We start from the raw sequence: 45,679 nt of genomic DNA, 5'->3' as shown, positions 1-45,679 counted from the left end.
CCACACACTCTGCACCCAACACGGCATCGCAACAACGGCCTGAGCCTGACCTAGATCGAATACTTCGCCAGCAGAGTCGGCGGGCCGACTTCCTGTGCGGGGAGAGCCACAACCGCCGCGCTCCTCGCCGCAGGTCGCCCGCCCGCCAGGACGACAAGGCCCAGGCGGGCCCGACCGAGAAGGGCCGGGCCGCCGGAACCGCCGCCGAGCAGCACTCACTTCACCCCGTCATCCGCCGCCGCTTCGGCCTTGCCGAAGCGGCGCCGGGCCACTCCTGCGCGGGAAGTCGGCCGGGCCGACTTCCCGTGCTTACGGGTGGGTTGCGCGGGCGCGGCAGCGGGTGAGGGCGTAGGTGATGCGGCGGTCGGAGGGGAGCGTGGTGGCGAGGAGTTCGCCGGCCGTGACGAGGGTGGTCCAGTAGAGGGCGGGGTCGCCGGTGCGGGGAAGGGGATGCGCGGCGGCGAGGGAGAGGTACGCGGAGATGAGGTTGCCGGTGGTGAACCAGCGTTGGAGGCCGTGGTGGTGGCCCGGTCGGATGCCGCCCATGGCGTCGATGGCGACGAGGAAGTGTTCGACGACGGCGAGTTCGGTGTCGGTGAGCGACTTGGGGACGTCGAAGACGCCGAGGGCTTCGAGGAGTTCGCCGGTGTCGGTCTCGGTGTCGGGCCGGGGGTCGGCAAGGAGGGCGTCGTAGCACTCGGCCAGGCGGCGGGTGGTTTCGGCGTGGGGGATGTCGAGGGCGAGGCAGACGGCGCGCGCGACGGGCAGGGGCGGGTGGCCGAGGCGGGCCAGGAGGGCGTAGGTCGCGGCCGGGGTGGCCCCACGGGAGAGGGTGTGCCGGGCGAGGGTGACGAGGTTCATGGAAGAAGCGGCTCTCAGGCGAGGGTGGTGACGGGGGCGATATGGGCCCAGACGAACTTGCCGATACCACAAGGGCGGGCGGCGCAACCCCACCGTTCGGCAAGTTCGTCGACAAGGAACAGACCGCGCCCCTTCTCATCGTCGGGGACGGCGGTCCGGAGGATCGGCCGTCCGGTGCCCGCATCGTGGACTTCGAGGCGCAAGCGGGAGCCGGTGAGGGCGAAGCGGACCTCGATGTGGCGGTCGTCGGGGGCGTCGGAATGCAGGACGGCATTGGCGAAGAGCTCGCCGAGGAGCAGTTCGGCGGTGTCGCGGTAGCGGTCCCCGGAGGGCAGCCCGGAGAGGAAGGCCCGGAGCAAGTACCGGGCCAGGGGAGCGGATTCGGTCCGCGCGTCGAGGCGTGCGACGAACATGCGCGGGCGGCGGGACATCAGCATGGGGGCACCTCGAAGGGGAACGCGGACGGGACCATTCGCACCACGGCTGGTGATTGGCCGATGACGAACAGTCAACATCCGTGCCCTGCGGTCGGCTATGGTCGGGGCGCGCCCGGACGTTGAAACCCTTGAAACCCACCTGCCAGGGGGAACTGTCGTGCGAACCGACCGTGGGCCGAACCACAGGCTCGCCTCACTGATGGCCGAAGCCGCCTGGGGCAACGGCGATTTGGCTCGGGCCGTCAACCGGACCGGCACCGAGGCCGGACAGCGGCTGAAGTACGACGCCTCGGCCGTCTCCCACTGGCTCAGCGGCACCTCGCCTACGGCGAAGGCCCTGCCGGTCGTCCTGGAGACACTGGCGCGGAGGCTCAAGCGGCCGATCACCGCCGTCGAGGCCGGATTCCGCGGGACACCTACCCCTGTTGAGCAGCCGACGGATACGGTGTCAGGGCTGATCGACCTGGGGAGCCTCGATATGGACCCGTCCCGGCGCGGAATCCTCACGGCCGGCCTCTACTCGGTGGCCCTCACCATCCCCGGCTGGCCCGACGTGGTGGGCCGCTTCGAGAGACTGCGGACCGACCCCCACCTGCGGATCGGCATGGCGGAGGTCCAGGCGGTCGCGGCGATGACCGAGCGGATCAGCGACCTGGACGACCAGTTCGGCGGCCGGATGACCCGTCCGATGGCCGCCTCGTTCCTGGTCAACACGATCGTCCCGTACCTGCGGGCGGACGCCGGTGCGGACGTCCGCAAGGCCATGCTGTCGGCCGCCGCCGACCACTGCTACCTGACCGGCTACATGGCCGTGGACGAACGCCACGACTCCCTGGCCCAGCGCTACTACTTGAAGGCCCTGGAGCTGGCCGGGCACGCGGGCGACCACCTCACCTACTGCACCACCCTGCGCGGCATGAGCGTCCAAGCCGTCAATCTCGGCCACGGCAGCAGCGCCCTGCGGCTCGCGGACGCCGCCTCGGCCGCTTCCCCGGAGGCCGGTCCCCGCATGAGGGCCTTCCTCGCCGGCCAGCAGGCCCACGCCCTCGCCCAGACCGGGGACAGGATCGGAGCCCTGCTCCACCTGCGCACAGCGGAAGTCGCGATGGATCAGGCCGAGTCGAAGGCGAAGGTCGTCGGCCGCTACGATCCCGCCGCCCTCGCGTACCACGTCGCCCAGGTCAACTACGAGCTCGGCGACCGCGATGGCGCGATCCGCGCGCTCCAGCACTCCGAGAAGCTCCGACCCCCGGTGTACCGCGGGTCCCGCGTACGCGCCCTCTCCATGCTCGCCGAGTGGCAGCTCGGAGCCGGCCGACTGGAAGAGGCCGTCCAGAACTGGCACCTCGCCCTGGACGACTATCCGACCATCCAGTCCGGCCGGGCCGACGACCGCTTCCGCTCGATGCTCTCCGCGACCCGGCCGCACCGCCGCAACCCCCACGTGCGCGGGCTCCTCGAACGCGCCCGCCCCATGGCGGGCGGCCGAGGGCCGGCGCGAACGGTACGGGAGACCAGGGCATGACCAGCAGCGAACCGGTCGTGCCCGTGCAGGCCACACGCGTGAGAGGGTCGGGAACGCGACTGGTGCGCGTGTGAGGGAGGGACCGCTCGTGGAGTGGGAGGTGTTCGGGCGTCGGCAGGTGTTCGGGAGTCCGTGGGTCGAGGTCTGGCTCGATGACGTCGACATCCCCGGTGTCGGCCGGATCGACCACCACGTCGTCCGCTACCCCCGCTCCTCGACCACCGCCGTCGTCACCAACGAGGCCGGCGAGTTCCTGCTCCTCTACCGGCACCGGTTCATCACCGGCCGCTGGGGCTGGGAGGTGCCGGCCGGTTGGGTCGAGCCCGGTGAGGAGCCGGCGGCGGCCGTCGTCCGCGAGGTCGAGGAGGAGACCGGCTGGCGTCCAGGCCGGGCCGAGCTGTTGACCGAGTACGACGCCATGGCCGGCATCGGCGACGCCCACTTCCACGCCTACCACGTCACCGACTGCATCCGGATCGGCGAGCCCGAGGACGTCTCCGAGGCGAGTCGCGTGGAGTGGGTCCCGGAGAGCGAGGTGGTGAAGCTGCTGACGAGTGGCGGGGTTCCGGACGGGCCGTCGCACGCCGCCCTGTCCTACTACCTCGGCCCGCATCGACTCGCTCGGTACTCCTGAACACCTCGCCCGGCGTGGGGGCGCACTCGGTGCGGGGGGCTTGGGCTTCACGCTCGAACGGTTCGCACTCTTCGTAGTGGCTGTGCTACTTTCCGCATCATCAACAGAACATAGGAGACCCCGGCGGTGGTGGAACACCCCGGGGTCAGGCACCAGGAGCAAGGACTCCAGATGCGGATTCATCGTAGCGTTCATTCGCGCGCGTTCAGCGTGCTTCCGAACGGCCTGTTGCAGGACCGGCGGTTGAGTTACACCGCTCGTGGCCTCCTCGCCGACCTGCTCTCCCGCCCCGACGGCTGGCGGGAGGACGGGCGGCAGATGGCGGACAGCAGTCCACAGGGGCGGGGCGCCGTCCGGCGGGCCCTCAAGGAGCTGAAGGACGCCGGGTACTACCGGGTCGACACCGTCCGGATGGCCGACGGGACCATCCGGTCCGAGGCTCATGTCTTCGACACCCCGCAGCCCGAACCGGCTGTCCCCCGCCCGGCTTCCGGTGGGCGAGGGACCGGCCGCGCTGTCACCCCTCCCGTAAAGGACCCGGGGCAAGAACCCACCCTCCCGGATGAACGGACGCGGGCCGCCGTGGCCACCCTGTTCCGGGTGATCAGGCCCGAACCCCGCCTGCGCCTCGGCGAGGCCGAGGCCCGCGCGCTGGCACCGCTCGTCACGCAGTGGCTGGAACGGGGCTGCGACGAAGCCGAGTTGGCCCACGCCCTGCTCCCCGGACTGCCGCAGCCGATGCACTCCCCGGTGGCGATCCTCCGGGACCGCCTGCAACGGAAGCTGCCACCGGAGCGCCCCGAAGCCCAACCGGCCTCGTACGCCGAGTGCGGCCGCTGCCACGACCCGGTGCCCCGCCCCGGCATCTGCCGCGCCTGCGCGGGCCTCGGCACGAGAACCGTCGCCGTCGGCACCGGCGCGCCCGCCACCCCCGGAGGCGTCGCCCGCGCCCGCGCCGCCCTACGGGGGTGGCAGTCGCCGTCCGCCGTGGCGCTGGGCAGCTGACCTTCCATCGCACCATCGCCGCCCGCAGAAGCGCGCCTCTCCTCAGGGACGGGTGCCGGGCTGGTCGACGACGGCGCGGGCGAGGACGGCCATCTGGCTGGTGATGTCGCCCTTCTTGAAGGTCGCGCCGTCGGTGACGGCGACGCTGCGCTCGCCGAGGTAGGTGTAGTCGGTGCTGTCGAAGATCCACTGAACCTCGGCCCTCGCACCGCTGTCCCGGCGCGCGACCGCGATGCCGGGGCGGCCTGCCGCGTCGGTCACCGAGTCGATCACCCTGACGCCGGGGATCTTCGCGGCCGCCCGGTAGAGCGCAGCGCTGACGGCCGGTGGGGCGATCTGGTCGCGCAGGAGGTCGCCGACGGTCCTGAACGCCTCCTCGTCGGGGCCGGGCCCGTGGCCTTCGGTGTCCGCGTGGATCCTGGCCAGCAGCGCATCCGGGTCGGTCGGCAGGGCGGCGACGTAGGCGTAGCTGCCGAACCTCCCGGCGTTCGGCACGGGTTCGGCCTCCCCGTGCTCGTCGCTTCCTCCGGGGTTCGGCAGGTGCCCGTCCGCGAGCAGCAGTCCCCGCTTGCTGCCGTCAACGGACGTCCAGAGCTCCCGGGTCTGCGGCGCCTCGCCCTGCGACTTCGCCCAGTTGTCCAGGCTCTTCACGTAGACGAACTGGTCCCCGCGCGCCGCCGGGGCGGGCTGCTGTTCGGCGGCCCGCGCCGCGCGGTCCAGGACCACGGCCGCGACCGGCCGCGTGGGGTCGGCGCCCCGCTCGGTCGGCCCGCCGGCCAGCACCAGGGACAGCGCCAGGCCGCCCGCCAGCGCGGGCAGGGCCACCCAGCCGAGCCGCTTCCGCCGGGGCGCGGCCGCCGGCCCGCGTGCGAACTCGCTCATCAGGTGCCCCCGCAGCTGCCGCCGGCGGTCGGCGGGGAGCCCCGGCCCCGTGGGCGGTGGCAGCAGTTCGTCCTCGTTCGTCGGATTCATCGGACTCATCGGGTCCTCCCCGGTGTTGTCGACCTGGCCGCTTCGGTGCGGCCACCCCGTACCTGTCCGGTGTCCGGAGCGGGTTCCCGCCCGCCCCGGAGCTCCTCGTCCACCAGCGCGCGCAGCTTGGTGCGGGCGCGCGAGAGCCGGGAGCGCACCGTGCCGATCGGCACCCCGAGTGCCTCGGCCGCGCTCACGTAGTCCAGGCCCGCCAGGACGCAGAGGCCGAACACCTCGCGCTCCGCCTTCCGCAGCCCGCCCAGTGCCCGCCGCACGGCGGCGAGCCGGGCGTCGTCGTCGAGCCGCCCGGCCAACTCCTCGGCGAAGTCCGGCAGGACGCCCCGGTCGGGCAGCCGCGCCAGCGCCGCCCGGTGCCGCCGGGCCGCCCGGGTCGTGTTGCGCAGGACCTGGGCGGCTATCCCGAACAGCCAGGGCCGCACCGGCCCGTCGTCCTCCCGCAGCCTGCCGCGCAGGCGCCACGCTTCGAGGAACGTCAGCTGGACGACGTCCTCCGCCGCGGCCCGGTCCCCCACCACCCGCACCGCGTACCGGTACAGATCGTCCGCCGTCTCATCGAACAGCTCCCCGAACGCCCACTGGTCGCCGCTCCTCAATCGCGCCCGCTGTGACAGTTCCACACCCCCACCTGTCCGCACGCACCGCCGGGTTCCCGCCGGAGCACGGCAGAGCACGGCAGAGGGCCCCGCCGAACCGGACGGTTCGGCGGGGCCCTCCTCGACCGGTCGGACGATCAGACGGTCAGGCGCACTTGATGTCGCGGTTCACCGCGGCCATCCCGGCGACCTTCCCGGCGTCCACCGTGAACTCGTACTGCCAGCCCGGCTGCCCCTCGACCGGCAGCACGTACCTGCCGCTCTTGTCCTGCTGGAGGCCCTTGGCGCCGTACGCCTGCTGGAGCGCCTCCAGGGTGGAGCCGGCGCCGATGCCCTCGGCCGTCCTCGCCTCCGCCGGGGCGGCCAGCTCACGCAGGCCCGCCTCCGCGAAGGAGACCCTGCCGGTGGTCAGGTACGCCTTGTCCTTGGCCTCCTGCGCCACCCTCAGGTCGACCAGGGCCATCGTCGAGTCGGCGATCAGCTTGGCGGCGGCGGCCGAGTCCTTGGCCCCGGCGGCGGAGCCCGCGGCGGCGGCCGCCGCGTCCTTGGCGGAGGCGTTCGGCGGCAGGGTGCCCGCCGGGGCGGGCGCCTTCCCACTGGCCGCGTCGGCCTTGGCGCTGAGGTCCTTGTAGCGGGCCTCGGTCGCCGCCTCGGCGGCCATCCGGGCCTGGTCCGGCGCCGGTCCGCCCTTGTAGACGAAGTCCGTGCAGCCGCCGAGCAGCGAGACCGGTGACGCCTCCAGGGCGCCGGTGGCCAGCCCGGCGTCCTTGGCCATGCCCGGCTTGATCCCCTGGTACCCGGCCGCCGCGAAGGCCTCCGGGCCCTTCGTCGTGGGCGCCGCCGAGGGTGCCGCGGCGGCGCCCCCGGCCTTCGCCGAGTCCTTCTTGTCGTCGGACGAGCAGGCCGCCGCCGAGGCGGCCAGCAGTACTACCGAGATGCCCACGCCCACCGCGCGGACCGTGGCCCGGTTCTTCCCCATGTCACAAACCCCCACATGATCTTTCGAGGGTCACCGTACCGAGGGTGCGGCCACGATCCACAACCGGTTTCTCAGGCGCAGTAGGTGTTGTGCTTCACCAGGGCGAGCCCGGCGACCTTGCCGTCGGCCATGGTGAACTCGTAGAACCAGTCCGGGCCGCCGCTGCCGCTCTCGGACGGGAGTTCGTAACCGCCCTCCTTGATCGGCTTGAGGTCCCTGCCCTCGTAGGCGCGCTTGAGCTCCTCCTCCGTCGAGCCGGCGCCGATGCCCTCGGCGGTGCGGGCGCCCGCCGGGGCGACCAGCTGGCGCAGGCCCTCGGTGCCGAAGTTGACCCGGCCGGTGGTCAGGAAGGCCTGGTCCCGGTTCTTGCGGGCGGGCCCGAGGAGGTCCAGGTCCTTGTAGAGCACGGCCATCTCCCGCCGCCCCGCCTCGGTCTGGTCGAGCTGCTCCCGAAGGCCCGCGAGGTACTCCTGCAGTTCCTTCGACGAGGCCCCGGACGGCGGGGACGCGAGCGGCTTCCTGGCCGCCTTGATCTCGTCGATCCTGGCCAGGGCCTTGTCGGCCTTCGTACGGACCTCGGCCTCGGCCGCCATCCGGACCGGGTCCGGCGCCGGGCCGCCCTTGTACGCGTAGTCGGTGCAGCCGTTGAGCAGCGAGACCGGCGACGGCTCCAGGGCTCCGGAGGTGAGCGCCTCCTCCTTGGTCATCGAGAGCTGGAGCCCGCGGTAGCCGGCGGCGCCGAACGGCTGCGGCGGTGTACTGGCCGCCGCCTCGGCAGCGCCGCCCCCGTCTCCCCCGCAGGCCGCCGCTCCGGCCATGACCAGCGCCGTCGTCAGTACGGCCCCGGCCACGCGCCCGCCGCGCGTCGTCCCCACCATGATCATCTCTCCTTCGTCGACCGCACACGGTAGCGAACGTGCGGGCACGATCGACAACCGGCTCCCCCACGCACGGAAGGGGCCCGCGTCCGAGGACGCGGGCCCCTTCGCGCACGCACCGGTCAGGAGGCCGGCCCCCGGTCGGCCAGGCTCCGGGTGTAGTGGGCGGCGGCCAGGACGGAGGCCATCAGCTCGGAGTCCAGCACGGCGGCGTCGGCCAACCGGGTCGCGGACGCGTGGGAGGCGAGCAGCGTCTTGGTGACCCGCAGGGCGGCCTCGGAGCGGCGCGTGATGGGGCGGGCCCACTCGGCCACCGCCTCGTCCAGCTCCTGCTCGGGGACGACGCGCTGCAGGATGGCGAGCTCCCGCGCCTCCACCGCGCCGACCGGGCGGCCGGTCAGGATGATCTCGCGGACCCGGGCCGCGCCGACCTCGTGCAGCAGCCGGGGCAGCAGGCCGCCCCAGGCGACGGGCAGGCCCAGGGCCAGTTCGGGCAGCCGGAAGACGGCGTTGTCGGCGCCGGCCCGCAGGTCGCAGGCGAGCGCCAGGGCGAAGCCGGCGCCGGTCGCCCGGCCCTGGACCCGGGCGATGGTGACGGCGGGGCTGTTGACGAGGGCGTCGCAGACCCGGCGGGCCTTGTCCCCGTAGGCCCGTATGCGGCCGCCGGTCGGGTCCTCGTCCAGACCCGCGAGGAGTTCGTCGCGGTCGCCGCCGAGGCAGAAGTCGCGGCCGGCCGCGGAGAGCACGATCACCCGCACGGCCGGGTCGGGGACGGCGAGGAGAGCGAGGAGTTCGTCCAGCATGGCCGAGGTGACGGCGTTCCCCGTCCCCGGGCTGTCCAGCTCGACGTGGAGCACCGCGCCCCGGAGCTCGGAACGGACCGTACGGGCGGGCGCGGGTTCGGGGACCACCGCGGCTTCGGGAGCGGGAGCGCCTTCGGGAGCGGGAGCACCTTCGGGGACCGGCGCCGACTGCGGGACCGGCGGGGACTGCGGGGCCGACGGGTACCAGCCGGTCGTCGTCGACGGGTGCGGGACGTACGGCGGCGGCTGCATCGCGTACGGGGGGTACTGGGGAGCCTGCGGGGAGACGTTCATGCGGACACTCTCAGGGACGTCACCCGGTGGAAGACCATCCGGGGCGCGTGCTCCGGCGGGCTCACCGCCCGCAGCGTCGGGAAGCGCTCCAGCAGTTGGCCGATCAGGGCCCGCGCCTCCAGCCGGGCCAGGCCCGCGCCGAGGCAGTAGTGGGCGCCGCCGCCGAAGGTGAGGTGGGTACCCCGGCGGAGCGGGTCGAAGGCGTGCGGGTCCGGGTTGCGGCGCGGGTCGCGGTTGGCCGCGCCGTACATCACGTGGACCATGGTGTCCTTGGGGAGGAACGTTCCGGCCAGCACGGTGTCCTCGCCCGCGACGCGGCTGTTGACGCGGATCGGCGGGTCGTAGCGCAGCGCCTCGTCGATCGCCTCGTCGATGTGCTCGGGCCGCTCCCGCAGCCAGTCCCACGTCCCGGGCGACCGCAGCAGCTGCCACACCAGCGAGGAGAGCAGCGTCGCCGTGGTCTCCAGCGAGGCGATGGTGACGAACATGGTGAGCTGGTAGACCATCCGGTCGGTGGCCTCGGGGTCGGACTCCAGCGCGTCCCAGGTGCGGATCCAGCCGGCGATCACGTCGTCGCCGTCGTTGTCGCGGCGCTCCCGGACGAGCCGGGTGAAGTACTCGCGAAGGTCCATGGTGGCCTGCTCGGAGACCGCCAGCTGGCTCTTGGTGGGCAGCAGTTCCTGGGCGTGCACCTGGTTGTGGGTCATCGTCAGGATGTGCGGGTAGTCCGCGCGGGGGATGTCCAGCCAGCGCCCGATGGTGCCGATCGGCAGCTGCTCGCTGACCACGGAGGCGAAGTCCGCCTCGCCGTCCGCCTGTATTCGCTCGGCCAGGCGGTCGAGCAGTTCGGTGGCGTCGGCCTCGATCCGCGGCGTCATGTCCCGGAGGGTGTTGCGGTCGAAGAGGCTGCCGAGGCTGCGCCGCTGCCGGGTGTGCTCGGGGGCGTTGAGGCGGGAGAGGGTGCGGCTCATCTCCTGGGTGGCGACGGCCTCCCAGCGCTCCGTCCCGGTCTGCCGCTCCTGCCAGGCGAAGTCGGGGACGAGCCAGGTCCTGCCGCGCAGGACCTGGTCGCAGGCCTCGTAACCGGTGACCAGGTAGCCGCCCCAGGGCGCCGGGACGAGGTCCCCGAGCGCCCGCAGCCCGTCGTAGACCGGGCTCGGGTCGGCGAGCCCCTCGGCCGACCGCAGCCTCCGCAGCAGCGGGACGGCGGCACGGCGGTCGACCCTGCCGTCAGGGTGCTCCGACTCCGCGGGGCGGGCTTCCAACATGGCGGTCACACGGGCTCCTTCAACACGCGGGCGGGCAGTACGGCGGCGTACTACCCAGCACCAGCGCGCTCAAGCGTCGATCCGTGTTGCCCCCGTCACGTACTGCACCGTCGTCGCACGCCGTTCACCTCGCGGTGACCGAACGTCCGGTGACCGAACGGCTGGTACCCGAACGGCCCGTGACCGGACGGCCCGTGACCGAACAGCCGGTGACCGAACGGCCCGTGACCGAACGGCCGGCGGCCGGACGGCCCACGACGGCGGGTCGGGCCGGGGAGCCCGGAGCCCGGGACGCCTCAGACCCGGAAGACGTCCAGGAAGGAGCTCCACCAGCCCTTCTTCTGCGGGGCGCGGGCCGGACCGGCGGCCTGCGGGTACGCCTGCACCTGCTCGGCGGCGGCCTGCGCGGGCGCGGGGGCGGGGGCGGTGTCCGCGCCCACGGCCGGCCCCGCGGTGCGGGCGGCCACCGGGCTGAACCGCACCGGCAGCGAGACCAGGCCGCGCTGGAACGGGCCCGGCCGCCACTCGACGCTCTCCGCGGGCACCGCGAGCGTGACGTCCGGGAGCGCGTTGAGCAGGCACTCGATCGCGCTCAGGGCGATCAGCTGGGCCGGGGACTTGGCCGGGCAGGCGTGCGGGCCGGCGCCCCAGGCCAGGTGGGCCCCCTTGCTGAGGGTCAGTCGGGCGTCGGTCAGCACCGGGTCGCTGTTGGCGGCGGCGAAGCTGATCACCACCGGGCTGCCCGCGTCCATCGGGACGCCGCCCAGGTTGAGGTCCTGCATCGGGTAGTGCGTCGCGTAGTTGGCGATCGGCGGGTTGTTCCACAGCACGTCGTCGAGGGCGTCCTCGATGCGCAGTCCGGCACCGCCCTCGCCGGACAGCAGCAGGAGCAGCGCGTTGCCGATGAGGTTGCGCTCGGGCTCGACACCGGCGCCCATCAGCATGACCAGCTGGTCCTTGAGCTCCTCGTCCCGCAGCCCGGCCGGGTGCTGGATGAGCCAGGAGGTGATGTCGTCGCCCGGCTGGCGGCGCTTCAGCGCGACCAGGTCCATCAGGCAGGAGGTCAGCTCCTCGTTGGCCTGGATCACGTCGAGGCCGTCGAAGAGCGCGGACATGCTGCGGGTCAGCCGGTCGCCGATGTCGGCCGGGCAGCCGAACAGCTGGTTGAACAGCAGCAGCGGCAGCAGCTTGGCGTAGTCGTTGAGCAGGTCGGCCCGGCCCAGCGCGCTGAACTGGTCGATCAGGTAGCCGGCGATCCGCTCGACGTGCCGGTTGAGCCGGTTGTCGTTGAGCCGGTCCAGGCTCTCGGTGACGGCCTTGCGCAGCCGCAGGTGCTCGGCGCCGTCCGTGAAGAGGCAGTTGGGCCGGTAGAACATCATCGGCAGGACGGGGCTGTCCATCGGCACCCGGCCCTCGTTCAGCGCCGCCCAGCGCCGCGAGTCCCGGGCGAACATGCCCGGGTTCTGCAGCACCCGCAGCGCGGCCTCGTGCGAGGTGACCAGGGTGGCGTCCACCCCCGGCGCCAACTCCACCGGCGCGGCCGGGCCGTTGGCGCGCAGCTTGTCGTAGACCGCGCCGGGGTCGGCCGAGAACATCTCCCCGTAGAGCGGCGTGCTCACGCCGGCGTGCATCGGGCAGCCCGGCGGAGGCGACTGCGGTACGGGTCGCTGCAGAGATTCCATGGGTCGTTCCTTGGAGGAGGCCCCGGGCGGGTGCGGACCCGGGAGACGTGAGGGGAGGAAGGCGTGGGGGAGGGAGGAGCCGTGGGGAGGTCAGGAGGCGCGGTCGAGCAGGTGCCGGACGAGCGTCAGCAGGGCGTTGGCCGAGGAGCGCTGGTCCCGCGCGTCGCAGAACACCACCGGCGTGTGCGGCAGCAGGTCGAGCGCCTCGCGCAGCTGGTCCTCGGTGTACCCGCTCTCCCGGTCGAAGCTGTTGACCGCGACCGCGTACTCCAGGCCGTACTGCTCGATCAGGTCGATGACGGGGAAGGTGTCCGCGAGGCGGGTCGGGTCGGCCAGCAGCAGCGCCCCCAGCGCCCCCCGCGCCATGTCCTCCCAGAGCTGCATGAACCGCTGCTGGCCCGGCGTGCCGAACAGGTACAGCACCAGGTCGTCGCCGAGCGTCAGCCGACCGAAGTCCAGGGCGACGGTCGTGGTCTTCTTGTCCGGCGCCCCGCGGAGGTCGTCGACGCGGACGGACGCCTGCGTCATGCTCTCCTCGGTGCTCAGCGGGGCGATCTCCGACAGGGCCCCGATGAGCGTCGTCTTGCCGACCGCGAAGTGCCCCACGACCAGGATCTTGACAGCGGTCGTCACCGCGCCCGGGACGTAGATGTCCTCAGGCGAACCGGCGTTGAAGTCCATGCAGTACCTTCTCTAGAAGTCTCGGGTCCGGGGCCTGGGCCGGGGGCGGGGCCGACCGCCGCAGCAGCCGCCCCTCACGGATCAGGTCCGTCAGCAGCAGCCTCACGACCCCCACCGGCAGCTCCAGCCGGGCCGCGACCTCGGCCACCGAGAGGTAGCCGCCGGAGCACAGCTCCCAGATCGCCCGGGTCTCCGGGCTCGGCAGCGCGGGGAGGTCCTGCTCGGGCGCGATGGTGACCAGGGTGATCAGAGACAGGTCGTCCGCACTCGGTAACGCGCGCCCACCGGTGATGACGTAGGAGCGGATGAAGCCGCCGGAGACCCGCTGTTCCTCGCCGCCGGTCGTCATGAGCCGCTGAGCGTGCTCTGGCGCGGCGCCGCCGACATCGCCCGTCCGAGCGCGCCCACCTGCTGCTGCATCCGGAAGGACATCGCCTCCATGTCGACGTCGGGGGCGGTGGAGGCGGCCAGGTACGCGCCGCTGCCGGCCGCGATCAGGAAGATCCAGCCGTGGTCGTACTCCAGGAGGGTCTGGCGCCAGACCCCGGCGCCGCCGCCGACGAACGGGGCGACCGCGCGGCTCAGCGACTGCATCGAGCTCATCGCGGCGGCGTTGGTCTCCGCCTCGTCACGGCCGATCTCGCTGGACCGTTCGAGCAGGAGGCCGTCGGCGGAGACGAGGATAGCGTGCCGGGCGCCCGGTACCTGGAGTACGTCGTTGAGCACCCAGGAAAGATCGCGGCTCACTGGATCTCGGTTCCTTCCGTGGTCATGGTGTTGCGCCCGGACAGCGTGCCGCGCTGGAACGCGCCGAGGCGGGACGGCGTGTACTGGCCGGTGCCCCGCGGATCCTCGGTCCGACCGGGACCGGGCTCCTGCGGGGTGGGGACGACCGACACGGGACGCTGGCGGCGGCGCCGGGGCAGCAGTCCGTCCGCGGTCGTCTCCGGTCCCGCCGTCGCCGCGTACGGCGTCGGCACCGGGGCCAGGGGCGCCGTCGGCTCGGACAGCGACACGAGCCGCTGGCCGGCACCCGGTGCCCAGGCCTGCGCGGGCTGCTCCACCGGCGCGGCCTGGTAGTCGGGGTAGTCGGTGTGCTCGGCGACGGGCGGGGCCGCGACCTCGCTGCTCAGCAGCTCGGCCGGCAGCAGCACCACGGCCCGCACGCCCCCGTACGGGGAGACGGAGTCGACGGAGACCCGGAAGCCGTAGCGGGCGGCCAGCATGCCGGAGACGGCGAAGCCGAACTTCGGGGGGTTGCCCAGGCTGGTGAGGCTGATCGGCGCGCCCGGGTTCAGGAGCAGCGACGCGCGGTCCTTCTCCTCCTGGCCCATGCCGAGGCCGGCGTCGTCGATGATCAGGCAGACGCCGGTGGGGACGGCCTGGACGCTGACCTCCACCGGGGTGTCCGGGGCGGAGTAGTTGGTCGCGTTGGCGAGCAGCTCGGACAGCACGACGGCGACCGGCTCGACGACCTTGCTGGCGAGCGAGACGCTGACCCGGGAGTGGATCCGCACCCGGTCGAAGTGCCGGATCCGGCCCTGGGCGCTGCGGACCACGTCGAAGACCGAGGCGACGCTCTCACGGCGGCCCAGCCAGCCGCCGCAGAGCACCGCGATGCCCTGGGCGCGCCGGCCGAACTGGCTGTTGGTGTGGTCGATCGTCATCAGGTCGGCGAGGATCTGCGGGCTGTCGCCGTACTTCCGCTGCACCTTGTCGATGACGATCTGCTGCTCGTCGGCCAAGCCCTGCAGCGTCCGCATCGCCGCCTTGAGGACGGCCTTGGTGTCCTCCTCGGCGTCCCGGCGGACGGCCGTCAGCTCGGAGGCGTGCTGGCCCTGCAGGCGGTCGTGCAGCACGGCGAGTTCCTCGCGCTGCCGCTGTGCCAGGGCGCTCTCCTCCTCCAGCGAGGCGTTGCGCCGTCGCAGGGCGAGGTTCGTCCGGCGGGCCTGGAGGGCCGCTCCGACGGATACGAGCATCACCACGATGAAGACCCAGAAAAAGGGTTCCTGCACAAATGACGTCATGAAACTCTCTTCAGGTGGCATCGCGTGGGGCCGGTCCGGGCCCCGGAACGCGAATGGGACTGGCGGCCTGAACCTCTCCGAAAGGCACCCGATGTCACACCACATCGAAGTGCGTTCCGGTACGAGACCTGCGGCGACGCCTATCGCGGAGTCAGCCTACTGCACCTCATGCCATGTCAGAACAGATAGCAAAAAGGGCAGTTGGGGCGAAATTCCACGACTTGCTGGGAACTCTGACAAGAAATGGCGGCATTCGTGACGCCGCGTTAACCATAGGGACACATCCCGACCACACTTCGATTCGCGCGCAGCGTGATTCCGCTGTCACGCTCCGGAATTGACGGACCTCAGGACGGACCTCCGGACGACCCTCGGCGCGACTTCTCCGGAGGGCCGTCGGACGGCCCTCCGGGCGGGCGGCCGGACATGCGGAAGGGGCCCGCGTCCGTGGACGCGGGCCCCTCCGGTACAGCCGTCCGTCAGCGCATCGAACCGGTGCGCAGCAGGGTGCGGATGACGCGCATCGCGACCGAGAGGCTGGACAGCTCGTAGTTGTCCGAACCCCTTATGTCGTCGAGGGTGCTCTTGGCGCGGTTCAGCAGGGTCGCGTTGAGCTCGGCCCAGGCGGTGTACCGCTCCTCCGGGGTCGCACCCTCGGGGCCGCAGGCCAGGATGTCGGCGGTCAGCGCCGCGTGCGCCGCGAAGAGGTCCTCGCGGATCGCGGCCCGGGCCATCGACGACCAGCGGTCGGTGCGGGGCAGCTCGATGATGCGGTCGAGCAGGTGCGAGATCTGGAGCCGGTCGCCCAGGTCGTAGTAGAGGTCGGCGACCTCGGCGACGTCCTTGCCGGAGCGGTCCGCGACCTCGGCGACGTCCAGGGTCGGGAAGACCGAGGAGAGGCCGGCGATCCGGGTGGCCAGCTCCTCCGGCACCCCGGCCGCGGCGAGCTCGCCGTAGATCGACTCGAACCAGGTCAGGTCCTCGCCGCGGAGCGGCTTGGGCAGCGACGCCCAGACCTGGTTGACCCGGTCGTGGAAGAACTCGATGGTGCCGGCGATGTCGAGCGGCTGGCGGCGGTTGTTGAGCATCCACCGGGTGGCGCGCTCGACCAGGCGCCGCGAGTGCAGCCGCATCTTGGTCTGCACCCGGGCCGGGACCTTGTTGTCCAGGTCCTCGATCTCGGCCCAGATCGGCTCCAGGTCGAAGACGGCCCGCGCGGCGGTGTGCGTCCGGGCGATCTCCTCGTAGGTCGCGCCGGTCTCCTCCTTCAGGCGGAAGGCGAAGGTGCAGCCACCGCGGTTGATCGTGTCGTTGACGATCAGCGTGGTGATGATCTCGCGGCGCAGCGCGTGGTTGTCGATCGCGTCGGCGAACCTCGCCCGCAGCGCGGTCGGGAAGTACTCGTGCAGCGAGGTGCGGAAGAACGGGTCGTCCGGCAGCTCGGTGGCCAGCAGCTCCTCGGCCAGGATGATCTTGGTGTAGGCGAGCAGGACGGACATCTCGGGCTGCGAGAGGCCGCGGCCGTTCTGCTGGCGCTCACGGATCTGGCGCTCGGCGGGCAGGAACTCCAGCCCGCGGTCCAGCCGGCCGGCCGACTCGAAGCGGCTGATCATCCGGGCGTGCACGTTGACCATGCTGTGCGCCTGGGCGACGGCGTTGGCCAGCACCACGTTCTGCGCGTAGTTGTTGCGCAGCACCAGGTGGCCGACCTCGTCGGTCATCTCGGCCAGCAGGACGTTGCGCTGCTTGACCGTCATGTCGCCCTCGGCGACCACCTGGTTGAGCAGGATCTTGATGTTGACCTCGTGGTCCGAGGTGTCCACACCGGCCGAGTTGTCGATCGCGTCGGTGTCGATCCAGCCGCCGGTGCCCTCCGGGCCGCCGGTGGCCGCGTACTCGATGCGGCCGAGCTGGGTGCAGCCGAGGTTGCCGCCCTCGCCGATGACCCGGGCCCGGACCTGCTCGCCGTTGACCCGGATGGCGTCGTTGGACTTGTCGCCCACCTCGGCGTTGGTCTCGGTGGAGGCCTTGACGTAGGTGCCGATGCCGCCGTTCCAGAACAGGTCGACCGGGGCCTGGAGGACGGCCCGCATCAGCTCGGCCGGGGTCAGCTTGGTCGCCGACACGCCGAGGGCGGCGCGGACCTGCGGGGTCAGCTGGATCGACTTGGCGCTGCGCGGGAAGACCCCGCCGCCGGCCGAGATCAGCGACCGGTCGTAGTCGTCCCAGGAGCTGCGCGGCAGCTCGAACAGGCGGCGGCGCTCGGCGTACGAGGAGGCCGCCTCCGGGTTCGGGTCCAGGAAGATGTGGCGGTGGTCGAAGGCGGCGACCAGGCGGATGTGCTCGCTGAGCAGCATGCCGTTGCCGAAGACGTCGCCGGACATGTCGCCGATGCCGATGACGGTGAAGTCCTCGGTCTGGGTGTCGACGCCGAGCTCGCGGAAGTTGCGCTTGACCGACTCCCAGGCGCCGCGGGCGGTGATGCCCATGCCCTTGTGGTCGTAGCCGGCCGAGCCGCCGGAGGCGAACGCGTCGCCCAGCCAGAAGCCGTAGGACTCGGCGACGCCGTTGGCGATGTCCGAGAAGGTCGCGGTGCCCTTGTCGGCGGCGACGACCAGGTAGGTGTCGTCCTCGTCGTGGCGGACCACGTCGGCCGGGTGCACGACCTCGCCGCCGACCAGGTTGTCGGTGATGTCGAGCAGCGCCGAGATGAAGGTCTTGTACGAGGAGACGCCCTCGGCCAGCCAGGCGTCGCGGTCGACCGCCGGGTCCGGCAGCTGCTTGGCGACGAAGCCGCCCTTGGCGCCGACCGGGACGATGACGGTGTTCTTGACCATCTGCGCCTTGACCAGGCCCAGGATCTCGGTGCGGAAGTCCTCGCGCCGGTCGGACCAGCGCAGACCGCCGCGGGCGACCTTGCCGAAGCGCAGGTGGACGCCCTCGACCTGCGGCGAGTAGACCCAGATCTCGAACGCCGGGCGCGGGGCCGGCAGGTCCGGGATGGCCTTCGGGTCGAACTTCATCGACACGTAGGAGTGCCACTCGCCGGAGGCGGCGTGCTGGAAGAAGTTGGTCCGCAGGGTGGCCTTGATGAGGTTCAGGAAGGAGCGCAGGATGCGGTCCTCGTCCAGCGAGACGACCTCGTCGAGGGCGCCGGACAGCTCCTCCAGGATGCCCTCGGTCAGCTCCAGGGCGCCCGCGCGGTGGCTCGGGCTCAGCCGGGCCTCGAACAGGTTGACCAGCAGCCGGGTGGAGTGGGTGTTGTTGCGGAGCGCGTCCTCCATGTAGTCCTGGGAGAACGTGGAGCCCGCCTGGCGCAGGTACTTGGCGTACGCGCGCAGCATCATCGCCTGGCGCCAGGTCAGCCCGGCGGTCAGCACCAGCTCGTTGAAGCCGTCGTTCTCGGCCTTGCCGGTCCAGGTGGCGGCGAAGGTCTCCTGGAAGCGCTCGCGGGCCTCGTCGGTGAGCTCGGTGGCCTCGCGCAGCTTCAGGCCGAAGTCGTAGACCCACGCGGTGCTGCCGTCGGAGCGGCGCAGCGCGTACGGGTGCTCGTCCAGCACCTCGACGCCCAGGCGCTGGAGCACCGGCAGGACCTCGGTCAGCGAGATCGGGCCGCCGACCCGGTAGATCTTGAAGCGGCGCTCGTCGTCGCCGGCGCCGACCGGCTGGTACAGGTTCAGGCGGAAGTCGCCCTCGCCGTGCAGCGACTCGATCTGCTTGATGTCGGCGACGGCGGTGCGCGGCGGGAAGTCGGCGCGGTAGCCGTCGGGGAAGGCGTTGGCGTACTTGTGGCCGAGCTCGGCGGCCCGCTCCTCGCCCAGCTCGGTGTGCAGCTGGTCGTGGAAGCCGTCCATCCAGAACCGGGCGGCCTCGGCCAGGCGGTTCTCGATCCGCTCGATGTCCGTGTCGCTGAGGTGCGGCAGCGCGGTGCCCGGGGCGACCCGGACGACGAAGTGCAGACGGGTCAGCACCGACTCGGTGGCGTACACCGTGTAGTCGATGGTGGCGCCGTTCAGCTCCTCCTTGAGGATGTCGGTGATCAGCAGCCGGATGCGCGTGGTGTAGCGGTCGCGCGGCAGGTAGATGAACGCCGAGAAGTAGCGCCCGTACTCGTCCTGGCGCAGGAACAGCCGCAGCTTGCGGCGCTCCTGGAGGTAGAGCACGCTCGTCGCGATGGAGAGCAGCTCGGAGGCCGGGGTCTGGAAGATCTCGTCCCGCGGGAAGGTCTCCATGATCTGGAGCAGGTCGCGGCCGTCGTGGCTCTCGCTGGAGAAGCCGGAGTCCTCCAGCACCTCCTGGACCTTGCGGCGCACGACCGGGATGCGGGTGACCGACTCGGTGTAGGCGGCGGAGGAGAACAGGCCGAGGAAGCGGCGCTCGCCGACCGGCTCGCCGGCGGCGTTGAACTTCTTCACGCCGACGTAGTCCAGGTAGGCCGGGCGGTGCACGGTGGACCGGCTGTTGGCCTTGGTCAGGACGAGCAGCTTCTTCTCGTGGGCCTTGGCGCGCACCGGCGCGGAGAGCCGGCCGAAGGCCTCGCTGACGGCATGGTGGGCGTCGTCGTGGCTGTGCGGGTCGGAGCGCAGGATGCCGAGGCCGGTCCCGGCGACGGCCTTGAGGACCTCCTCGCCCTCGTGCTCGACCAGGTCGTACTCGCGGTAGCCGAGGAAGGTGAAGTGGTCGTCGGCGAGCCAGCGCATCAGCTCCCAGGCCTCGCCGACCTCCTGCTCGGGCAGGCCGGCCGGGGGCTCCTCGGCCAGCTCGTCGGCCAGGCGCAGCGCGCTCTCGCGCATCTTGCCCCAGTCCTCGACGACCTCGCGGACGTCGCCGAGCACGCGGCGCAGGTCGGCCTCGATGGCGCGCAGGTCCTCGCGGTCGGTCTCGCGGTCGACCTCGATGTGCATCCACGACTCGACGGTCGCGTCGGCGGGCCACTCGGTGCCGGCGGCCTGGCTGCGGGAGCAGGCGTCGACGTCCAGGATCTCCAGCAGCTTGCCGGTGATGTCGCGGCGGACGACCAGCTGGGGGTGGATCACGACGTGGATCGCGCGGTCCTGGCGGGACAGCTCGTTGGTGACGGAGTCGACCAGGAAGGGCATGTCGTCCGTGACGACCTCGACCACGGTGTGGCCGCAGGACCAGCCGTTCTCCTCGACCGAGGGGGTGTGGACCCGCACCTCGGCGGTGCCCTGCGGGCGCTTGAGGCCCAGGCGGTAGTGGGAGGCGGCCGCGCCGTACACGTCGACCGGGTCTCTGTCGACCAGGTCGTCGGGCGCGGTGTGGAGGTAGTAGTGGTGCAGGTACGCGGTCAGAGCGCCGTTGCTCAGACCCTCCCCCGGCGCCGCTCCCCCCACCTGGCTGTTCTCAGCGGCTGCGGCTGCCTTCTTGAGCAGTTCGGCCTTGGCTGCGTCCAGCTTGGTCTGCATGACTTCTTGGCTCCTGTCGCGCGCCGTTGCGTGACTCGGTGGTGTGTGGATGTACACCGACGGGTCACCGCAATCCTGCCGCACCATCCGACTGAAAGGGGCTCATGGCACGCATGAAACGCCCTCCCAGCGGGTAGGACGTTCCGTTCGTCCTGCAGCCACCCGACGACGCCAGCCAGCCTAACCGGATCAATCGAAGGTGGACAGGGACAGGTCGGCGCAAACCCACAGGAAGTCGGGTCCGTCCTGGACAGCATGTCCAAACCGGAGCCCGGTGTTCACTCTCAGCCCATGTGCGGGTGGCCGTGGTGGGTCGGCGGGACGAAGGTCTCCTTGATCGACCGGGCCGAGGTCCAGCGCAGCAGGTTCTGCGCGGCGCCCGCCTTGTCGTTGGTGCCGGAGGCCCGGCCGCCGCCGAAGGGCTGCTGGCCGACCACCGCGCCGGTCGGCTTGTCGTTGATGTAGAAGTTCCCCGCGGTGAACCGCAGCTCCTCGACCGCCTGCGCGATGGCGTAACGATCCTGCGCGATCACCGAGCCGGTCAGGCCGTACGGGGCGCCGGCGTCGACCCGGCGCAGCACGTCGTCCCAGCGGGAGTCCTCGTAGACGTGGACGGCGAGGATCGGGCCGAAGTACTCGGTCCGGAAGATCTCGCCCCGGTGGTCGGAGGAGACCAGCACGGTCGGCCGGACGAACCAGCCGATCGCGTCGTCGTACTGTCCTCCGGCCGCCAGTTCGATCGTCGGATCGGCCTTCGCCCGATCGATGGCGTCCCGGTTCTTCTCGAAGGCGCGCCGGTCGATCAGGGCGCCCATGAAGTTGGACAGGTCGGTCACGTCGCCCACCGCGAGCGCGTCCACCTCGGCCAGGAAGTCGTCCTTGATCCGCTGCCAGAGGCTGCGCGGCAGGTAGGCGCGGGAGAGCGCCGAGCACTTCTGGCCCTGGTACTCGAAGGCGCCGCGGATCAGCGCCGTCCTCAGGATCTCCGGGTCGGCCGAGCGGTGGGCCAGCAGGAAGTCCTTGCCGCCGGTCTCGCCGACGATCCTCGGGTACGTGCGGTAGCCGCCGATGTTGGCGCCGACGGTCTGCCACAGGGAGCGGAAGGTGGCGGTGGAGCCGGTGAAGTGCAGGCCGGCGAACGCCGGGTCGGCGAGCACCACCGGGGAGACCTGGAGGCCGTCGCCGGTCACCAGGTTGATCACCCCGGGCGGCAGGCCGGCCGCCTCCAGCAGCCGCATCAGGTGGTACGCGGCCAGGGTCTGGGTCGGCGCGGGCTTCCAGACCACGGTGTTGCCCATCAGCGCGGGGGCGGTCGGCAGGTTGCCGGCGATCGCGGTGAAGTTGAACGGGGTGACCGCGTAGACGAAACCTTCCAGCGGGCGGTGGTCGGTGCGGTTCCACACGCCGGGCGAGGAGATCGGCTGATCCGCCAGGATCTGCCGGGCGAACCCCACGTTGAACCGCCAGAAGTCGATCAGCTCGCACGCCGAGTCGATCTCCGCCTGCTGCGCGGTCTTGGACTGGCCGAGCATGGTGGCCGCGTTGAGCGTCTCCCGCCAGGGACCGGCCAACAGGTCGGCGGCGCGCAGGAAGACCGCCGCGCGGTCGTCGAAGGAGAGCGAGCGCCACTGCCGGCCGGCGGCCAGCGCCGCGTCCACCGCCGCCCGGGCGTCCTCCCGGGTGGCGTTGCCGAGCACGCCCAGCTTGGCGGCGTGGTGGTGCGGCTGCACCACCTCGATCCGCTCGCCGCCGCCGAATCGCTGCTCGCCGCCGATCGTCATCGGCAGCGGAACCTGCTCGGCCGCCAGGTCGTCCAGCCGCCGCACCAGCCGGTCCCGCTCCGGACTGCCGGGCGCGTACGCCCGCACCGGCTCGTTGACCGGGACCGGCACCTCGGTGACTGCGTCGATGGGCATGGCGGGCTCCGTCCTGGGGCTGGTCGGGTGTGACACCAGCCTGACCAGCCGGGGCGCGATCCGCCCGCTCAGACACGCGGACGGCGGACGTGGCGCCCGCCACGTCCGCCGGTATCCCGTCCCGCCCCTTCCGGGCGGGCCCGGGGTTCAGCCCGTGATCCGGCCCGCCAGCTCGACCGCCTCGGCCAGGCTGTCCACCACCGGGACGCCGACCGGCTCCAGCTTCTCCCGGGTGTGCGAACCGCCGGTGTAGAGCACCGCGTGGGCGCCCGCGCCCAGCGCCGCCAGGGCGTCGTCCGCGGCGTCGCCGATCAGCACCGTACGGGCCGGGTCCACCCGCTCGCCCAGCGCGGCCAGGTGCCGGGTCAGGTGCTCCGCCTTCTGGCCGCCGGACGGGCCGCTGCGGCCGTCCACCCGCAGGAAACCGCTGCTCAGGCCGAAGGTGTCGACCAGCGGCACCAGCTTGTCGTGCTCGTACATCGACAGCAGCGACTGGCTGTTCCCGGCCTCCCGCCAGCCGTCCAACAGCTCGCGCACGCCCTCGGTCAGCCCGCAGGACGGGCTGAGCTCCCGGTAGCGGTCGTGGAACGCGTCGTCGAGCCTCAGCCACTCCTCCGCGGAGGGCGTCCGGCCGAGCAGGCGCTGGTAGAAGCGGGGAATCGGGATCTCGTACTGCTCGCGGTACTCCTGGAGCGTCATCGGCCCGACGCCGATGGTCGCGAACGCGGCGTTGCTCGCCCCGAGCACGGCCTCCATGTCGTGGAAGAGCGTGCCGTTCCAGTCCCAAACGATGTGAGTGCGCACGGGGTGAAACGGTAACCCGGCCGGGTGACACGCCGGTAGGGCGGAACTCACCCGAGCAGGGAGGGGATCTCCTGGGTCGCGAACCAGAGCAGGTCGTGGTCCTCGGCGCCGTCCACGGTGAACTGGGCGTCCTGGTCGCCGGCGTCGGCCGCGGCCACCGCCGCCACCGCCGCCGCGACGTCCGTGACCACCTCGTCGTCGGACACGTCGGCGTGCACCGCGGCCGCCTTGGCCAGCCGCACCGGGCCGGCCAGCACCACCCGGCCGAGCGAGGCCTGGTCCTGGTACTCGTCGCCGGGGAACGGCCGCACCGACCCGTCCGCCACGTCCAGCGCCACCACCACCCGGCGGCGCGGGGCCCCCGGGTCGGCGGCCAGCAGCCGCAGCGAGGACTGGGCGGCCCGGTTCAGCGCCGCGTACTCCAGCTCCTCCAGGTCGTCGCTGACGTACCACTCGCGCAGCGCGGGCGTCACCGCGTACGCGGCGGACTGGTCCAGGGCGCCGCCCTCGTGCGCCGCCGCCAGGCCGGCCAGGGTGGTGGGCACGTACACGCGCATCGGGGGCACTCTCCGGTTCGTCCAGCGGGGTTCGTCCAGCAGCACAGTCTCCAGCGCCCCAAGAATAAGCGCCGCCGGGCCGCCCGTGATCACCCCTGGTCCGGGGGCGGGCGCCCGCGGCCGGACCCGTACGGTGCCCGCGCCGGGCCCGCGTCGGCGCCGCACCGGGCCCGCGCTAGGCCCGGAGCGCCTCCCGGCTGGTGCGCAGGGCGCTCTCCAGGACGGCGCCGCGGCGGGCCGGGTCCATCATGTTCGGGCCCATCACCGCGAGGTCCGCCAGGGTCGGCGCGAGCAGCCGCACCCGGACGCCCTCGGCCCGCAGCTGGGCGGCCTCGCGCAGCAGCTGCCGGGTGACGGCGTGGCGGTAGCGGCTCACCAGCTGGGCGAGCACGCCGCGCGGACGGTCCCGGGCGCGCCACTCGCGCAGGGCGGCCAGGGTGTCGCGGCCGCCCCCGAGCCGGCCCTCCCGGCCGTCCTGCCCCTCCCGGTCCTCCCGGCCCCGCCGCCCGGCCCGCCCCGGCCTCGGGTCCAGCCGCAGGGCCATCGGGGCGAGCACGTACACCTCGTCCAGCCCCCGGCCGAGCATCAGGTCGGCGTTGGTGGCGGACCAGCAGCCGCCGTCCACGTACGCCGAGCCGTCCAGCCGCACCGGCGCGAACCAGCCGGGGATCGCGCAGGAGGCCATCACGGCGTCGGGCACCGGGACGGCCGGGGCGTCCGGGTCGCCGAAGACCACCCGCCGGCCGCTGCGGTAGTCCACGGCCACCACCCGCAGCGGCGATCCCCCGCCGCCGGGCTCCGGCCCTCCGCCGTCGCCGAGCAGGCCGCGCACCAGCTCGCCGACCGGCGCCAGCGAACCGCGGCCGTGCGGCGCGATCGCCGAGACCATGGTCAGCAGCGGGTACTCGCGCGGGTGCCGGACGGCGTCCCGCAGCAGGCCGGGCGAGCCGATCCCGGCCCGGGGGCGGGGCGGCAGCGCGCCGCCGACGGCGGTGTCGTAGTCGAAGGCCGTCCCGGCCAGCGGCCCCTCGGTGATCGGCAGGCCGCGCTGGTGGTCGCGCAGCTGCTCGGGGCGGACGCCGCCGGCCAGCATCGCGGCGAGGATCGCGCCCGCCGAGGTGCCCAGCAGGACGTCGGCCCCGCCCGGCTGCCGCCCGGTGGCCTCCTCGACGGCGCACAGCGCGCCGACCGTCCAGGCCGCGCCGAGCATCCCGCCGCCGCCCAGCACCACGCCGTACCGCGGCACGCCCTCGCCGGCGGGCGGGGCGGTGCCCGCGGCCGCCGGGGCCGCCACCCGTGTCGTCATACCGGCCGTCCCTCGTCGTGGGAGCCCGGCGGTCCGCTCCCGGTCAGGCTCCGATGGTGCGCGCCGCGCCCGTACGGCGCAATGCGGCGGCCGGGCGCCGCCACCCGGTCCGCCCAGCCGGAGCGTCCCCTTTTGGACCGTACGGCCCGTCCCCGCACGTCAACCGGGCGCCGTCGGACCGCCCCTCCGGCCCGGCGCCGCACAGGCCGGTTCCCCCGGATAGGTGAATTCGGCGGCCCGTCCCGGCCGCCCCGGAAACCCGTTGCCGCCCCGCGCGGGACGCCCCCAGCCTGGACCCGTCCGTACCCGCACCACCCAGCCGAGGAGCCACCCCGTGACCGTCCGGTACAGCGCCCACCCCGCCGCCCGCCCGTACCGCCGTCCGCGTGACGCCGGCGGCTGCGAGCCGGCCGGCCGCCGCCCGCGCCACCCGCGCGCCGCCTGCACCAATGCCCCCGGGCCGGGCTCGGGGCCGAACGCCGGGCCGGGCTCCGGAGCCTTGGCCGCCCGGTTCGCCCGCCAGCTGGTCGAGGTGCTCACCGGCGCCCGGCCCTCCGGCCAGCTGATGCGGCACACCAGCCTGGACGGCTACGGGCAGCTCGCCTCGCTGGTCCGGGCCGGCGCGCTGCGCCGCGGCGGCCCCGCCGACCGGCCCCGGCTCGGCCCGGTGCACGACCGCTCGCCCTCACCCGACGCGGTCGAGGCCTGCGTGCGGGTCGACCTCGGCCGGCGCCACCACATGGTGGCCTTCCGGCTGGAGCAGCGCGGCCCGGCCGGGCAGTGGCAGTGCACCGCCGTGGAGGCCCGGTGAGCGCCCCGCCGCGCGCCCGCCGGTACGGACCACACGCCCGGCGGTACGGAACGGCGCAGGGCGCCGTCCCGGTCCGGGAACGGCGCCCTGCGTGGCGTCCTGGCTGGTGGCCGGCGGCCGGCTCAGCCCTTGCGGCGGCGGCCCTTGGCCGACTTGGCGGCCTTGCGGCGCTCGGCGCGGGTCATCCCGTCGCCCTCGTCCTCCGGCGCGAGGTCGTCGAAGTCGCCCTCGATGACACCGCCGCCGACCTCGTCCGAGGGGGCCGTGTAGTGCAGCCGCTGCGGCTTCGGGGCCTCCAGGCCCTTGGCCTTGATCTCCGGGCGGGCGGCGTCCTTCTCCAGCTTGTCGAGCGCCACCTGGGCGTCCTCGACCGGGACCTCCTCGACCTGCTGCTCGACCTGGACCTCCAGGTTGAACAGGTAGCCGACGGACTCCTCCTTGATGCCCTCCATCATCGCGGTGAACATGTCGAAGCCCTCGCGCTGGTACTCGACCAGCGGGTCGCGCTGCGCCATGGCCCGCAGGCCGATGCCCTCCTGGAGGTAGTCCATCTCGTAGAGATGCTCGCGCCAGCGGCGGTCCAGCACCGACAGCACGACCCGGCGCTCCAGCTCGCGCATGATCTCCGCGCCCAGCTGGTCCTCGCGGGCGCCGTACTGGCCCTGGATGTCCTCCTGGACGGACTTGATCAGGAACTCGGGGGTCAGCCCGGCCGGACCGCCGGCCTCCTCCTCCAGCTCCTCCAGGTCCAGGGTGACCGGGTAGAGCTGCTTGAGCGCGGTCCAGAGCTTGTCCAGGTCCCAGTCGTCCTCGAAGCCCTCGCCGGTGGCCGCGCGGACGTACGCCTCGACGGTGTCGTCCATGAAGTGGCCGACCTGCTCCTGGAGGTCCTCGCCCTCCAGCACCCGGCGGCGCTCGCCGTAGATGACCTCGCGCTGGCGGTTGAGCACCTCGTCGTACTTGAGGACGTTCTTGCGGATCTCGAAGTTCTGCTGCTCGACCTGGGTCTGCGCGGAGGCGATGGCGCGGGTGACCATCTTGGACTCGATCGGCACGTCCTCGGGGACGTTGGCCATCGAGAGCACGCGCTCGACCATGCCGGCCTTGAACAGGCGCATCAGGTCGTCGCCCAGCGACAGGTAGAAGCGGGACTCGCCCGGGTCGCCCTGACGGCCGGAGCGGCCGCGCAGCTGGTTGTCGATCCGGCGGGACTCGTGCCGCTCGGTGCCGAGGACGTAGAGGCCGCCGGCCTCCTTGACCTCGTCCTGCTCGGCCTTCACCGAGGCCTTGGCCTTCTCCAGCGCGGCCGGGAAGGCGGCCTCGTACTCCTCCGGGGTGTCCGTCGGGGTGAGCCCGCGCTGCGCCAGCTCGGCCGCCGCGAGGTGGTCGGAGTTGCCGCCCAGCATGATGTCGGTGCCTCGGCCGGCCATGTTGGTGGCGACGGTGACGGCGCCCTTGCGGCCGGCCTGCGCGACGATCTGCGCCTCGCGCTCGTGGTGCTTGGCGTTCAGCACCTCGTGCGGGATGCCGCGCTTGCGCAGCTCCTGCGACAGGTACTCGGACTTCTCGACCGACACGGTGCCGACCAGCACCGGCTGGCCCTTCTCGTGCTTCTCGGCGATGTCCTCGACCACGGCGGCGAACTTGGCCGGCTCCGACTTGTAGATCAGGTCGGGCTGGTCGATGCGCAGCGGCGTCTTGTTGGTCGGGATCGGCACCACGCCGAGCTTGTAGATCTGGTGGAACTCGGCGGCCTCGGTGGTGCCGGTACCAGTCATGCCCGCGAGCTTGTCGTACAGGCGGAAGAAGTTCTGCAGGGTGATGGTGGCCAGGGTCTGGTTCTCGTTCTGGACCTCCACCCCCTCCTTGGCCTCGATCGCCTGGTGCATGCCCTCGTTGTAGCGGCGGCCGGCCAGGATGCGGCCGGTGTGCTCGTCGACGATCATGACCTCGCCGTTCATCACGACGTAGTCCTTGTCCCGCTTGTACAGCTCCTTCGCCTTGATGGCGTTGTTCAGGAAGCCGACCAGCGGGGTGTTCACCGACTCGTAGAGGTTGTCGATGCCCAGGTAGTCCTCGACCCGGCTGACGCCCTCCTCCAGGATGCCGACCGTGCGCTTCTTCTCGTCGACCTCGTAGTCCCGGTCGATCTTCAGGCGCAGCACCAGCTTGGAGAAGTCGGCGTACCACTTGGTCGCCTGGTCCGCCGGGCCGGAGATGATCAGCGGGGTACGGGCCTCGTCGATCAGGATCGAGTCGACCTCGTCGACGACCGCGAAGTAGTGGCCGCGCTGGACGAGTTCGTCCTGCGACCAGGCCATGTTGTCGCGCAGGTAGTCGAAGCCGAACTCGTTGTTCGTGCCGTACGTGATGTCCATCCCGTACTGGCGCTTGCGCTCGGCGGGCGTCATGTTGGCCAGGATCACGCCGACTTCGAGGCCGAGGAAGCGGTGCACCCGGCCCATCCACTCCGAGTCGCGCTCGGCGAGGTAGTCGTTGACGGTGATCAGGTGGACGCCCTTGCCCGTCAGCGCGTTCAGGTACGCGGGCAGCGTGCCGACGAGGGTCTTGCCCTCACCGGTGCGCATCTCGGCGACGTACCCGTGGTGCAGCGCGGCGCCGCCCATGAGCTGGACGTCGTAGTGCCGCTGGCCGAGCACGCGCTTGGCGGCCTCACGGACGGTGGCGAACGCCTCGGGGAGGATGTCGTCCAGGGTCTCGCCGTCCGCGAGCCGCTGCTTGTACTCGTCGGTCAGTGCGCGCAGCTCGGCGTCGGTGAGGTTGACGAAGTCCTCTTCGATGGAGTTGACCTGGGCGGCAATCCGCTGCAGCTTGCGAAGGATCTTGCCCTCGCCGGCGCGCAGGATCTTGTCGAAGACGGACACGATGAGCGGGCTCCTTGCCTGTATTGGCACTGGACGACTGCACGGCGGGTCCACCCCACCGCACGGGCCATCGTATGCGAGGAGTCCAACCCCCCGGGAGGTGCGTCAGCACGGTATTCCCGTGTCACCCTGGCGAGCACATGGCCCGATAGCACCGTCCACCGGGACAAAACGGTCGGCGGGTCGTGGAGTTGGACGCCAAGGCGGGCGAATAATCGGATGCCCGCCTTCCTCCCCTGGCGGAATAATCCGTTCATGGACGAACTTCGCGCCGAACTTCCCGCCCTCACCACCGACCGACTGGTCCTGCGCCCCCCGCAGGAGTCGGACATCGACGCGGTCTACGCCGCCTGCCAGGATCCGGAGATCCAGCGCTGGACGGTCGTCCCGTCGCCCTACCGCCGCGAGGACGCCGAGTTCTTCGTACGCGATCTCGCCATCGAGGGCCGGCGCACCGGGGCGAACCTGATCTGGTGCGTGTTCGAGCGCGAGTCCGGCACCCTGGTCGGCTCCCAGGGGCTCGTCCTGCGCCCCCAGGACCCGGGCTGCGCCGAGATCGGCTGGTGGGCCGTGAAGGAGTTCCGCGGCCGCGGCTACACCACCGAGGCCGCGCGCGCCGTCTCCCACTACGGCCTGCGCGAGCTGGGCCTGCGCCGCCTGGAGTGGCTGGCCTACGTCGGCAACGACGGCTCCCGCGCGGTCGCCGAGAAGGTCGGCTACCGCTTCGAGGGCACCCTGCGCTCGTACGCCGAGCAGCGCGGCGCCTTCCACGACTCCTGGATCGCCTCCCTGCTGCCCTCCGACCTGGCCTGAGCCCTCCGCCCCGACCCGGGCCCGCGCTGTCGGTACCCCGGACTACGCTCCCCGGCATGACCGCCGCTGCCGCCCACCCCGCCCCCGCCGCCGTCCTCAGCGCGGACGACGCCCGCCGGATCGCCCTGCGCGCCCAGGGCCTGCTGGGCGCGCCGGACCGCCGCGGCGGGGTGCGCGGGGTGCTGCGGCACCTGGGCGCCGTCCAGCTGGACACCATCTCGGTGCTCGCCCGCTCGCACGAGCTGGTGCCGTACGCCCGCCTCGGCGCGGTCGGCCGCCCGGCCGTCGAGGCGGCGTACTGGGGAGGCGGCACGAGCTTCGAGTACTGGTCGCACGCGGCCTGCCTCCTGCCGGTCGAGGAGTGGCCGCTGTTCGCCTTCCGGCGCCGCCGCTACCGCGACCGCGGCCACCTCTGGGGCCACCAGGTCCCGCCCGAGACCTACCGCGCCGTGCTGGACAAGCTGCGGGCCGAGGGGCCGTTGACCTCCACCGAGCTGGGCGGCGCCAAGAAGACCGCCGAGTGGTGGGACTGGTCCGACACCAAGATCGCGGTCGAGCGGGCGCTGGCCTTCGGCGACGTGGTCTGCACCGAGCGCCGGAGCTGGAAGCGGGTCTACGCACTGGCCGAACAGGCCATCCCCGACGCCCTGTTGGGGCAGGAGCGGTCGGACGGGGAGTGCGTGCGCACCCTGGTCGCCCAGGCCGGAGCCGCGCTCGGCGTGGCCACCCGGGCCGACCTGCTGGACTACCACCGGCTGCGCGCCGAGCAGTTGGACCCGGTGCTCGCCGACTGCGGGCTCGTCCCGGTCGAGGTGGCCGGCTGGGGCCCGGACGGCGCCCCGGCCCCGGCCTGGGCCGACCCGGCCGCCCTCGCCACCGCCCCGCGCGGGCGCCACCGCACCACGCTGCTCTCGCCGTTCGACTCGCTGGTCTGGGACCGCGCCCGCACCGAGCGGATCTTCGGCATGACACACCGGCTGGAGGCCTACACGCCCAAGCACAAGCGGGTGCACGGCTACTTCGCGATGCCGCTGCTGGCCGGCGGCCGGCTGGTCGGCCGGGTCGACCCGGCCCGCGAGGGGCGCACCCTGGTCGCCCGGCAGGTCTCCCTGGACGGTCCGGGGCGGGGCGCCCGGCACGTCGAGGCGCTGGCGACGGCGCTGCGCGAGGCCGCCGACTGGGCCGGCTGCGACGCGGTGCGGGTCGGGACGCTGCACGACGAGCGGCTGCGCCCGACCCTGGAGAAACTGCTGGCGGACCGCTAAGTCCCGCCCGGCTCACCCTATTTCGAGGATCTTCTCCCGCATCGCGTACACCACCGCCTCCATCCGCGAGTGCAGCTGGAGCTTCTCCAGGATGTTGCGCACGTGGTTCTTCACGGTGTTCTCGCTGATGAACAGCTCCTTGGCGATCTCCCGGTTGTTCATCCCGGTCGCCACCAGCTTGAGCACCTCCAGCTCCCGGTCGGTGAGCCGGGGCGCGGGCACCAGGTCCCGGTCGTCGGAGCGGCGCTGGATCATCGACTTGAACTCGGTGAGCAGCTTGGACGCCATCGAGGGGCTGATCTGCGACTGCCCGTCGGCGACCGCGCGGATCGCGGTGGCGACCTCGTCGGTGGAGATCTCCTTGAGCAGGTAGCCGGTGGCCCCCGCCTTGATCGCCTCGTAGAGGTCGGCCTCCTCGTCGCTTATCGTCAGCATGATGATCTTGGTGCTCGGTGCCACGTCCTTGATCGCCGTGCAGGCCTCGATCCCGCTGCGGCGCGGCATCCGGACGTCCATGAGGATGATGTCGGGCAGCAGGTCGGCGGCCTTCAGCACGGCCTCGGCGCCGTCCCCCGCCTCGCCGACGACCTTGATGTCCGGCTCCTCCGCGAGGACGATCTCCAGCCCCCGACGGAACAGCGCGTGGTCGTCCACCACCAACACGCGGATCGGTTCACCCCGGTGCGGCTCGTACGCGGGCTCATCCTCCGCCCCCAACGGCAGCCCTGGCCCGACCCCGGGCCCCAGCCCGAAGTGATCCCCCATCCGCTCCTCCCCCTTCGCGGGTCGTCGTGCGCCAATCATTCCACGCCCCGGCGCCGCCCCGGTCACGCTCCGATGCCGATTCCCCCGCAACGGGTGACCCGTCCGTCCGGGGCGCGAGACCGCCCTCGACGCACCGCCGTTGGACCGCACCGCACCCTCGACGCACCGCTGTTCGAACCGTGCCGCCGTTCGAACCGCACTGCCCCCGAACGCCGGTGACCCCGGCGGCCACGGCCGCCGGGGTCACCCCTCCATCGCTGTTCGGACGGTCAGTCCTCGTCGCCGGCCCCGCCGATCGCGCCGCCCGCCCCGCCACCCGGGCCGGCCGCGAGGTCGGTCTGCAGGTGGATGACGCCGTAGTGGTAACCGTGCCGGCGGTAGACCACGCTCGGCAGGCCACTGTCCTTCTCCACGAAGAGGTAGAAGTCGTGGCCGACCAGCTCCATCTCGTAGAGCGCCTGGTCCAGCGCCATGGGGGCGGCCGGGTGCGTCTTCTCCCGGACCACCAGCGGGCCTTCGCCCTCCACTTCCAGGGATCCCATCATGGTCTTGCGGACGGCGCCGTTCGTCTCGCCCTCCGGCGCCGTCGTCTCCGGCAGCGCGGCCAGGGCCGCGGTCGCCTCGGCGACGCTGATCGGGGTGCGGCCGTTCGCGCCGCCCTTGTGCACCCGACGCCGGTCCGCGGACTTGCGCAGCTGCGCGTCGAGCTTCGCGGAAGCCAGGTCGAGCGCCGCGTACGGGTCACCGGCGGCGGCTTCCGCCCGGATCACGGGGCCGCGGCTGCGGAGAGTGATCTCCACCCGGTCGGAGCGGTCGGCCTGCCGCGGGTTGTGTTCCTTGGACACCTCGACGTCGAGGCTGATGGCCTTGGCGTCGAACTTCTGGACCTTCTCCAGCTTCTCGGCCACGTGCTCGCGGAACCTCTTGGGCACCTCGGTCTTGCGGCCCTTGACGACGATGTCCACGCAGAACTCCGATCCCTCGTGCTGACGCCGATCCGGGTGCTACCGGACCGGACTGAGACCCAGCTGGACCAGCCCATCCACTGCCGGCCCCCCGTCCCCGCCGCCAGCGGCGGAAACGACTGGCCCTCACCTCACTTCCTCCCCACCAGGGACGTTTGAAACCCCCTGGGCCTTATCGAACACCTCACACGGGTTTTTCGCCTCCCCAGGCGATAAGGAGGGTATGACCCGATACTGCGGTCGGGCGGTCAAGCTGGTCCACCCTGTCTACCCTCTCGTGGGTGAAGTAAGGGTAAATACCTGGACAACGCCCCCCGTACGGCCGATTCTGTGCTGACTCTCCGTGCCTGCCGCCGCCAGGAGCAGCCGTGCCGCCGTTCCCCTCCCCCGCCCGTCCGCCGTCCGCCCAGGGGCCGTTCGGCCACGCACTGGCCGGACTGCTGGACGTCCTGCTGCCCGCCGACTGCGCGGGCTGCGGCAGCGAGCACACCCAGCTCTGCCCGGCCTGCCGGCACGCCCTGGCCACCGCACGGCCCGCCCCCACCCCGCTGCCCTGGACGCACGCCGCCGCGCCGTACACCGGTCCGGTCCGGCAGCTGCTGCTCGCCCACAAGGAGCGGGGCGCGCTGCGGCTGGCCGCGCCCCTCGGCGAGGCCCTCGGCCGGGCCGTGCGCTCCGCCCTGGGGGCGCGCGCCGGGGCCGCACCTCTGCTGCTGGTCCCGATGCCCTCGGCGCGCTCGGCCGTCCGCGCCCGCGGGCACGATCCGACGCTGCGGCTGGCCGGGGCGGCGGCCCGCTCGCTGCGCCGGGCCGGCCTGGACGTGCGGGCCGCGCCGCTGCTGCGGCACGCCCGGCCGGTCGCCGACCAGGCCGGGCTGAACGCGGCCGAACGGCGCCGCAACCTGCACGGCGCGCTCACCGTGCTGCCGCGTGCCCGGACCGGGCGCGCGGGCCTGACGGGACCGGGGAGCGTGGTGGGACCGGGGAGCCTGGCGGGCCGTCACCCGGTGCTGGTGGACGACCTGGTGACCACCGGGGCCAGCCTCGCCGAGGCCGCCCGGGCGCTGGCCGACGCCGGCCTCCCGGTCCGGGCGGGCGCCACCGTCGCGGCCACGGTGCGCCCGGCCGACTGACCGTCACCGCGGCCGCCGACACCCCTCCGGGCCGGGCCGGAGGCCCCGGAGAGGCTCGGACGCGGCGTCAGCCCGCGTAGAAGAAGGACCGCGGCTTGTCGATCAGCGAGGTCTCCCGCCACTGGTTGTTGACCAGGCGGAAGGCCTTGATCTCGCTCGGCTTGCCGTCCGTCTGCTTGACCTCGCCCATCGCGAGCACCGGCGGCGTCTGGGTCAGGCTGTCCCCGCGGGACTCCGAGGCCGAGACGGTCAGCATGCTCTCGGCGCTCTGCAGCTGGGTCTCGGTACTCTGCGAGCCGTCCGTGCTGATGAAGTACAGCTGCTGGGTCCGGTCGGCCTCCTTTCCGAGCACGAGCAGCTGGTCGGTCTCCGCCCAGGACACCGAGGCGACGTCGGTGAGCGTGGGAGCGGCCCGGTGCAGCGCGGTGATCTTCACGGTCGGCGCCTGCGGGGTGCCGTCGTGCACGACCAGGCCGAACCACAGCGAGCGGACGGCCGAGCCCGGGGTCCTGGCCACCACGGCGACCCGGACGCCGTCCGAGGAGATCTTCAGCGCCTGCACGGTCTGGCCGGTCAGCCCCTCGACCGGCACGGTGTACGACTTGGCGCCGCGCACCATCACCACCCGCGGGGCCTGCTTGTTGCGGTCCACCACCCAGAGGTCGCCGCGGCCGTCCCAGGTGGGCGAGGCGAAGCCGTCCTCCTTGTCGCCGCCCTTGGCCGGCGAGGTGAGCACCGGCTCGCCCATGGCCACCGCGCTGTCCGACAGCGGCACCGACCAGACCTGGTGGCCGTCCTCGCTGATCGCGGCGGCCTGGGAGCCGGTGCGGCTGACCGCGAAGGCGCCGAGCGGCGGCTTGGTGTTCGACTGCGGCTTGCCGAGGACCCCGCGGACCGGATCGCCGGGGCGCACCTCGTCGGTCGCCACCAGGGCACCGTCGGCACGCTGGTAGTACTGCGTCGCCGTCGTCGACCCGGCCAGGGCACCGGGGCCGGTGGACGGCGAGTCACCGCGGGCGGCCGTGCAGGAGCCGTGCGGCCCCTTCAGCTCCAGCCGCGTGATCTGGCCCTTGCCCTGGTCGGCGACGGTGTAGAAGAGCTGGGTCGCCATCCGCCGGCAGGCCATCGGCTCGCCGGTGTCCGCCTTGCCGAGCTGCACGTGGGCGACCCGGTTGTCGTCGATGCTCACCTTGTCGACCGTGGTGCCGGCCGGGAACGCCGTGCGGACCACCGGCGAGAGCCAGACGGAGGGGCCGTCGACGAGCGCCCGGACGGCCGAGGTGAGCGGGTCTATCCGGCGCCGCAGGTAGACCGGGTCGGCGAGCAGCACCTCCTGGCCGGTGCTCCCGGACACCACCGAGGACGGGTCGGGCGCGGTGTAGAAGAACCGCTCGACCTGCCGGAAGCTGTTCCGGAAGTTGGTCTCGTTCATGATCACGCCGGGCGCCAGCTTGTCGATCCGCCACTCGCCGTCCTTCTGCCGGACGAAGGTGAAGTCGGACGAGTCGTTGTTCTGCCCGGCGACCCGCGCGTACGAGTGCCGCTCGTCGACGCCGGCCACCAGCTGCCCGCTCACCTGCAACGACGCCGTGGTGTCCGCGTCGGTGACGTCCTGGCCGACCGGGATGCCGGTGGCGGAGAGCACCTTCGTCCCGGCGTCCGGGTTCCAGGTGGCGGCGGCGCTCTCGGTGAGGTACTTGCGCGCCGTGTCGTACCCCTCGTCGGCGGTCACCGCGTCCAGGAACCCGTTCAGCAGCTCGCGCGGCTTGGCGCCCCGGGCGGGCGCCACCGGGAAGACCCGGGCCTGCAGGTCCTTGTCGGCCGAGCCCTGGGACAGCTCCACCCTGGTGATGCCGCCTGAATCCGGCATGGCCGCGCAGCCGCTCGCCACCAGGGCGCCGAGCAGCCCGCCGACCACCGCGAGGAGCCGCGGCTCAGTCCTGTTGCTCGTCCTTCGCACGCTGCGACCCCTCCGCGTCCGTCGTCCCACCCGTCGCGTCCGGCTCCGCCGTCCGCTGTGCCACCGACGGCCGTCCCGGCGTCGGGTCCACCATCACCTGGGCGCCGGTGGCCCCGTACCCGGCGGCCGTCCACACGCCCGAGGGGTCCGCGCGCGGCCCCTCCGGCAGCTTGCGCCGGCCCAGCCCGGGGCCGATGTTCAGCACCCCGCCGAGCCCGCTGCCGAGGCCGCCGCTCACCGTCTCCGGCGTCTCCGCCTGCTCCTCGACGGCGGCCGTCGCCGTCGAGCCGGCCGGGCTGATCGCCCGCCGGTACGGCGTGCCCTGCGCGCCCAGGCCCCGGTTGTTGCGGGAGTCCTCCGGCTCCAGCCGGAACGGCGCCCGGCTGATCTCGCCGCCGCGGGTGCGCGGCAGGGTGAGCCGGAAGTGCGAGCCGCCGCCGGGCTCGCCCCAGGCCTGGAGCCAGCCGCCGTGCAGGTGGGCGTCCTCGACCGCGATGGACAGGCCGAGGCCGGTGCCGCCGGTGGTCCGCACCCGGGACGGGTCGGCCCGCCAGAAGCGGTGGAACACCCGGGACGCCTCGCCCGGCTTGAGGCCGATGCCGTAGTCGCGCACGCCGACCGCGACCGCGCCGTCCGCCGAGCCCAGCCGGACCACCACGTCGCGGCCCTCGCCGTGCTCCAGCGCGTTGACGACCAGGTTGCGCAGGATGCGCTCGATCCGGCGGGAGTCCACCTCGGCCAGCACCGGCTCGCCGTCGCCGCGGATCACCACGGCGCTGCCCTTGGCCTCGGCGAGCGGTTCGGCGGCCTCCACCACCCGGGCGACGATCTCGCGCAGGTCGACCGGCTCGGCGTCCAGGATCGCGGCGCCGGCGTCGAAGCGGCTGATCTCCAGCAGGTCGGCGAGCAGCGACTCGAAGCGGTCCAGCTGGCCCTGCAGCAGCTCCGCCGAGCGGGCCGCCATCGGGTCCAGGTCCTCGCGGCTGTCGTAGATGAGGTCGGCGGCCATCCGGACCGTGGTCAGCGGGGTGCGCAGCTCGTGCGAGACGTCCGAGACGAAGCGCCGCTGCACCCGGGACAGCTCCTCCAGCTGGCGGATCTGCGCCTGGAGGGCGTTGGCCATCCGGTTGAAGGACTCCCCGAGGCGGGCGATGTCGTCCGTCCCGGTGACCTTCATCCGCTCTTCCAGGTGCCCGTCGGCGAGCCGCTCGGAGATCCCGGCGGCCATCCGGACCGGGGTGACCACCTGGCGCACCACGACCCAGGCGATGCCGCCCATGAGGATCACCACGAACACCCCGGCGGTCGCCAGGGTGCCGGTGACCAGGTTGAGGGTGTCGGTCTCCTGGCCGAAGGAGAAGACGTAGAACAGCTGGTACGAGGTCTCCGCCGGGCCGCGGAACTGCATGCCGAGGGCCAGCCCTGGCTCGGACGTGACGCTGCTGCCGGGCGAGCGCTGGATCCGGGTCGGCTGGTCGAACATCTGGCCGGGCTCGGCGGCCAGCTTGGCCCGCAGGGTGTCCGGGATGCTGATCGGCTGGATGTCGCCCGAGTAGCGCGGCGCGAAGCCGCCCCCGTCGGGGACGACGGCGCCGGTGCCGGGGGACATCGCGATCACCGAGTAGACGGTCTGCCCGCTCCCGGCCAGGTCGTTGACCTGCCGCAGCAGCCAGGTGCCGATCTCGTCGACGGTCGGGTCGGCGGTGCCCCGCAGCTTCTGGTCCCGGGCCTCGTCGATCTTCTTCTGCTCGACCTGGAAGCCGATCCGGGCCTGCGCGCGGGCGGCGTCCGTCTTGGTTCCGAGCAGGCCGGTGCGCACCTGCGCCACCACGACCACGCCCAGCACCAGGACGACCGCGATGGACGCCAGCAGCGACACCGCGACCACGCGCAGCTGGATCGACCGGCGGTACAGCGCGGCCACCCGGTGCGTGGGACGGCGCAGCTGACGCTTCACCAGCGCGAACACGCCGGAAGGGCCGCGTCGGCGACGGGTGGTCGAACTCAGCACGTCGCCGCGCACGGCCCCCGCCCCGTCGGTCGCGGAACCCGACGGGGTGTCGTCTGCCCGCTCCGTCACGTCAGCTGGGTCCCGCCTTGTAACCGACGCCGCGGACGGTCACCACGATCTCGGGGCGCTCCGGGTCCTTCTCGATCTTGGAACGCAGGCGCTGCACATGGACGTTGACCAGACGGGTGTCCGCCGCGTGGCGGTAGCCCCAGACCTGCTCCAGCAGCACCTCGCGGGTGAACACCTGCCAGGGCTTGCGGGCCAGCGCGACCAGCAGGTCGAACTCCAGCGGGGTCAGCGGGATGCCCCGGCCGTCCCGCTTCACGGAGTGGCCGGCCACGTCGATCACCAGGTCGCCGATGGTCAGCTGCTCGGGCGTCGGCTCCTCGGCGCGGCGCAGCCGGGCGCGAACCCGGGCCACCAGCTCCTTGGGCTTGAACGGCTTGGTGACGTAGTCGTCGGCCCCCGACTCCAGGCCCACCACCACGTCGACCGTGTCGGTCTTCGCGGTCAGCATCACGATCGGGATGCCGGACTCGGCCCGGATCTGCCGGCACACGTCGATGCCGTCCCGGCCGGGCAGCATCAGGTCGAGCAGGACCAGGTCCGGCTTGGTCTCCCGGAAGGCGGCTAGCGCCCTGTCCCCATCCGCGACGAAAAACGGCTCAAAACCCTCACCCCGCAGCACGATACCGAGCATCTCGGCCAGTGCGGAGTCGTCATCAACGACGAGGACGCGTCCCTTCATGCGTCCATCTTCTCATTACCGGATTGTGACCTGCCGCACAGCAGTGCCAATGCTCCAGAACGGCCAACTCCCCCACCGGTGCATTCCGGCCATACCGGGCGAATGCTCCCCCGGAAACGCCTCCGGACCCCCCGCGAACCCGCGCCGGACCACCGCCCGACCCGCCGCGGAGGACCGTTGCCGATCAGCAACCGGATCGCCATGGGGCCGGTTTCCGGCCCCATGGCACGATGGGCGCTGCGCGCGGGCGGAAGATCCGTTCGCAGTCGCGCCCGTGACGCCCTCCGAGGAGCAGTGATGACCGACACCCCGGGCTGGGCCTCGCCCAGCTCGTCCGAGCCGCCCCGCGACGACGCCCGGCCCCCGGCCGACGCGCCCGCCGCCGTGCCCGGGCCGTCGGCACCACCACAGGCCGCCCCCGGCTGGACCGGCCCGGCCGGCGCCCCCGGGAACGGACAGCAGTGGGGACAGCAGTGGGGCCAGCAGCCTCCCGGCGGCCACCGCCCGTACGGCTGGGGCGCCCCGGCGAGCCCCAAGCCGGGCGTCATCCCGCTGCGCCCGCTGAGCTTCGGCGAACTGCTCGACGGTGCCGTCACCACCGTCCGCCGACACTGGCGCACCGTGCTCGCGCTCTCGCTCGGCCTCGCCGTGGTCGCCCAGGCCGGCAGCCTCCTGGTCAACCTGCTGGTCAAGGGCAAGACCGGCGAGGCCACCCAGACCCTGCGGATGCTGGCCGGACTGCCGCTCGAACTGCTGCTCAACGTGTTCGCCACCGCGCTGCTCACCATCGTGGTCAGCCGCGCCGTCCTCGGCCGGTCGGCGACCGCCGGGGAGGCCTGGCGCGACGCCCGCCCCCGGCTGCTGCAGCTGCTCGGGCTGACCCTGCTCACCGTCCTGCTCGGCCCCGGCGTGGTCCTGCTCGGCTTCACCCCGCTGATCGGCTACTCCCTCGCCGGCCAGGGCTCCGTCGCCATCGCCGGCCTGCTCACCCTGGTCGGCCTGCTGACCGTGCCGGTCGCCGTCTGGCTGTGGATGCGCTTCAGCCTCGCCGCGCCCGCCCTGATGCTGGAGAAGCAGGGCGTGCTGACGGCGCTGTCGCGCTCGCGGCGGCTGGTCCGCGGCGCCTGGTGGCGGGTCTTCGGCATCAACCTGCTGGGCCACGTGCTGGCGCTCGTCGTCGCGATGGTCGTCGTGGTGCCGTTCCAGTTCCTCGGCCTGCTGCTCGGCTTCGAGAGCCTCGACGCCCAGGGCCTGCCCGACACCGCCGACCAGGGCGTGGCCATGCTGCTCCTGCTGGCGGTCGCCGGGATCATCGCCGGCACCTTCACCACCCCCTTCATCGCCGCCGTCGGCGTGCTGGTCTACATCGACCAGCGGATCCGCCGCGAGGCCCTGGACATCGAACTCGCCCGCGCGGCCGGCCTGCCCGAGCAGAGCGGCACCGGCTGGGGCGCGCAGGGCGACCCGGCACCGGCGAGGCGCTGAACCGGATGCCTAACTGGGGGGACAGGCTCCTCGCCGCGGGCGGCGCACCCGTCACCGTGCCGCGTGACCCGGCGCGCGAGGCCGCCCGCGACGAGCTGCTCGACGCGGAGTACCACAAGCACGACCCGTCCGTACTGCAACGCGTCACGGACTGGATCTACGACCACATCGCCAAGGCGCTCGACAGCATCTCCGGCGACGGCACCACCGGCACCACCGGGCTGGTCCTCTTCCTGATCGTCGCGGTGCTGGTCGGCGGCGCGGTCTGGTGGCGCCTCGGCGCACCCCGCCGCGCCGCCCGCACCGTCCAGGACGTGTACGGCGCCGAGGGCCCGCGCAGCGCCGACCAGTACCGGACGGACGCCGCCGGGCACGCCGCCGCCGGACGCTGGACCGAAGCCGTCCGCGAACAGATGCGCGCCCTGGTGCGCGGCCTGGAGGAGCGCACCCTGCTCGACAACCGCCCCGGCCGCACCGCCGACGAGGCCGCCGCCGAGGCCGGCCGGGCGCTGCCCGAGCACGCCGCCGCACTGGCCGCGGCCGCCCGGACCTTCGACGACATCGCGTACGGCGAGCGCACCGCCGACCAGAGCGCGTACCGGCTGCTGCACGAGCTCGACCGGACGCTGGAGCGCACCCGCCCGGTCCTCGCGCCCCCCGCACCGGCTCCGGCTCCGTCCTCGGGAGGAGCGGCATGACCGGTTCCGTCCCCGCCCCCGCACCCGCGGCACCGCCCGGCGCCGAACCGCCCGCCTCCGCCGCCGCCGCGACCAGCCTCGCCCCGACCACCCGCGGCCTGTGGCGCCGCGCCCGCTGGTACCTGGCCGTCCTCGCCGCCCTGCTGATCGGCGCCGCCGCCGTGTCCGCCCTCGGCCAGGACCGCCGCTACCCGCCGCTGGACCCGCGCTCGTACGACCGCGACGGCGCCCACGCCGTCGTCGCCCTGCTCGAACGCCAGGGCCTCAAGGCCGAGTTCACCACCGACCCGGCCACCGCCGCGGCCGGCCCGGACACCCTCGTCCTGCCCGAACCCGACCTGCTCGACCCCGCCCAGCTGCGCGCCGTCGCCGCCGCCCGGCACCGGCGCCTGGTGCTGGTCGCCCCCGGCCCGGCCGCGCTCACCGCGCTCGCCCCCGGCATCCGGCTGTCCGACGACGCCGGCGGGCTCCCGTACGCCTCCGTCCGCTCCACTCCCCCGGAGTGCGCCCTCACCGAGGCCGTCCGGGCCGGCAGCGCCCAGCAGGGCGGCATGCTCTACACCAGCGGCAGCCGCGGCACCGGCTGCTACCCGCGCGCCCACGGCTACCCGCTGGTCGTCCTCCCGGCCGGCGACGGCGACCGCGACGTCGTCGTGCTCGGCAGCGGCACCTTCCTGCACAACGGCGAACTCGCCAAGGACGGCGACGCCGCCCTCGCCCTCGGCCTGCTCGGCTCGCAGCCCCGCCTCACCTGGCACCTGCCCGACTACTCCGCCCCGCTCCCCGAGGGCGCCCGCACCAAGAGCTTCGGCGACTTCCTGCCGAGCGGCTGGCACTGGGCCGGCTACCAGCTCGCCGTCGCCGCCGTGCTCGCCGCCCTCTGGCGCGGCCGCCGGCTCGGCCCGGTGGTCAGCGAGAACCTGCCCGTGGTGGTCCGCGCCGCCGAGACCACCGAGGGCCGCGCCCGCCTCTACCGGCGCGCCAAGGCCCGCGGCCGCGCTGCCGAGGCCCTGCGCGGCGCCACCGCGCACCGCCTCGCCCCCGCCCTGGGCGTCCCGCTCCAGGCCGGCGCACCCGACCCCGACGCGCTCTGCGTCGCCCTGGCCGACCGGCTGTCCGAACGGCCCGCCGGGGACGTCCGGGCCCTGCTGTACGGCCCGCCCCCGACCGACGACGCCGCACTGCTCCGGCTCGCCGACGACCTCGACGCCCTCGAAAGGCAGGTACGGAACCCGTGACCGACCAGGCAACCGCCCAGCTCCGCCCCGTCCCCGGCACGGCGCCCGCCACCCCCGCCACCGACCCGCGCGCCGCGCTGACCGCCCTGCGTGCCGAGATCGGCAAGGCCGTGGTCGGCCAGGACGCGGCCGTCACCGGCCTGGTCGTCGCCCTGCTCTGCGGCGGCCACGTGCTGCTGGAGGGCGTCCCCGGCGTCGCCAAGACCCTGCTGGTGCGCACCCTGTCCACCGCGCTCAGCCTGGGCACCAAGCGCATCCAGTTCACCCCCGACCTGATGCCCGGCGACGTCACCGGCTCGCTCGTCTACGACGCCCGCACCGCCGAGTTCTCCTTCCAGCCCGGCCCGGTCTTCACCAACCTGCTGCTCGCCGACGAGATCAACCGCACCCCGCCGAAGACCCAGGCCGCCCTGCTGGAGGCCATGGAGGAGCACCAGGTCACGGTGGACGGCGAGGCGCGCCCGCTGCCCGTCCCGTTCCTGGTCGCCGCGACCCAGAACCCGGTCGAGTACGAGGGCACCTACCCGCTGCCCGAGGCCCAGCTGGACCGCTTCCTGCTCAAGCTGGTCCTGCCGCTGCCCGACCGCGACCAGGAGTTCCAGGTGCTCTCCCGGCACGCCGCCGGCTTCGACCCGCGCGACCTCGGCGCGGCCGGCGTCCGCCCGGTCGCCGGCCCCGAGCACGTCGCCGCCGCCCGCGAGCAGATCGCCAAGCTGACCGTCTCCCCCGAGGTCCTCGCCTACATCGTCGACCTCTGCCGGGCCACCCGGCAGTCCCCGTCGCTGTCCATCGGCGTCTCCCCGCGCGGCGCCACCGCCCTGCTCGCCGCCTCCCGCGCCTGGGCCTGGCTGGCCGGCCGCGACTACGTCACCCCGGACGACGTCAAGGCGCTCGCCCTGCCCACCCTGCGGCACCGGGTCGCGCTGCGCGCCGAGGCCGAGATGGAGGGCGTCACCGCCGACTCCGTCATCCAGGCCGTCCTCACCCAGACGCCCGCACCCCGCTGACCCCACCCCGCCGTACCGCCCCCGTTCCGGCCGCCGGCCCACGGGTTCCGACGCACGGGCTTCCGAAGGAGCGCACCGCATGGCCCTCACCGGGCGAACCGCCCTGCTCGCCGCACTCGGCGCGCTCGTCGTGGGCCTGCTGCTGCCGTCCTGGACCGGGATCGGCCTGGTCACCGGCGCGGTGCTGGTCGCCGTCGCGGTCGACCTGGTGCTCGCCGCCCCGGTCCGCGGCCTGCGGTTCGGGCGGGCCGGCGACACCACCGTCCGGCTCGGCGAGCCCGCCAGCGTCGAACTGACCGTCACCAACCCGTCCGGCCGGCCGCTCCGCGGCCTGGTCCGCGACGCCTGGGCCCCGTCCGCCTGGCGCCCCGGCACCGCCGAGGCCGCCTCCCGGCACACCCTGGCCCTCCCCGGCGGCGAACGGCGCCGGATCACCACCGTGCTCACCCCCACCCGCCGCGGCGACCACCACGCCCACCGGGTGACGGTCCGCTCGCTCGGCCCGCTCGGCCTGGCCGCCCGCCAGGGCTCGCACCTCGTCCCCTGGACGGTCCGCGCGCTGCCCCCGTTCGCCAGCCGCAAGCACCTGCCCTCCCGGCTCGCCCGGCTGCGCGAACTCGACGGCCGCACCTCCGTCCTGACCCGCGGCCAGGGCACCGAGTTCGACTCCCTGCGCGAGTACCTGCCCGGAGACGACGTCCGCTCCATCGACTGGCGCGCCAGCGCCCGCCGCAACACCGTCGCCGTCCGCACCTGGCGCCCCGAACGCGACCGGCACATCCTCGTCGTCCTCGACACCGGCCGCACCTCGGCCGGCCGGGTCGGCGACGCGCCCCGCCTGGACGCCGCCCTCGACGCCGCGCTGCTGCTCACCGCCCTCGCCACCCGGGCCGGCGACCGGGTCGACCTGCTCGCCCACGACTCCCGCAAGCGCGTCGCGGTGGCCGGCAGCTCGGCCCACGAGGTGCTGCCCGCCTTCACCAACGCGATGGCCGGACTGGAACCCGCGCTGCACGAGACCGACATGCGCTCACTGGTCGCCACCGCGCTCAAGATGGCGCCGCAGCGCTCGCTGATCGTGCTGCTCACCGGCCTCGACGCGGCCCCGGTCGAGGACGGCCTGCGACCGCTGCTGCCGATGCTCACCAAGCGCCACGAGGTCGTCCTCGCCTCGGTCGCCGACCCGCAGCTGGACGCCCTCGCCGCCGGGCGGGGCACCCTGGAGGCCGTCTACGGCGCGGCCGCCGCCGAACAGACCCGGGCCGACCGCCGGGCCACCGCCGAGCACCTCACCCGCCACGGCGTCACCGTCCTGGACGCCCCGCCGACCCGGATCGCCCCGGCCCTCGCCGACACCTACCTGGCACTGAAGGCCGCCGGCCGGCTCTGAGCCCCGCTCCCCCGGCCGGACTCAGTCCGTCCGACGATCCTTCAGAAGCGTGTTGAGCCGGGCCGCCTGACGGGTCAGATGGTCGCGCTCGGCAAGGTCGGGCGCCCGGTGCGCCGCCTCCGCGTACAACCGGGCCGCCGCCACCAGGTCCCCGTCGCGCTCATGGAGGTACGCCGCCACCGCCGCGTACCTGGGCAGCGCGTCGTCCAGCTCCGCGAGCGCCGCCAGCCCCGCGCGCGGACCGTCGGCCTCGCCGACCGCCACCGCGCGGTTGAGCCGCACCACCGGGCTCGCGGTCAACCGGACGAGCTCGTCGTACCACTCGACGATCTGCACCCAGTCCGTCTCCCCCGCGGTGGGCGCGTCGGCGTGCAGCGCCGCGATGGCCGCCTGGGCCTGGAACTCGCCCAGCCGGTCCCGGGCCAGGGCCCCCTGGAGGATCCCGATGCCCTCGGCGATCAGCCCGGTGTCCCACCGGCCGCGGTCCTGCTCGGCCAGCGGAACCAGCGCGCCGTCGGGCGCGGTCCTGCCCGCCCGCCGGGCGTGGTGCAGCAGCATCAGGGCCAGCAGTCCGGCCACCTCGGGGTGGTCGATCACCGCGGTGAGCTGCCGGGTGAGCCGGATCGCCTCGGCCGCGAGGTCGAGATCGCCGGAGTAGCCCTCGTTGAAGACCAGGTAGAGGACCCGGAGCACGGTCGCGACGTCCCCCGGCTGATCGAACCTGACGGCCGAGACGGTGCGCTTGGCCCGGCTGATCCGCTGCGCCATGGTCGCCTCGGGCACCAGGTAGGCCCGGGCGATCTGGCGGGTGGTCAGCCCGCCCACCGCCCGCAGGGTCAGCGCCACCGCCGACGAGGGCGTCAACGACGGGTGGGCGCACAGGAAGTAGAGCTGCAGCGTGTCGTCCATGGCGGTCGCGGGCCCCGGCTCCGGCTCCTGGTCGACCAGGTCCTCCCGGCGCCGGCGGGCGGCCTCCGACCGGGTCGCGTCCAGGAACTTGCGCCAGGCCACGGTGACCAGCCAGCCCTTGGGATCGCGCGGCCGCTCGGCCGGCCAGAGCCGGACCGCCTCGACCAGCGCCTCCTGCACCGCGTCCTCGGCCGCCGCGAAGTCAGCTCCGCGGCGGACGAGGACTCCGATGACGCTCGGCGTGAGACTCCTCAGCAGGGCCTCGTCCATCGGGGACGTCACTCCGTGATGGTCGCCGGCATCGCCAGGAACGGACGCAGCTCCAGCCACTCGTGGATCGGCTCGCCCCCGGCCCCGGGCGCGGCCGACAGCTCCCCGGCCAGCTCGACGGCCCGCTCGTAGCTGTCGACGTCGATCACCATCCAGCCGGCGATCAGGTCCTTGGTCTCGGCGAACGGACCGTCGGTGACCGGCGGACGCCCCTCGCCGTCGTACCGAACCCACGTCCCCTCAGGTGCGAGCGCCTGGCCGTCGACGAACTCGCCGGTCTTCTCCAGCCGGTCCGCGAACTCCTGCATGTACCGGATGTGCGCCGTGACCTCCTCCGGCGTCCACTGGTCCATCGGCACGCAGTTGACCGCGCTCGGGGCACCCCGGTAGTGCTTCAGCAACAGGTACTTGGCCATCGTCTTCTCCTCGGATCCTCGGAGCTGGTGCGACCCATTGTGGCCGCGTCCACTCCGGGGACGGTGCCGGGCACGGGTTCTCGACACGGCCGGCCAAGATTCTTTCCGGCCCGCCCCGCAACCGGCCCACAACGCGAAGAGTCCCTGAAAACGCGAAGAACCCCCATCCGGGACCCGGATGGGGGTTCTTCTGAAGAATTGTTCGGCGGCGTCCTACTCTCCCACAGGGTCCCCCCTGCAG

The 45,679-nt window shown here is 73.2% G+C and carries 38 protein-coding genes; 12 read left to right on the top strand and 26 right to left on the bottom strand.

What is annotated here, in order from left to right; all coding sequences use genetic code 11:
- Positions 1-309: 309 nt before the first annotated feature.
- A complete protein-coding gene (locus tag ACWDD9_RS39840; RefSeq protein WP_049650826.1) occupies positions 310-861 on the bottom strand; it encodes a hypothetical protein in 552 nt (183 codons plus the stop codon).
- 14 nt (positions 862-875) lie between these two features.
- On the bottom strand, positions 876-1,298 hold the full coding sequence (locus ACWDD9_RS39835; protein ID WP_063780117.1) for an ATP-binding protein: 423 nt from the start codon (positions 1,296-1,298) through the stop codon (positions 876-878).
- Positions 1,299-1,497: 199 nt separating this feature from the next.
- Here ACWDD9_RS39835 and ACWDD9_RS39830 point away from each other — a divergent pair, with 199 nt between their 5' ends.
- From ACWDD9_RS39830 to ACWDD9_RS39820, 3 genes are all read left to right on the top strand, one after another.
- The gene (locus ACWDD9_RS39830; RefSeq protein ID WP_449814292.1) at positions 1,498-2,823 is read left to right on the top strand and encodes a tetratricopeptide repeat protein; all 1,326 of its coding nucleotides are present in this window, start codon (positions 1,498-1,500) and stop codon (positions 2,821-2,823) included.
- A gap of 88 nt (positions 2,824-2,911) precedes the next feature.
- A complete protein-coding gene (locus tag ACWDD9_RS39825) occupies positions 2,912-3,457 on the top strand; it encodes an NUDIX hydrolase (RefSeq protein ID WP_449814291.1) in 546 nt (181 codons plus the stop codon).
- A 243-nt stretch (positions 3,458-3,700) separates the two neighbouring features.
- Positions 3,701-4,462, top strand: a complete 762-nt coding sequence (locus ACWDD9_RS39820) for a hypothetical protein (RefSeq protein ID WP_449814290.1) — start codon at positions 3,701-3,703, stop codon at positions 4,460-4,462.
- 42 nt (positions 4,463-4,504) lie between these two features.
- Here ACWDD9_RS39820 and ACWDD9_RS39815 read toward each other — a convergent pair whose 3' ends face one another.
- The 16 genes from ACWDD9_RS39815 to ACWDD9_RS39740 all read right to left on the bottom strand — a co-directional run bounded on the left by ACWDD9_RS39815 (position 4,505) and on the right by ACWDD9_RS39740 (position 24,669).
- On the bottom strand, positions 4,505-5,443 hold the full coding sequence (locus ACWDD9_RS39815; protein WP_449814289.1) for a CU044_5270 family protein: 939 nt from the start codon (positions 5,441-5,443) through the stop codon (positions 4,505-4,507).
- Positions 5,440-6,072 carry an RNA polymerase sigma factor gene (locus ACWDD9_RS39810; RefSeq protein ID WP_449814288.1) on the bottom strand — a complete coding sequence of 211 codons (633 nt, stop codon included), beginning with the start codon at positions 6,070-6,072 and terminating at the stop codon, positions 5,440-5,442. The genes ACWDD9_RS39815 and ACWDD9_RS39810 overlap by 4 nt, the downstream gene beginning before the upstream one ends.
- 121 nt (positions 6,073-6,193) lie before the next feature.
- Positions 6,194-7,027 carry a hypothetical protein gene (locus ACWDD9_RS39805; protein WP_380780881.1) on the bottom strand — a complete coding sequence of 278 codons (834 nt, stop codon included), beginning with the start codon at positions 7,025-7,027 and terminating at the stop codon, positions 6,194-6,196.
- A gap of 71 nt (positions 7,028-7,098) precedes the next feature.
- Positions 7,099-7,905 carry a hypothetical protein gene (locus ACWDD9_RS39800; RefSeq protein ID WP_143204675.1) on the bottom strand — a complete coding sequence of 269 codons (807 nt, stop codon included), beginning with the start codon at positions 7,903-7,905 and terminating at the stop codon, positions 7,099-7,101.
- Between the two features lie 122 nt (positions 7,906-8,027).
- Positions 8,028-9,002, bottom strand: a complete 975-nt coding sequence (locus ACWDD9_RS39795) for an enoyl-CoA hydratase/isomerase family protein (RefSeq protein WP_449814287.1) — start codon at positions 9,000-9,002, stop codon at positions 8,028-8,030.
- The gene (locus ACWDD9_RS39790; RefSeq protein WP_117491748.1) at positions 8,999-10,270 is read right to left on the bottom strand and encodes a cytochrome P450; all 1,272 of its coding nucleotides are present in this window, start codon (positions 10,268-10,270) and stop codon (positions 8,999-9,001) included. The genes ACWDD9_RS39795 and ACWDD9_RS39790 overlap by 4 nt, the downstream gene beginning before the upstream one ends.
- Positions 10,271-10,566: 296 nt before the next feature.
- On the bottom strand, positions 10,567-11,952 hold the full coding sequence (locus tag ACWDD9_RS39785; protein ID WP_396276422.1) for a cytochrome P450: 1,386 nt from the start codon (positions 11,950-11,952) through the stop codon (positions 10,567-10,569).
- Positions 11,953-12,042: 90 nt separating this feature from the next.
- The gene (locus ACWDD9_RS39780; protein ID WP_049653842.1) at positions 12,043-12,633 is read right to left on the bottom strand and encodes a GTP-binding protein; all 591 of its coding nucleotides are present in this window, start codon (positions 12,631-12,633) and stop codon (positions 12,043-12,045) included.
- Entirely contained in the window at positions 12,608-12,982 is a 375-nt protein-coding gene (locus tag ACWDD9_RS39775; protein WP_049653843.1) for a DUF742 domain-containing protein, read from the bottom strand. Before ACWDD9_RS39775 ends, ACWDD9_RS39780 begins: the two co-directional genes overlap by 26 nt.
- Entirely contained in the window at positions 12,979-13,380 is a 402-nt protein-coding gene (locus ACWDD9_RS39770; protein WP_049653846.1) for a roadblock/LC7 domain-containing protein, read from the bottom strand. The genes ACWDD9_RS39775 and ACWDD9_RS39770 overlap by 4 nt, the downstream gene beginning before the upstream one ends.
- Positions 13,377-14,660 (bottom strand): ATP-binding protein, encoded by a 1,284-nt coding sequence (locus ACWDD9_RS39765; protein ID WP_449814286.1) that lies wholly within the window; start codon positions 14,658-14,660, stop codon positions 13,377-13,379. The genes ACWDD9_RS39770 and ACWDD9_RS39765 overlap by 4 nt, the downstream gene beginning before the upstream one ends.
- A gap of 479 nt (positions 14,661-15,139) precedes the next feature.
- Positions 15,140-20,086, bottom strand: a complete 4,947-nt coding sequence (locus tag ACWDD9_RS39760) for an NAD-glutamate dehydrogenase (RefSeq protein WP_074005012.1) — start codon at positions 20,084-20,086, stop codon at positions 15,140-15,142.
- A 284-nt stretch (positions 20,087-20,370) separates the two neighbouring features.
- Positions 20,371-21,996: an L-glutamate gamma-semialdehyde dehydrogenase gene (gene pruA, locus ACWDD9_RS39755; RefSeq protein ID WP_117491750.1), complete on the bottom strand. Its 1,626-nt coding sequence runs from the start codon at positions 21,994-21,996 to the stop codon at positions 20,371-20,373.
- 153 nt (positions 21,997-22,149) lie between these two features.
- Entirely contained in the window at positions 22,150-22,806 is a 657-nt protein-coding gene (locus ACWDD9_RS39750; protein ID WP_074005011.1) for an HAD family hydrolase, read from the bottom strand.
- A 47-nt stretch (positions 22,807-22,853) separates the two neighbouring features.
- Complete coding sequence (locus ACWDD9_RS39745; RefSeq protein WP_049653861.1) at positions 22,854-23,363, bottom strand: DUF6912 family protein; 510 nt, start codon at positions 23,361-23,363, stop codon at positions 22,854-22,856.
- Between the two features lie 175 nt (positions 23,364-23,538).
- The gene (locus ACWDD9_RS39740; RefSeq protein ID WP_449814285.1) at positions 23,539-24,669 is read right to left on the bottom strand and encodes a patatin-like phospholipase family protein; all 1,131 of its coding nucleotides are present in this window, start codon (positions 24,667-24,669) and stop codon (positions 23,539-23,541) included.
- Positions 24,670-25,003: 334 nt separating this feature from the next.
- Between ACWDD9_RS39740 and ACWDD9_RS39735 the strand changes: the two genes are divergently transcribed.
- Complete coding sequence (locus ACWDD9_RS39735) at positions 25,004-25,480, top strand: Rv3235 family protein (RefSeq protein ID WP_449814284.1); 477 nt, start codon at positions 25,004-25,006, stop codon at positions 25,478-25,480.
- 122 nt (positions 25,481-25,602) lie between these two features.
- On the opposite strand, the gene secA is transcribed toward ACWDD9_RS39735, so the two are convergent.
- Positions 25,603-28,365 (bottom strand): preprotein translocase subunit SecA, encoded by a 2,763-nt coding sequence (secA, locus tag ACWDD9_RS39730; RefSeq protein ID WP_049657305.1) that lies wholly within the window; start codon positions 28,363-28,365, stop codon positions 25,603-25,605.
- Between the two features lie 255 nt (positions 28,366-28,620).
- On the opposite strand from secA, the gene ACWDD9_RS39725 reads away from it, so the two are divergent.
- Both ACWDD9_RS39725 and ACWDD9_RS39720 read left to right on the top strand, forming a co-directional pair.
- Positions 28,621-29,178 (top strand): GNAT family N-acetyltransferase, encoded by a 558-nt coding sequence (locus ACWDD9_RS39725; protein ID WP_449814283.1) that lies wholly within the window; start codon positions 28,621-28,623, stop codon positions 29,176-29,178.
- A 56-nt stretch (positions 29,179-29,234) separates the two neighbouring features.
- Positions 29,235-30,443 carry a winged helix-turn-helix domain-containing protein gene (locus ACWDD9_RS39720; protein ID WP_449814282.1) on the top strand — a complete coding sequence of 403 codons (1,209 nt, stop codon included), beginning with the start codon at positions 29,235-29,237 and terminating at the stop codon, positions 30,441-30,443.
- 12 nt (positions 30,444-30,455) lie between these two features.
- On the opposite strand, the gene ACWDD9_RS39715 is transcribed toward ACWDD9_RS39720, so the two are convergent.
- Together ACWDD9_RS39715 and hpf are read right to left on the bottom strand one after the other, a co-directional pair.
- Positions 30,456-31,208: a response regulator gene (locus tag ACWDD9_RS39715; protein ID WP_082346073.1), complete on the bottom strand. Its 753-nt coding sequence runs from the start codon at positions 31,206-31,208 to the stop codon at positions 30,456-30,458.
- 269 nt (positions 31,209-31,477) lie between these two features.
- The gene (gene hpf, locus ACWDD9_RS39710; RefSeq protein ID WP_449814281.1) at positions 31,478-32,173 is read right to left on the bottom strand and encodes a ribosome hibernation-promoting factor, HPF/YfiA family; all 696 of its coding nucleotides are present in this window, start codon (positions 32,171-32,173) and stop codon (positions 31,478-31,480) included.
- A 368-nt stretch (positions 32,174-32,541) separates the two neighbouring features.
- Here hpf and ACWDD9_RS39705 point away from each other — a divergent pair, with 368 nt between their 5' ends.
- The gene (locus ACWDD9_RS39705; protein ID WP_449814280.1) at positions 32,542-33,306 is read left to right on the top strand and encodes a ComF family protein; all 765 of its coding nucleotides are present in this window, start codon (positions 32,542-32,544) and stop codon (positions 33,304-33,306) included.
- Positions 33,307-33,373: 67 nt separating this feature from the next.
- On the opposite strand, the gene ACWDD9_RS39700 is transcribed toward ACWDD9_RS39705, so the two are convergent.
- From ACWDD9_RS39700 to mtrA, 3 genes are read right to left on the bottom strand one after another with little or no spacing between them, the layout of a single operon-like run.
- The gene (locus tag ACWDD9_RS39700; protein ID WP_449814279.1) at positions 33,374-35,266 is read right to left on the bottom strand and encodes an LpqB family beta-propeller domain-containing protein; all 1,893 of its coding nucleotides are present in this window, start codon (positions 35,264-35,266) and stop codon (positions 33,374-33,376) included.
- Positions 35,241-37,346 carry an MtrAB system histidine kinase MtrB gene (gene mtrB, locus ACWDD9_RS39695; protein ID WP_074005004.1) on the bottom strand — a complete coding sequence of 702 codons (2,106 nt, stop codon included), beginning with the start codon at positions 37,344-37,346 and terminating at the stop codon, positions 35,241-35,243. The genes ACWDD9_RS39700 and mtrB overlap by 26 nt, the downstream gene beginning before the upstream one ends.
- Before the next feature lies 1 nt (position 37,347).
- Positions 37,348-38,025 (bottom strand): MtrAB system response regulator MtrA, encoded by a 678-nt coding sequence (gene mtrA, locus ACWDD9_RS39690; RefSeq protein WP_030247322.1) that lies wholly within the window; start codon positions 38,023-38,025, stop codon positions 37,348-37,350.
- Positions 38,026-38,322: 297 nt separating this feature from the next.
- Here mtrA and ACWDD9_RS39685 point away from each other — a divergent pair, with 297 nt between their 5' ends.
- From ACWDD9_RS39685 to ACWDD9_RS39665, 5 genes are all read left to right on the top strand, one after another.
- On the top strand, positions 38,323-39,510 hold the full coding sequence (locus ACWDD9_RS39685) for a hypothetical protein (RefSeq protein ID WP_053112376.1): 1,188 nt from the start codon (positions 38,323-38,325) through the stop codon (positions 39,508-39,510).
- Positions 39,511-39,515: 5 nt separating this feature from the next.
- Complete coding sequence (locus ACWDD9_RS39680) at positions 39,516-40,208, top strand: DUF4129 domain-containing protein (RefSeq protein WP_387827262.1); 693 nt, start codon at positions 39,516-39,518, stop codon at positions 40,206-40,208.
- Positions 40,205-41,446, top strand: a complete 1,242-nt coding sequence (locus ACWDD9_RS39675) for a DUF4350 domain-containing protein (RefSeq protein WP_449814278.1) — start codon at positions 40,205-40,207, stop codon at positions 41,444-41,446. The genes ACWDD9_RS39680 and ACWDD9_RS39675 overlap by 4 nt, the downstream gene beginning before the upstream one ends.
- Positions 41,443-42,453 (top strand): AAA family ATPase, encoded by a 1,011-nt coding sequence (locus ACWDD9_RS39670; protein ID WP_049659237.1) that lies wholly within the window; start codon positions 41,443-41,445, stop codon positions 42,451-42,453. Before ACWDD9_RS39675 ends, ACWDD9_RS39670 begins: the two co-directional genes overlap by 4 nt.
- A gap of 79 nt (positions 42,454-42,532) precedes the next feature.
- On the top strand, positions 42,533-43,843 hold the full coding sequence (locus ACWDD9_RS39665; protein ID WP_449814277.1) for a DUF58 domain-containing protein: 1,311 nt from the start codon (positions 42,533-42,535) through the stop codon (positions 43,841-43,843).
- A 21-nt stretch (positions 43,844-43,864) separates the two neighbouring features.
- On the opposite strand, the gene ACWDD9_RS39660 is transcribed toward ACWDD9_RS39665, so the two are convergent.
- Both ACWDD9_RS39660 and ACWDD9_RS39655 read right to left on the bottom strand, forming a co-directional pair.
- Positions 43,865-45,022, bottom strand: coding sequence for an RNA polymerase sigma factor (locus ACWDD9_RS39660; protein WP_449814293.1), 1,158 nt, complete (start codon positions 45,020-45,022; stop codon positions 43,865-43,867).
- Positions 45,023-45,030: 8 nt separating this feature from the next.
- On the bottom strand, positions 45,031-45,438 hold the full coding sequence (locus ACWDD9_RS39655; protein ID WP_049659240.1) for a YciI family protein: 408 nt from the start codon (positions 45,436-45,438) through the stop codon (positions 45,031-45,033).
- Between the last annotated feature and the right edge of the window lie 241 nt (positions 45,439-45,679).

This window comes from Kitasatospora sp. NPDC001119 (genome assembly GCF_053598475.1).
The sequence above is the reverse complement of the archived record's forward strand: the minus strand, read 5'-3'. Positions and strand labels throughout refer to the sequence as shown.

What these genes read in the sequence shown, in the direction of transcription:
- ACWDD9_RS39840 (WP_049650826.1), bottom strand. Translation starts at nt 861, where the DNA reads ATGAACCTCGTCACCCTCGCCCGGCACACCCTCTCCCGTGGGGCCACC.
- ACWDD9_RS39835 (WP_063780117.1), bottom strand. Translation starts at nt 1,298, where the DNA reads ATGCTGATGTCCCGCCGCCCGCGCATGTTCGTCGCACGCCTCGACGCG.
- ACWDD9_RS39830 (WP_449814292.1), top strand. Translation starts at nt 1,498, where the DNA reads ATGGCCGAAGCCGCCTGGGGCAACGGCGATTTGGCTCGGGCCGTCAAC.
- ACWDD9_RS39815 (WP_449814289.1), bottom strand. Translation starts at nt 5,443, where the DNA reads ATGAGTCCGATGAATCCGACGAACGAGGACGAACTGCTGCCACCGCCC.
- ACWDD9_RS39805 (WP_380780881.1), bottom strand. Translation starts at nt 7,027, where the DNA reads ATGGGGAAGAACCGGGCCACGGTCCGCGCGGTGGGCGTGGGCATCTCG.
- ACWDD9_RS39800 (WP_143204675.1), bottom strand. Translation starts at nt 7,905, where the DNA reads ATGGTGGGGACGACGCGCGGCGGGCGCGTGGCCGGGGCCGTACTGACG.
- ACWDD9_RS39795 (WP_449814287.1), bottom strand. Translation starts at nt 9,002, where the DNA reads ATGAACGTCTCCCCGCAGGCTCCCCAGTACCCCCCGTACGCGATGCAG.
- ACWDD9_RS39790 (WP_117491748.1), bottom strand. Translation starts at nt 10,270, where the DNA reads ATGTTGGAAGCCCGCCCCGCGGAGTCGGAGCACCCTGACGGCAGGGTC.
- ACWDD9_RS39785 (WP_396276422.1), bottom strand. Translation starts at nt 11,952, where the DNA reads ATGGAATCTCTGCAGCGACCCGTACCGCAGTCGCCTCCGCCGGGCTGC.
- ACWDD9_RS39780 (WP_049653842.1), bottom strand. Translation starts at nt 12,633, where the DNA reads ATGGACTTCAACGCCGGTTCGCCTGAGGACATCTACGTCCCGGGCGCG.
- ACWDD9_RS39775 (WP_049653843.1), bottom strand. Translation starts at nt 12,982, where the DNA reads ATGACGACCGGCGGCGAGGAACAGCGGGTCTCCGGCGGCTTCATCCGC.
- ACWDD9_RS39765 (WP_449814286.1), bottom strand. Translation starts at nt 14,660, where the DNA reads ATGACGTCATTTGTGCAGGAACCCTTTTTCTGGGTCTTCATCGTGGTG.
- ACWDD9_RS39760 (WP_074005012.1), bottom strand. Translation starts at nt 20,086, where the DNA reads ATGCAGACCAAGCTGGACGCAGCCAAGGCCGAACTGCTCAAGAAGGCA.
- ACWDD9_RS39745 (WP_049653861.1), bottom strand. Translation starts at nt 23,363, where the DNA reads ATGCGCGTGTACGTGCCCACCACCCTGGCCGGCCTGGCGGCGGCGCAC.
- ACWDD9_RS39740 (WP_449814285.1), bottom strand. Translation starts at nt 24,669, where the DNA reads ATGACGACACGGGTGGCGGCCCCGGCGGCCGCGGGCACCGCCCCGCCC.
- ACWDD9_RS39725 (WP_449814283.1), top strand. Translation starts at nt 28,621, where the DNA reads ATGGACGAACTTCGCGCCGAACTTCCCGCCCTCACCACCGACCGACTG.
- ACWDD9_RS39720 (WP_449814282.1), top strand. Translation starts at nt 29,235, where the DNA reads ATGACCGCCGCTGCCGCCCACCCCGCCCCCGCCGCCGTCCTCAGCGCG.
- ACWDD9_RS39715 (WP_082346073.1), bottom strand. Translation starts at nt 31,208, where the DNA reads ATGGGGGATCACTTCGGGCTGGGGCCCGGGGTCGGGCCAGGGCTGCCG.
- mtrA (WP_030247322.1), bottom strand. Translation starts at nt 38,025, where the DNA reads ATGAAGGGACGCGTCCTCGTCGTTGATGACGACTCCGCACTGGCCGAG.
- ACWDD9_RS39685 (WP_053112376.1), top strand. Translation starts at nt 38,323, where the DNA reads ATGACCGACACCCCGGGCTGGGCCTCGCCCAGCTCGTCCGAGCCGCCC.
- ACWDD9_RS39680 (WP_387827262.1), top strand. Translation starts at nt 39,516, where the DNA reads ATGCCTAACTGGGGGGACAGGCTCCTCGCCGCGGGCGGCGCACCCGTC.
- ACWDD9_RS39675 (WP_449814278.1), top strand. Translation starts at nt 40,205, where the DNA reads ATGACCGGTTCCGTCCCCGCCCCCGCACCCGCGGCACCGCCCGGCGCC.
- ACWDD9_RS39665 (WP_449814277.1), top strand. Translation starts at nt 42,533, where the DNA reads ATGGCCCTCACCGGGCGAACCGCCCTGCTCGCCGCACTCGGCGCGCTC.
- ACWDD9_RS39660 (WP_449814293.1), bottom strand. Translation starts at nt 45,022, where the DNA reads ATGGACGAGGCCCTGCTGAGGAGTCTCACGCCGAGCGTCATCGGAGTC.
- ACWDD9_RS39655 (WP_049659240.1), bottom strand. Translation starts at nt 45,438, where the DNA reads ATGGCCAAGTACCTGTTGCTGAAGCACTACCGGGGTGCCCCGAGCGCG.